Here is a 56,827-nt window from a genome sequence, read left to right as displayed (position 1 = left end):
CTACGACTACAGCTACGACGGCATCATGCGCTCGGTCGAGCTCAGCCATGCCCGTCTCGGGCTGAACCGCATCGATATCCTCTATGTGCACGATATCGGCGTCTACACGCACGGCGCCGAGCGCAATGCCTTCCATCTGCGCCAGCTTCTCGGGTCCGGCCTGACGGCGCTGGAGGAACTGAAGGCGTCCGGCGCCATCAAGGCCTACGGGCTCGGCGTCAACGAGGTGCCGGTCTGCCTCGATGTGCTCGGGAACGCCGATCTCGACTGCATCCTGCTTGCCGGCCGCTACACGCTGCTCGACCGTTCGGCCGTGGCCGACCTTTTGCCGCTGTGCGAAAAGAAGGGCACATCCCTCGTGGTGGGCGGGGTGTTCAACTCCGGCATCCTGGCGGCGGGTCCGGTGGAGGGTGCGCATTTCGACTATATGCCGGCGACGCCGGATGTCGCCGGCAAAGTGGGTGCGATGATGGCGATTGCCCAGAAAGCGCACGTGCCGCTCGCCGCGCCGGCGCTGCAGTTCCCGCTGAACCATCCGGCCGTCGCCTCCGTGCTGATCGGCACCGCCAGGCCGGAGAGCCTGCGCCGCAACATGGCGCTCGCGCGCCTGGATTTGCCGAAGGACATTTACCCGGCTTTCGAGCCGCACACACTGGTCGCGCCGGACCTCGGGGAAAACGCCGTCCGGCAGTGACCACGATCTTGGAGGATCGCTAGCGCATGTTGAAAGGCATTCATCCGCTGCTCGGGCCGGACCTGCTTCAGGCCATCAGGACCATGGGCCATGGCGACGACATCGTCATCGCCGACGCCAATTTCCCGTCGAGTTTCCTCGGGCCGAAGGTCGTCCGGGCCGACGGGGTCGATGCCGTGTCTATGACAGAGGCGATCCTCGCGCATATGCCGCTCGATACTTTCGTGCCCGAGGCGGCCTGGCGCATGGAGGTGGTGGGCGATCCCGCGGCGGTGCCGGAGGTCTGTGTGACCTTCCAGGACCTCGTCCATCGGCTTGCCGGTGACTTCACGGTCCATGCGGTCGAGCGCTTCGCCTTCTACGAGATGGCGAAGAAGGCGGCCTATATCGTCGCCACGACGGAATTCCGTCTCTATGGCAATATCATCCTGAAGAAGGGTGTCGTGCACCCGCACGAGATTTTTCGGGTCTAGCCGCCCGGCGGCCACCGTTTGGGAGGACGGATGGCATGGAGCTGTTTGGAAAAGCGCATTTTCAGGAGCAGTCCTTCGCTTGCCAGCGAAGGTGGGCGGGTATAGCCTGACGGAAAGTGTTTTTTATCGATAAAAGATCGAGTTGCCCGCTTCCCGCGACGCGATCCCAAAGGAAGGGGAAGCATTCGAGAGGAGAAACCTGATGAGCATTGTAAGATCGCTTCTGTCTCGCCGCGCCTTCACGGCGCTCGCGGGTGCCGCAGTCCTCGCCGCCATGAACCCTGCCGCGTCCCTCGCGCAGGACGTCACCATCCCGATCATCGTCAAGGACACGACGTCCTTCTACTGGCAGATCGTGCTCGCCGGCGCGCGCGCGGCCGGCAAGGATCTCGGCGTCAACGTGCCGGAACTCGGCGCGCAGTCGGAATCCGATATCAACGGCCAGATCAGCATCCTCGAGAACGCGGTGGCGGGCAGCCCGGCCGCCGTCGTCATCTCGCCGACGGAATTCAAGGCGCTCGGCAAGCCGGTCGACGAGGCAGCCAAGTCCGTGCCGATCATCGGCATCGATTCGGGCGCCGATTCCAAGGCCTTCACCTCGTTCCTGACGACGGACAATGTCCAGGGCGGCCGCATCGCGGCGGACGGGCTTGCCGCGGCGATCAAGGCGACGACGGGCAAGGAAGAGGGCGACATCGCCATCATCACCAGCCTGCCGGGCGTCGGCTCGCTCGACCAGCGCCGCGAAGGCTTCCTCGACCAGATCAAGACGAAATATCCGGGTCTGAACGTGGTGGCGGACAAATATGCGGACGGCCAGGCCACCACCGGCCTCAACATGATGACCGACCTCATCACCGCCAATCCGAACCTCGTCGGCGTCTTCGCCTCCAACCTCATCATGGCGCAGGGCGTCGGCCAGGCGATCGCGGAAAACAAGCTCGGCGACAAGATCAAGGTCATCGGTTTCGACAGCGACGAGAAGACCGTCGGCTTCCTCAAGGAGGGCGTGCTGGCCGGCCTCGTCGTGCAGGATCCCTACCGCATGGGCTATGACGGCGTGAAGACGGCGCTCGCGGTCTCCAAGGGCGAGAAGGTCGAGGCCTTCGTCGACACGGGCGCCAACCTCGTGACCCAGGAGAACATGGCCGATCCGAAGATCGACGCCCTGCTCAACCCGAAGATCTGATCGCTTCCCCCGCCCGGACTACCCGAGCCGGGCGGGGCGCTTTCCACGCCATTGAGGAGGAGACAGCGATGAGCAGCCTGGAAGAGCTCAGCCATCGGCATGAAGACGAGGCGAAGCTCGCCGAATCCGAAGCGGTGCCGCGCGGCGCGCCCATCCTCGAATTGCGCGGATTGCAGAAGAAATACGGCCTGGTGGAGGCGCTGAAGCCGGCGACGGTCACGTTCCTTGCCGGCGAGATCCACGCCATTGTCGGCGAGAACGGCGCCGGCAAGTCCACCCTCATCAAGCTCCTGACCGGCGTCATCCGCCGCACGGCGGGCGAAGTCTTCTGGTGCGGCAAGCCCGTGCAGCTTTCGACCCCGAACGAGGCGATTTCCCGCGGCATCAACGCCGTGCACCAGGAGGTCGTGCTCTGCCCGCATCTCTCGGTGGCGGCCAACATGTTCCTCGGCGACGAGATGAACCGCTACGGCCTGATGCGCAAGGCGGCCATGGAGCGCGCGGCCCAGGCGGTGCTCGACGATCTCGGCTTCCAGCTTCCCGCCGGCGCCCTTCTCGGCAGCCTCACCATCGGCCAGCAGCAGCTCGTCGCGACCGCCAAGGCCGCCATGCGCGGCATCCGCTTCCTCATCTTCGATGAGCCGACCGCCTATCTGACGCGCCAGGAATCCGCCCAGCTCTTCCGCCTCATCCGCCGGCTCCGCGACCAGGGCGTGACGATCGTCTATATCAGCCACCGCATGGAGGAGGTCTTCGAGCTCGCCGACCGCGTGTCGGTGCTGCGCGACGGCGCTCATGTCGGCACGCGCCTGATAAGCGAGACCAACGAGAACGAGCTGATCGCGCTGATGATCAACCGCTCGATCGAGCAGATCTACCACAAGGAGAAGGTGCCGGCCGGCAAGGTCATCGTCGAGACGCGCGGCCTGTCCGGCCCGGGCTTCAGCGACGTGTCGCTCTCGGTGCGCGCCGGCGAGATCGTCGGCCTCTACGGCCTCATCGGCGCCGGCCGCAGCGAGTTCGCCCTCGGCCTCTACGGTCGCCAGCCAGTTTCGTCCGGCGAGATCTTCTGGGACGGCGCGAAGGTCGATATCCGCAACGAGCGCCAGGCGATGGAGCTCGGCATCGCGCTCGTCCCGGAAAGCCGCCGCGACCAGGGCCTCTGCCTCAACCTGCCGATCGGCCTCAACATCAACCTGCCGGTCTTCGGGAGGCTGAGTTCGGGCCTGACGATCCGCCGCGGCGACGAGGCCGCCAATGCCGACCGGCAGATCCACGACCTGCGCATCAAGACGCCGTCGCGCCGCGTGCTCGCCTCTGCCATGTCCGGCGGCAACCAGCAGAAGATCGTCATCGGCAAGTGGCTGAGCCACGGCGCGCGGCTGTTCATCTTCGACGAGCCGACCGTCGGCGTCGACGTCGGCACCAAGGCGGAAATCTACCGCCTGTTCGCCGAACTCCTCAAGCAGGGCGCCGGCATCATCCTCATCTCGTCCTACCTGCCGGAGGTCTATGAGCTTGCCGACCGGCTGCACGTCTTCCGCGGCGGCCGGCTCGTCGCCAGCCACGACCACCGGGCGGCCACCCACGAGGACGTCCTGACCCAGGCCATCGGCATCTGACCGCGGCGCGCAAGAAAAGGGAGAAGACCATGAGCGTGGACACGACGACGGAAAGCGCACCGGCCCCGAGAAGGGGCACGAACATCCTCCTCGGCCTGACCCTGCTCGGCCTCCTCTTGTTCCTCTGGCTGCTGCTCGGCCTTTCCACTCATGCGTTCTGGACGCCGAACAACATCAGCAACGTCCTGCGCCAGGGGGCGATGACGGCGATCCTGGCGGTCGGCCAGACCTTCGTCATCATCACGGCCGGCATCGACCTGTCGGTCGGGGCCATCGTCGGCTTCACCAGCGTCATCGTCGCCTGGCTGCTGCAGGCCGGCGTGCCGCTCTGGCTGTCGATCGTCCTGACGCTGCTGATCGGCGTCGCCATCGGTGCCTTCCACGGCTTCGGCATCGTGCGCATGGGCCTGCCGCCCTTCATCATCACGCTGGCGACGCTCACCTCGCTGCGCGGCATCGGCCTGCTCATCACCAACGGCTCGACGATCTCGATCAGCCATGACGGCTTCACGGACTTCTCCCGCGCCGATTTCCTCGGCGTGCCGAGCCTGTTCTGGATGGTCATCCTGGTGGCCATCCCCGCCTTCGTCTTCCTGCATCTTTCCCGCTGGGGGCGCTATCTCTTCGCGGTCGGCTCGAACAAGGAGGCGGCGCGGCTTTCCGGGGTCAATGTCGATCGCACCATCTACCTCGCCTATATCCTGTCGGCCACCTGCGCCGCCTTCGTCGGCCTCCTGCTCGCCTCGCGCATCGGCATCGGCAATGCCACGCAGGCGGAGGGCTGGGAGCTGCAGGCCATCGCCTCCTCGGTCATCGGCGGCACCAGCCTTTTCGGCGCGGTCGGCTCGGTGCACGGCCCACTGCTCGGCGCCTTCATCCTCGCGACCATCAACAACGGCGCGAACCTCCTCAACATCAACTCCTTCTGGCAGCGCATCATCACGGGCCTGCTGATCATCGTCATCGTCTATTTCGACCAGTTGCGCCGCCGGGGAAGCCGTTGAGATGAAAGCCGTCGTCTGCGTGGAACCTGGCCGCCTCGAAGCGGTCGAGCGCGAAAGCCCGGCCGGCCTGCCGGCGGGCTGGGTGCGCGTCGCCGTCAGCCATGTCGGCATCTGCGGCACGGACTACCATATCTTCGAGGGCAAGCACCCGTTCCTCGAATATCCGCGGGTGATGGGCCACGAGGTCTCGGCGACCGTCCTCGATCCGGGCACAAGCCGGCTTGCCGCCGGTGCGCCCGTCGTCGTCAATCCCTATCTCTCCTGCGGCACCTGCATCGCCTGCCGGCAGGGCAAGCCGAACTGCTGCACGGCGATCGGCGTGCTCGGCGTGCACACGGACGGCGCCTTCTGCGAGGAGATCGCGCTGCCGGCGGACAATCTCTACCCGGCCGACGGCCTGTCGCTGGAAGCGGCGGCGACGGTCGAGTTTTTGGCGATCGGCGCCCATGCGGTGCGCCGGTCGCTGGCACAGGCCGGCGCGCGCGCCCTCATCGTCGGCGCCGGCCCGATCGGCCTCGGCACCGCGCTCTTCTCGCGCATCGCCGGCCATGACGTCACGCTGATGGACACCTCCGCCGAGCGGCTTGCCATGGCGGCGGAGCGCTTCGGCCTTGCACATGGCATCCTTGCTGGTCCCGATGCGGCCGAGGCGGTGCTGGCGGCCACCGGCGGCGAAGGGTTCGACGTCGTCTTCGACGCGACGGGCCATGCGAAATCCATGGAGGCCGCGTTCCGGCATGTCGCCCATGGCGGGGCGCTGGTGCTGGTTTCCGTGGTGAAGGAGGAGATCCGCTTTTCCGACCCGGAATTCCACAAGCGCGAGATGATGCTGATTGGCAGCCGAAATGCCACGCGCGTCGATTTCGAGCATGTGATGGCGAATATCCGCGCCGGCCGCGTGCCGGTCGAGGCGCTCGTCACCCACCGCACCACGCTCGACCGGGTTCCCGCGGACCTTGCCCGCTGGGCGAGCGAAAAATCGGGCCTGATCAAGGCCATCGTGCGCGTCGCTGCCTGAAAAGCGGAAAACGCGGTGAAAAGCCTGAAATCTGTTCATGCCCACGAAAGGTTCGCGGGCTTAGGATGGCTGTGTGGCGTGTTGCCACGCAGCGAAAACATGTTAGTCTTTTCGCAACTGCGGAAACCGGGTGATGGCGCCGCGAAGACGAAGGTCTGGCGCCGAGAAATGGGATAACGCGTCCGATGTATTATCAGCTCTACGAACTCAACCATGCGGTGATGGCCCCCTGGCGCGCCGCGGCGGACCAGATGCGCATCGCCTTCCGCAACCCGCTCAATCCGCTGGCGCACACCTATTTCGGCCGCACCATGGCCGCCGGTTTCGAGGTGCTGGAGCGCAGTACCCGGCGCTACGGCAAGCCCGATTTCGGCCTTTCCACCACGCGCATCGACGGCCAGGACGTCTCCGTGCACGAGAAGGTCGTCTGGCGGCGTCCTTTTTGCAATCTCATCCATTTCGAGCGCTGTCTGCCGGCCGGCCACGGCAAGGACCCGAAGGTCCTGATCGTCGCGCCGATGTCCGGCCACTATGCGACGCTGCTGCGCGGCACGGTCGAGGCGCTGCTGCCGCATGCGGAGGTCCATATCACCGACTGGGTGGATGCCCGCATGGTGCCGCTGTCGGACGGTGGCTTCGATCTCGACGATTATATCGACTACGTCATCCAGATGCTGCACGCGCTGGGGCCGGATACCCATGTCATCGCCGTCTGCCAGCCGGCGGTGCCGGTGCTGGCCGCCGTCGCGGTGATGGAAGCCGACGACGATCCGCTGTCGCCCTCCACCATGACGCTGATGGGCGGGCCGATCGACACGCGCATCAACCCGACCGCCGTCAACAAGCTGGCGGAAGAAAAGCCGATCGAGTGGTTCCGCGACAATGTCATCATGCCCGTGCCGTGGCCGCAGCCCGGCTTCATGCGCATGGTCTATCCGGGCTTCCTGCAATTGTCGGGCTTCATGTCGATGAACCTCGACCGCCACGTCATCGCCCACAAGGAGTTCTTCGCCCATCTCGTGAAGAACGACGGCGACGCCGCCGAAAAGCACCGCGACTTCTACGACGAATACCTCGCCGTCATGGATCTCACCGCCGAATTCTACCTCCAGACGGTCGAGACCGTGTTCATGAAGCACGCGCTGCCGAAGGGCGAGATGATGCACCGTTCACGTCCCGTCGACACGACGGCGATCCGCAAGGTGGCGCTGCTGACCGTCGAGGGCGAGAACGACGACATCTCGGGCGTCGGCCAGACCAAGGCGGCGCAGACGATCTGCACCAACATCCCCGATCACATGCGCATGCACTACATGCAGCCGGATGTCGGCCATTACGGCGTCTTCAACGGCTCGCGCTTCCGCCGGGAGATCGCCCCGCGCATCCTGTCCTTTATCGCCGAACATGGCCGCAGCGCAAAGGCGAAGCCGCTCGCGCCACGCGTCATCAAGGGCGGCAAGGCCGGCGGCGTCGCCTGATTTTTCAGTCCTCTTTCAGGCGCTTGCCCGAATTCACAGGGCATCGTCTTGAATGCGACGGGCGGTCTAACCACATCGGATTCACCGGAAACCGAGGTGGTTTCCGCCGATCGTGAGGAAGATTGCACATGAACCAGTCAGCGCTCATTCGTCCGGACTGGACGCCTGCGACCATCGCCCTGATGGTGCTCGGCTTCGTGGTGTTCTGGCCGCTCGGCCTCGCCATGCTCGCCTACATCATCTTCGGCGACCGCCTGAAATCCTTCAAGAAAGACGCCAACGACACCGTCGACGGCATGTTTGCCTCCTGCCGGGGCAAGTTCGGCCGCCGCGGCGGCTCCGCCTTCCGCAACGCCACCGGCAATGTCGCCTTCGACGACTGGCGCGATGCCGAACTCTCCCGCCTCGACGAGGAACGCCGCAAGCTCGACGAGATGCGCGAGGAATTCGATTCCTATGTCCGCGAGCTTCGCCGCGCCAAGGACCAGGAGGAGTTCGACCGCTTCATGCGCGAACGCCGCGCCAAGGGGCAGGGCGACGTCCCGGGCTTCCCGGCGACGTGAGGCCCACAGCATCCTCCCACGTCATCCTCGGGCTTGACCCGAGGATTCATGCGCCGCCCGCGGCGGTGGATGGTCGGGTCAGGCCCGACCATGACGAAAGAGAGATAAGCAACAACCGGCGCCTTGAGCGCCGGTTTTTCGTCGGGGCATTCCAGTTTCGGCCGAATCGGCTATGAAAGGCAGCATGTTCTCCTCGCTTCGCAAGCCCAGAAAGGCCCTGAAGACGCCGCCTCCGCCGGAGCGGCGGGAAATGGACATCAATGGCAGGTGCCTGCCGCTGACCATAAGGCGGGATTTTCGCGCGACGCGGCTCACCCTGCGCATCGAGCCGGGCGGGCGGGCGTTGCGCATGACGGTGCCGAGCGGCATCGCCGAGCGGGAGATTCGCGATTTCCTCGATCGTCACCAGGGCTGGCTGATGACGAAGCTCGCCAAGTTCCGCACGACGAACGCGCTCATGGACGGCGGCTATGTGATGGTCCGCGGCGTCTCCCACCGCATCGAGGCGACCGGCCGGCTGCGCGGCCTCACGGAGGCCCTGGTCATCGATGATGAGGCGGTGCTGCGTGTCGGCGGCATGGAGGAGAGCATTCCCCGCCGTATCTGCGATTTCCTGAAGAAGGAGGCGCGGCTGGAGCTGGAGCGGCTCGTCGCCGTGCATGCCGGCCGCATCGGCAGGCGCGTGAAGTCGCTGACGTTGCGCGATACCCGCAGCCGCTGGGGTTCCTGCTCGGCCGACGGCGCGCTCAGCTTCTCCTGGCGCATCGCCATGGCCCCGCCGCATGTCATCGATTATCTCGCCGCCCACGAGGTGGCGCATCTTAGGGAAATGAACCACAGCCCGGCCTTCTGGGCGCTGTGCGACCAGCTCTGCCCGGCGACCGAGGATGCCAAGCGCTGGCTGAAGCGCAATGGCAGCCTGCTGCACGCCGTCGATTTCGGCTAGAGCATTTCCAGCCGAAGCGAGATCGCTTTGGCGTCGGATAATGCGGTAAAAACAAGAATCTAGGGCATTGCCGGTGAACCGGAGTTTGCCGGAAATGCTCTAGATTCAGCGGCCGCGATCGGCCAGCGCCTCGCGGATCTTCCTGTCCGTATCGTACTGCCCCAGCGCATAGACCGCCCAGATGGCCGCCGGCAGCCAGCCGATCAGCGTGATCTGCAGGATGAGGCAGATGATGCCGGCGATCGGCCGCCCGATGGTGAAGAACACGAGGAAGGGCAGAAGGATGGCGATGATAAGCCGCATGAGTTTCTCCAGACTAGAGTCTTTCTCCATATGGGCCTGTTCGAAGCGGGCGCAAGGGCGGCGCTTCCGAAGGCCCGGGTGCCGTCTTTCGGCTCGACTCTTCCGGTGATTCATGCGACTCCCTGCGCCCATGAAACGCGATACGCCACTCGACATCAAGATCTGCGGGCTGACGACGGAAGAGGCCGTCGACAGGGCCGTCGCGCTTGGCGCCAGCCATATCGGCTTCATCTTCTTTCCCAAGAGCCCGCGCAACATCGAGCCGTCCGATGCCGGGCGCCTTGCCGATCGGGTGCGCGGCCGGGTGAAGATCGTCGCCGTCACGGTGAATGCCGGCAATGACGACCTCGACGAGATCGTCGACCAGCTCTCGCCGGATATCCTTCAGCTGCACGGCAGCGAAAGCCCGGAGCGCGTGCTGAATGTCAAGGCCGTATACGGCCTGCCCGTCATGAAGGCCTTTTCGGTGCGCGAGGCGGACGATCTGAAGAAGATCGATCCCTATATCGGCATCGCCGACCGGTTCCTCTTCGATGCCAAGCCGCCGGTAGGCTCCGAGCTTCCGGGCGGCAACGGCGTCTCCTTCGACTGGACGCTGATGCATTTGCTTGACGCAAGCGTCGATTACATGCTTTCCGGTGGACTGAACAAGGATAACATCGCCGAGGCCGTGAGGCTGACCGGCGCGCCGGGCATCGACGTCAGTTCCGGGGTCGAGAGCGCCCCGGGCGTCAAGGATCTCGGCCTGATGGATGCATTTTTTGAAGCGGCGCGGGAAGCCGAACGCCAGACCGTCGCAGGGAGAGGCCAGTGAACCAGTCACCCAATCTGAATTCGTACCGCGAGGGTCCGGACGAGGACGGCCGTTTCGGCATTTTCGGCGGTCGTTTCGTTGCCGAAACCCTGATGCCGCTGATCCTCGACCTCCAGGACGAGTGGAACAAGGCGAAGACCGATCCGGCCTTCCAGGCGGAGCTGAAGGAACTCGGCGCGCATTATATCGGCCGCCCGAGTCCGCTCTATTATGCCGAGCGACTGACGCAGCATCTCGGCGGCGCGAAGATCTATTTCAAGCGCGAGGAGCTGAACCACACCGGCTCGCACAAGATCAACAACTGCATCGGCCAGATCCTTCTCGCCAAGCGCATGGGCAAGACGCGCATCATCGCGGAAACCGGCGCCGGCCAGCACGGCGTGGCCTCGGCCACCGTCGCCGCGCGCTTCGGCTTTCCCTGCGTCGTCTACATGGGCGCGACCGATGTCGAGCGCCAGGCGCCGAACGTCTTCCGCATGAAGCTGCTCGGTGCCGAGGTTCGCCCGGTCACCGCCGGCCACGGCACGCTGAAGGACGCCATGAACGAGGCGCTGCGCGACTGGGTCACCAATGTCGAGGACACCTATTACCTGATCGGCACCGCCGCCGGCCCGCATCCCTATCCGGAACTGGTGCGCGACTTCCAGGCGGTGATCGGCACGGAAGCCCGCGAACAGCTTTTGGAAGCCGAAGGCCGCCTGCCGGACATGGTGATCGCCGCCGTCGGCGGGGGCTCCAACGCCATCGGCATCTTCCACCCCTTCCTCGACGACAAGAACGTCCGGATCGTCGGCGTCGAAGCCGGCGGCAAGGGTCTTGAGGGCGACGAGCACTGCGCCTCGCTGACCGCCGGCTCGCCCGGCGTGCTGCACGGCAACCGCACCTATCTGCTGCAGGATGCCGACGGCCAGATCAAGGAAGGCCATTCGATCTCCGCCGGCCTCGATTACCCCGGCATCGGCCCGGAACATGCCTGGCTGCACCAGACCGGCCGCGCCGAATATGTGCCGATCATGGACGAGGAGGCGCTGGAAGCGTTCCAGCTTCTCACCAGGCTCGAAGGCATCATCCCGGCGCTGGAGCCGAGCCATGCCATCGCCGAGGTGATCAAGCGGGCGCCCAAGATGGGCAAGGACCAGATCATCCTGATGAACCTCTCCGGCCGCGGCGACAAGGATATCTTCACCGTCGGCAAGATCCTCGGCATGGAGCTCTAAAATGACCGCACGCATGGACAAACGCTTCGCGGATCTCGCCGCCGAAGGCCGCCCGGCCCTCGTCACCTATTTCATGGGCGGCGATCCGGACTATGCCAGCTCGCTGGAGATCATGAAGGCGCTGCCGAAGGCAGGCTCCGACGTCATCGAGCTCGGCATGCCCTTCTCCGACCCGATGGCCGACGGCCCGGCGATCCAGCTTGCCGGCCAGCGCGCGCTGAAGGGCGGCCAGACGCTGGCCAAGACGCTGCAGATGGCCCGCGATTTTCGCAAGGACGACGCCGCAACGCCGATCGTCCTGATGGGCTACTACAACCCGATCTACATCTATGGCGTCGAGCGTTTCCTCGACGAGGTGCTGGAAGTCGGCATCGACGGCCTCATCGTCGTCGACCTGCCGCCGGAAATGGACGACGAGCTCTGCCTGCCGGCGCTCGCCAAGGGCATCAACTTCATCCGTCTCGCGACGCCGACGACGGACGAGAAGCGCCTGCCGGCAGTCCTGAAGAACACGTCCGGCTTCGTCTACTACGTCTCGATGAACGGCATCACCGGCTCGGCCCTGCCGGATCCCGCACTGATCGGCGGCGCGGTCGGCCGCATCAAGGCGCATACGAAGCTGCCGGTCTGCGTCGGTTTCGGCGTCAAGACGGCGGAGCATGCCCGCGCCATCGGCGCCTCGGCGGATGGCGTCGTCGTCGGCACCGCGATCGTCAACCAGATCGCCTCCAGCCTGACCGCGGACGGCACGGCCAGCGCAGCCACCGTCGCCGGCGTCGAGACGCTGGTGATGAGCCTCGCCTCGGGCGTGCGCGGCGCGCGCCTTGCGGCGGCGGAGTAAAGTTCCCACATGGGAGCTACCATCATAACGGGAGTCTAGACCGTGAACTGGATCACGAATTACGTTCGGCCGAAGATCAACTCGATGCTCGGCCGCCCCAACCGGGATGTTCCCGAAAATCTCTGGATCAAGTGCCCGGAAACCGGCGAGATGGTCTTCCACCGCGATCTCGAGGAGAACAAGTGGGTCATTCCCGCCTCGGGCTACCACATGAAGATGCCGGCAAAGGCCCGCCTGAAGGACCTCTTCGACGACGGCGTCTACGAGGCCCTGCAGCAGCCGAAGGTGGCGCAGGACCCGCTGAAGTTCCGCGATTCGAAGAAATACACCGACCGCCTGAGGGACAGCCGCGTCAAGACCGACCTTGAGGACACGATCGTCGCCGGCGTCGGCAAGATGCGCGGCGTCAAGATCGTCGCCGTCGTGCACGAGTTCAATTTCATGGGCGGCTCGCTCGGCATTGCCGCAGGCGAGGCCATCGTCAAGGCCTTCGAACGGGCGATCGCCGAAAAGTGCCCGCTCGTGATGTTCCCCGCCTCCGGCGGCGCGCGCATGCAGGAAGGCATCCTCTCGCTGATGCAGCTGCCGCGCACCACGGTCGCCGTGGAAATGCTGAAAGAGGCCGGCCAGCCCTATATCGTCGTGCTCACCAACCCGACGACCGGCGGCGTGACGGCCTCCTACGCCATGCTCGGCGACATCCACCTGGCCGAGCCGGGCGCCGAGATCTGCTTTGCCGGCAAGCGCGTCATCGAGCAGACGATCCGCGAAAAGCTGCCCGAAGGCTTCCAGACCTCGGAATACCTCCTGGAGCACGGCATGGTCGACCTCGTCGTCAAGCGACATGACATTCCCGATACGCTCGCCCGCCTTCTGAAGATCCTCACGAAGAAGCCGGCAACCGCGTCCGTCACCAATGACGCGCTCGCCATCGCGGCCCAGTAAGCCGGACCGGCGGAGGGCGGCATGACGATGGTAACGGCCAGCGAAGCGGCAGCGGAGATCGAGAAGCTTCTCGGTCTCCATCCCAAGGGTTTCGATCTTTCGCTGGACCGCATCACGCGGTTGCTTGCCGCGCTCGGCGATCCGCACCTGAAACTGCCGCCAGTCATCCATGTGGCCGGCACAAACGGCAAGGGCTCCGTCACCGCCTTCTGCCGGGCGATCCTGGAGGCCGAGGGCCTCGGCGTCCACGTCCACACCTCGCCCCATCTCGTCAACTGGCACGAGCGCTACCGCCTCGCCGTCAAGGGCGGGCGCGGGGCGCTGGTCGGCGATACGGTGCTTGCCGATGCGGTGCGCCGCGTGGCGGAGGCCAATGGCGGCGAGAAGATCACCGTCTTCGAGATCCTGACCGCCGTCACCTTCCTCCTCTTCTCCGAACACCCGGCCGACGTGGCGATCATCGAGGTCGGTCTCGGCGGCCGTTTCGACGCGACCAACGTCATCCCGCGCCCGGCCGTTTCCGTCATCATGCCGATCTCGCTCGACCACCAGGCCTATCTCGGCGACCGCGTCGAACTGATCGCGGCGGAAAAGGCCGGCATCATGAAGCGCGGCGCGCCCGTCGTCATCGGCTTCCAGTCGGAAGAGGCGGCCCGCGACGTGCTGGTCGAGACCGCCGAACGGCTCGGCTGCCCGCATGCCGTCTACGGCCAGGATTTCATGGCCCATGAAGAATTCGGCCGCCTCGTCTACCAGGACGAATTCGGCCTTGCCGACCTGCCGCTGCCGCGCCTGCCCGGCCGCCACCAATATGCCAATGCCGCCGCGGCGATCCGCGCCGTCAAGGCCGCCGGTTTCGCCGTTTCCGAACGGGCGCTGGAACAGGGCCTCGGCCGGGTCGAATGGCCGGGCCGCCTGCAAAGGCTGACGGACGGCGCGCTCCTGCGGCTTGCCCCGCGCGGCAGCGAAATCTGGATCGATGGCGGGCACAATCCCGGTGCCGGCCAGGTCATCGCCGAGACCATGGCGAATTTGGAGGAGCGCGAGCCGCGCCCGCTCTTCCTTGTCACCGGCATGATCAACACGAAGGAGCCGGTCGGCTATTTCGAGCCCTTCGGCGGCCTTGCCGAGCGAGTCTTCACCGTGCCGATCCGCGGCTCCGATGCCGGTCTCGATCCGGTGGCGCTTGCCGGCGATGCGGCTCGCGCCGGCCTCGAGGCCCAGCCGCTGTCGACCGTCGCCGATGCGCTGGTCGAGATCGCCCGCATCACCGAAGAGGACGAGGTGCCGCCGCGCATCCTGATCGGCGGCTCGCTCTACCTCGTCGGCGACGTCCTCGCCGACAACGGCACGCCCCCCACCTGAGCACAAAAAAGCCCGGCATCGCTGCCGGGCTTGATCGGGTCAAATCGCGCAGCCGGTCAGGCGGCGCTGGAGATCCAGCTCGAAAGGGCCGTCTTCGGCGCGGCGCCGACCTTGATGTCGGCGACTTCGCCGCCCTTGAACATGGCGAGCGTCGGAATGGAGCGCACGCCGTACTGGGCGGCCAGTTCCGGGTTCTCGTCGATGTTCAGCTTGGCGACCTTCACCTTGCCGGCGAGTTCCGTCGAGATTTCCTCGAGCGCGGGCGCGATCATCTTGCACGGGCCGCACCATTCGGCCCAGAAATCGACGATGACCGGCTCTGCGGAATTGAGAACTTCAGCCTGGAAGTTGGACTGGTCGACTTTTACGGTAGCCATGAGGCTCTCCTTGGATGGTGATCGTTGTACTCAATGTGATGCAGGCGCGGGCTGGTTTCAAGGCCCGGCACCGCTCTGCCGATGCCCGGAAGGGCGACCGGTCGTCCCGTCCGGTATCTCACTTCGAGGCGAGTTCGGCAAGGCTCGCCTCCATCAGGCCGGCGTCCAGCCAGTAGGTTTTCGCCGCCTCCGTGTAGATCAGCCCGCAGCGGATTTCCCGCTGCGGATAGAGCGGTGCGAGGATCGCGCGGTAGATCGCAAGCTGCGCCCGGTGCTCGAAGGGAATGCCGGCAAGCGAGGCCGGCGGCACGCGGTTCGTCTTGAAGTCGACGATCTCGACAGCCGAATCGGTGATCGCCATGCGGTCGATGCGGCCGGAGACCGCATAGTCCCGGCTGCCGAGCGTCAGCGTGCCCATGATCGAAACTTCCGCCCGGGCGGCGGGCGAGAAGATCGCGGCGAGGTCCCTCTCGCCGATCACGGCGAGCGCCGCGTCGACCAGCGAGGTCCGCGCGCTTTCCGGCCAGTGCGCGGCCGCCCGTTCGAGATAGCGCCGCGCCGCCGCCGGCCGTTCCGCAACATCGAAGGCGGGCAGGACCTGGAGGAAGCGGTGCAGGATGCGGCCCCGCTCCATCGCAAGCCCGGCACCGGGAACGCCGCCCTTGCGGCCGAACAGCGCCGAGGGCACCAGGAGGTCTGCCGCATCCGTCTCGATCACCGCTGCCGCGCCCGAGGGGCTGAGCGGCCGGGGCAGCGATGTCTGCGGCGGCAGGGGCCGGCCCAGTGCCTCGGGAAGCGTGACTGTCGCTTTCTCCTCGGCAGGGGCCGCGGTGACCGCCTCCAGGGTCGCAGCGCCGGTCTCGCGCCAGGCAAATCCCGGCCAGCTCTCGCCGGCGGTCGAGAACGTCCTTTCCACGCATCGCGCGCCATCGGCAGAAAGCGCCGCCGTGACCATCAGATGCCAGGTGTCCTTGTTCTCCAGCCGGCCGCGATAGCCGCAGACGACGAGGCGGTCCGCCGCGCGGGTCATCGCCACGTAGAGCAGGCGGCGGTATTCCTCTTCCGCGCCGGCCTTGATGCGCTCCGCATCGGCTGCCGTCAGCGCGTTGCCGAGGTCTTTCAACGGCAGCCAGGCCGGCAGGCCGCCGGCAAGGCCGGGTGCCGCAAGGAAGCGCAGATGCGGCATGTGGCTGGGGCTGAAGGGTTTCGCCCCGCCGTCGACGAGAAAGACGACCGGCGCCTCCAGGCCCTTGGCGGCATGCACCGTCATGATGCGGATCTCGCCGCGCGCCTTGTCCTGCTCGCGCTTGACGGTGGGGGCCTCGAGTTCCAGCGTGGAGACGAAGGCCTGCAGGCCCGGCAGGCCGTTCTCCTCCTGCTCCAGCGCGAATGTCAGGAACTCGTCGATGATCTCGCCGGCTTCCGTCCCGAGCCGGGCGAGGAAGGCCCGCCGCCCGCCGCCGGCGCCGAGGATGCGCGCGTAGAAATCGTGCACGGCCTGGCCCTGCGCATCGCGCACCATCTCCCTCAGCCGCCGCACGATGCCGGCCAGTGCCGCGTCCTCTTCCGCCGCCGCGACGAGCCGCGGCCAGAGCCCCTGTCTTTCGCCGCGCCGTGCCGCCAGCGCGAACAGCGCTTCCTCGTCGAGGTTGAACAGCGGGCTCTTCAGCAGCGCGGCCAGCGAAAGGTCGTCCTCCGGCAGCACGGCGAAGCGGCCGAGCGCCATCAGGTCCTGCACGGCGATGTGCTTCGTCAGCACCAGCCGGTCGGCGCCGGCGACGGGCAGGTTGTGCCGCTGCTTCAGGGTGCGCGTCAGCGCATTGACGAAGGCGTCGCGCTTGCGCACCAGCACGATGACGTCGCCGGCCGCCATCGGCCGCGTCTTGCCCTTTTCCGTCACCGTCTCCCGGCCGATCCAGCCCGCGAGCGTATCGGCGATGCGCCGCGCCAGCACGTTGATCGGCGCCTCCTCGGCCACCGCGTCGAAGGGCGCCGTCCAGTCCTCTTCGTCCAGCCCCGGCGGCGCGGCGATCACCTCCCAGATATCGACCGCGCCAGGCTCGCGCCCGCGGTTGGAGGCGTGCACGATCTCGCTGCCGTCCGGCGTCAGCCCGCGCGCATTGGCGGGGTCGAGGAAGACCTGGTCGACGGCCGAGAGCACCTCGCGCGTCGAGCGGAAGGAGAGGAGCAGCCGGATGGGGCTGAAGGCGACCTCCGCCGCCTGCGTGCGGCGACGAACCGCGCGACCCTCCTCGGCGAACCGCTCCGGCCGGGCGCCCTGGAAGGAGTAGATCGACTGCTTCTCGTCGCCGACGGCGAAGATCGTGCGGTTCCGCTCCCGCGCCGTTTCGCCGGCAAAGAAATCGTCCGTCAGGGATTTGACGATCTGCCATTGCCGCGGGCTGGTGTCCTGCGCCTCGTCGACGAGGATGTGGTCGATGCCCTGGTCGAGCTTGTAGTGCACCCAGGCGCTCACCTTCTCGCGCGTGAGCAGCCGCGCGGTGCGGTCGATCAGATCGTCGAAGTCGAGCAGGCTGCGCGCCCGCTTCAGGTCCTCGTAGTCGCCGATCAGCCGCTCGGCGATGACGAGCGCCGCGCTTGTCGCCTCGTACATGCGCAGCCGCCGCAGCCGGTCGTCGCAGGCGATCACATGCGCCTGGGCGGCCAGGAGCGCGGCTTCGAAATGGGGCGCGCTATCACGAACCTTCTTCGACAGGAACGACCGGTCGAGGCTGCGCGGCGTGCCGGTGCCGGTGAAGAAGAGATCGTGCAGCGCCGCGCGCCTGGCCTCGGCATCGGCCAGCCAGGCCACGCCGCGCAGGCCCGCAGCGGTGGCCTTGACCGTGTCGCTGCCAAGGCTTTCTGCCGCCGCGAGATAGGAATCGAGCACCGCGCCCTGCAACCCGTCGAGCGGCCAGAAGGCGGCGAGGATGTCGTCTTCCGTCTCGTGCGGGTCGAGCCCGGTTTCCCGGCGCAGCACGGCCTCCGCGCCCCCCGCCTTCGCGGCGCCGTCCAGGAAGTCGTGGATCGGCCCGCGGCTCGCCACGATATCGGAAATCAGCCGTTCCAGCCCGGTGTCGTCGGCAATGTCGAGCACGGTGGCGAAGGCGGCGGCGAGCGTGGTGTCGTCCTCGTTCGTCGTCGCCGTCAGGAGCGTGCGGCGGGCATCGGCCAGCAGCACGGCGGCGGCCCGGTCGTCGAGCACGGAGAAGTGGCCGGCGACATTGGCTTCCAGCGGGAACTGGTGCAGCAGCGCCTCGCAGAAGGCGTGGATCGTCTGGATCTTCAGCCCGCCGGGCGTTTCGAGCGCGCGCGCGAAGAGGCGGCGCGCCTCGGCAAGCTTGAACAGGTCCGGCTCTTTGCCCTCGATCGCCGCCACGCGCCCGGAGAGCGCCTCGTCGGAGAGCGTCGCCCATTCGGCCAGCCGCTCGAAGACGCGGTTCGACATTTCGGAGGCTGCGGCCTTGGTATAGGTGAGGCAGAGGATGGCGGACGGCCGGCAGCCGGCGAGAAGCAGGCGGATCACGCGCTGCGTCAGCACATGGGTCTTGCCCGAGCCGGCATTGGCCGAAACCCAGGCCGAGCGCGCGGGATCGGAGGCCGCCGCCTGTTTCTGCGTGGTCCAGCTCAGCCAGGCGGCGGGCTCGGCGGAGGCGGGCCGATCGTCCTCAAGCATCCTCGTCCTCCCCGCTGCTTTCCGCGGAAGACCATTCGGCCACGCGCGCCAGATGGTCGTATTCCCCGCCATAATCCCGTTCCTGCTCCGGAATGAGCCGCGAGGCAAAGCCGTAGCGACCCTCGATGAGGCCCGTCAGCAGCTTTTCCAGTTCCGTCAGCGCTTCCTCGGCAAGCTCGACCGCGGATTTCGGCGTGGCGTTCGGCGATTTGGCATGCTCGTTGTTGACCTGCTCGTCCTTGAACCGTTCGCCGGGTTTGAGGCGCACATAGAGAAGGTTTGCCGGCTCGCGAATTCCGGTCCCGCGGAAGGCGCCGCGCCGGATCGCCGCCGCCTCCAGCGCAAGCTGCGGGTCGAGCAGCGCCCGCGCCACCCTCATCGACGGGGTGCTGCCGGTCTTGTAGTCGAGAAGGTCGGCGCTGCCGTCCGGCAGGATGTCGATGCGGTCGGCAATGCCGGTCAGCCGGATGCCGCCCACCGAAAGGTCGAGCGAGGCCGGCACCTCCGTCAGGCTCTCGCGCACGCCGCCCGCCCGCTCCAGGTGCCAGTGGACGAAGGCACGGGCGACGGCGGCAAAGCGCGGCCGCCAGACGGCATCGATATGCGGCGGCAGGGCGACCGCGTCGAATTCTTCCGTAAGGATGCGGCCGATCAGGGTGAAGGGCTCGCCGCTCGCCTCTTCGCGCACGAAGCGGTCGGCGATGCGATGGTAGAGCGAGCCGCGCTCGGCCGGCCCCGGATCGAGATTGAAGGGCGCGACCGGATCGAGGCGCAGGATATGGCGGGCATAGATCGCATAGGGGTCGCGCCGGAGGCGGCCGACCTCGCTGAAGGAGTATTTCCTCGGCTGCAGCTCTGCCGGTGGATGTGGCGCCGGGCGGCGGGCATTCGGCACGGGCGGGCTGCGGTCGATCGCGCTCGCCCAGTCGATGAGGTTTTTTCCACGCGCCCGGAGGTCCGTGGCAAGGGCCGGGCCGCCGACGGCGATGAGGCGTTGCAACCAGCGCGAGGCGACGGTCGGCGCGGTGCCGTTGCGCAGCGCCCGCGTCAGCACCAGTTTCGGCGCGGCGGCGGCCATCTGCAGGTCGTGACCGAGCTGGCCGATGCGCCGTTCCGGCGGCTCAAGGCCGATCTCCACCTTCATGACGCGCGACAGGAAGGCGTCGTTCGCCGCCTGCCCGGGCCAGGTGCCCTCGTTGAGCCCGCCGATCACCACCGTGTCGACGTTCTGCAGGCGCGATTCGAGCGCGCCGAATATGAAGACGCGCGGATGGCGCATGGAACGTGGCTTGACGCTTTCGCTGGCCGCCAGCGCCTCGATGATGTCGCACCATTGCGGTCCGTCGGCCTCGATCTGCCCGTCCGTCTCGATCACGCTCTTGAGCAGGTTCGCCAGGCTGTCGCCCGCCTCGCCGGACCAGAGGGCGGCAAGGTTGCCCTGTTCGTCCACCGCCGCGGCTTCGAGCGCCTGGCCGGTCCGTTCCGACCAGTCGGAGACCGCAAGCTTCGAGGAGAAGCGCCGGCCCGTACGGCCTTTGTGCACGAGCACGCCGGCGAGCGGCTCGACGGCTTCTGCGATGCGGCGGGCGAGATCGCGGGCGCGGGGGATCGCGTCCTCGGAAAGCGCCGTGCGCCATTCCGGCGGGTGGCGGTCCTGCGCCTGCCGGGCAAGCGCGGCCTCGAGCAGCGGTTCGAGCGTGGAGATGTCGATCTCGGCCGTGCCGCCGCGCAGCGCCGTCAGCTCCAGCGCGGTAACGGCTACGGCAAGGTCGGCCGCGGGCAGGCCGAAACGGGCGAGCGGGTGTTTCAGCAGCGCGACGAGCGGCACCGGGTCGCCCGGCCGCAGCGCCGCCTCGTTGAGGAGGCGCAGGAGCGTGCCCTGCGGCGTGGAGAGCAAGGGCGTGCCGGCCGAATCGTCCGCCTCGATGCCGAAGCGGGCAAGCTCCGCCGCCACGCGCCGGCCGAGCTTGCGGTCTGGCGTGATCAGCGCCGCCTGGGCGTCCTCGCCGTCCTCCAGCGCCAGTCGCAGCGCAATCGCGATCGCGACGGCTTCCTCGCGCTCGTTGGCCGCCTCGACGAGCGACACGGCCTCGAAGGCCGCGGCCAGACGGCCCGCATCGAGCATGCCGCGAACCTCGCCCCAGCCGGCCGTCGCATGCGTCGGAAGGAAGGCGCTGGAGAGGATTTGCGAGCGATATTCCAGCGCGTCGGGCGGCGTGCCGAGCAAGTCGACATCCGCGCGCGTGCAGCCCATGCGGGCGAGCAGGCGGTGGAGGCCGTATTGCGGATGGCTGCGGGCGGCCGCATCGGGCTTCGGGGCGCCGTCGGCGCCGGCCTGGTGGCCGACAAGCAGCCATTCGGCATCCGACATGAAACGATCGAGCCCCGGCAGGATGACGACGCCGTTCGGCAGGTCCGCCACGGCCGCGATCAGGCCGGCTGTCGCGGGAATGGAGCCGGTCGAGCCGGCGATGATGACGGGGCCGCCGGGCGGCATGGTGCGATAGCGCTCCGTCTCGGCATGCAGCGTCGCATTGCGACGCAGCGAGGGGGAGGAGCGGTTGAGCTCCGTCAGCCGCGCCGGCCAGAATTCGCTGGCGATTTTCAGGAATTCGGCGGTGAGCTGCCACCAGAGCGCATGGTTGGAGACGTCGAGATTGTCCAGCGCCAGCCAGTCCAGCTCTTCCGTCTCCATCGCGTCGATGATTTCGGCAAGGTTGCGGGCAAGCCAGACGGCATCCGCTGGGCTTGCCGGCGCGACGAGCGGGCTTTCCGCATGGACGGAGGTGACGGCCGCGGGCAGTTGGTTGCGCCAGGCGAGCACGAGCCGGGCGAGTTCGAGAAGGCGCGTCGGGCCGGCCAGCGGCTCGGCCATGTCGAGAAGTGCGGGCGCCGCCTCGTCGAAGAAGCCGCTGTCGTCGTCCGTCTCGCCCAGCGCGCGGATGACCGGCAGGATGGCCGAGCGCCCGCCGAAGAGATCGACGAATTCCGAGCGCAGCACGCGGGCGGAGCGACGGGTCGGCACGTAGATCGTGACGTCGGCCAGCGCCAGCGGATCGGCGGGATCATAGGTGAAGCCGGGCACGAGCCGGCCGTCGACAAGGCTCTGGGCGGTCGTCCTCAAGAAAGGCAGGCTCGCCGGGATGGAATAGATGCGTCCGCGCGCCCGCGTCACGCCGCCGCCTCGCGCGCCGCGCCGATGACGGCCTCCGCCGCGCCGATCGCCTCCGGCGTGCCGACGGTGATCCAGTGGCCGTCCATCACGATGCCATGGAGGCGGCCCGTCCCGATCGCCCGGTCGAAATAGATGTTGAGGTTGAAGGCGTCCTCGGGCGCGTCGTCGAAGAGGGCCGGCATCATGGCGATGGCGCCCGCATAGACGAAGGGCGTTCCGTCGCCCTCCCGGTAGCGCGCCAGCCGCCCGTCGGCATCCATGGAGAAATCCTTCTTGCCGTTGTGGCCGGTCGTGTCCTCCAGCTTCACGCAGAGCAGCAGCATGTCCATGCGCTGCGGGTCGAAGGCCGCCGCCAGCCGTTCGAGATTGCTCGGCTCGCCGGCCTTCTCGCCGATCCAGAAGAGGTCGGCATTCATCACGAAGACGGGGTCGCGGCCAAGCAGCTTCAGCCCCTTGGCCAGCCCCCCGCCGGAATTCATCAGGCGCTCGGTTTCGTCGGAGAGGATGATCTCCGGCACCGCGCGGCCGGCAAGATGGGCGATCATCTGGTCGGCGAAATGGTGCACGTTGACGACGGCGCGCCTGACGCCGGCCTTCGCCAGTGCATCGAGCCCGTAGTCGATCATCGCCTTGCCGGCGACCGGCACCAGCGGCTTCGGCATCGTGTCGGTGATGGGGCGCAGGCGGGTGCCGAGGCCGGCGGCCAGCACCATGGCGTCTTCGATCTTCATCGGCTGCTCGCGATCATGATTCGGTCGCGAGGATTCCAGCCTTTTCGCACCAGTCGCGCAAGGGGGCGAGGTCGGGATGGGCCAGCGCCCGCTCCAGATTGCGCAGGGTGCGCGGCATGTGGCGCATATAGGCCGGCTTGCCGTCGCGCTGCATCAGCCGCACCCAGAGGCCGACGAGCTTGCAGTTGCGCTGCGCCGCCATGACGTGCCAGTCGCGCAGGAAGCGCTCCCGGTTAAAGCCGGGCTCCTTCGCCCGCAGCGACAGGTAATGGTCGAGCACGCCTTCCGCCACGCCCTCCGGCATGTCGACGCGCGCATCCTGTACCAGAGAGGCGACGTCATAGGCCGAGGGGCCGATCATCGCATCCTGGAAATCGATGATGCCGACCCGGTCGGTGCCGGTCGCCTCCGGCCGCCAGATGAGGTTCGGCGAGTGGAAGTCGCGCAGCAGCAGATTGTGCTCGGCGTCGGCAAGGCTGTCGATCAGCCCGTCCCACAGGACGACATAGGTGCCGCGCTCGTCCTCGCTTGCCGGCGTGCCGCGCGTGTAGGGCAGGTACCAGTCGATGAGGAGGCTCACCTCGATCTGCATGGCGTCGCGGTCGAAATCCGGCACGCGGTGCACGATGTCGCCGGCAACGGGAAGATCCCGTTCCGCGGCCTCCCCGTGCAGGCGCGCAAGGCAGGCGGCGCTTTCGCGGTAGCGCTCGGCGATCGGCACGCCGTTCTCGTCGAGCACGCCTTCGCTGCCGAGATCCTCGATCAGGAGGATGCCCTGATCGATGTCCATCGCATGGATGGCCGGGGCGCGCAGGCCACGCGCGACGAGATAGCGGCCGATGGCGATGAAGGGTTTCACGTCCTCGGCGATATGGGCGATCTGCTGGTAATATTTGCCATGGGCAAGGATCGGGCCGGGCGTGTGGCGCGGCGAATCCATCAGCACGAAACGCGTGCCGCCGGCATCGACATGCTCATAGGCCCGCACCGAGGCATCGCCCGTCAGGTGGCGGCGCACGGCATTTCGGTAGCCCGCTTCATCGAGGAAGGCGCGGATCGCCAGGGAGCGGCGGATACGGGCCAGCGCCGGTGCCGGAGCGTCGATGGTGACGCGCCGTCCCTCGCCCTCATGCAGGAAGCGGAGCGAAATCCCCTCCGCCGGCAGCGTACCAAAACCCTTTTCCGGCCATTCGACGAGGCAGATGCCGTCGCAAAGCGCCTCGTCGAAGCCGAGTTCGTCGATCTCGGCGGCATCGGCGATGCGGTAGAGGTCGAAATGGGCGACGGGGATGCGCAGGTCGTAGCTCTGCACCAGCGTGAAGGTCGGGCTCGGCACTTCGAGATCGGCGTCGTCGGCGATCGCCCGGATCAGCGCGCGGGAGAAGGTCGACTTGCCGGCGCCGAGATCGCCCGACAGCGCGACATAGTCGCCGCGCTTCAGGCCGAGCGCCATGTCCTCGCCGAAGCGTATGGTGGCGGCTTCGTCGGGAAGGAAGAGGTCGAGCACCATCCGGGCTTATTCCGCCGCGGCGAAGGAGGTCATCGTCGCAGACGGGATGCGGCAGGTGACGTCCGTGCCGCGGCCCTCGCGGCTGTCGATGGTGACGGTGCCGTGGTGCAGGCTGACGAAGCTTTCGACGATGGACAGGCCGAGGCCCGCGCCGCCGCGCCGGCCGTGGCTTTCGAAGCGGTCGAACACCGTCTTCAGCACGTCCTGCGGAATGCCGGGCCCGCGGTCGGAGACGGTGAAGACGAGGTCGGCGCCCTCGCGCCAGCATCTGAGGCCGATGGAGCTGCCTTCCGGCGCGAAATTCGCCGCGTTGCTCAGGAGCTTGATGAGGATCTGCTTGAGGCGCTGCTGGTCGGCGACGATGGTGCCGAGATTGTCGGGCGCGGTGATTTCCAGCGTCACCTGCGCCTCGTACAGCCGGTCGGCGAACTGCATGGACACGTCGTCGAGCAGGTCCGTCAGGTTGATCTCGCTGTAGTCGAGCTCCATGATGCCGGCATCGACGGTCGCAAGGTCGAGGATGTCGTTGACGATGGTCAGCAGCACCGCCGAAGACGTCGCGATATGGTCGACATATTCGGCCTGCCGGTCGTTGAGCTCGCCCATGGTCGGCGTCTTCAGGAGATCGGCGAAGCCGATGATGTTGGTCAGCGGCGAGCGCAGCTCGTAGGAGACGTGCTGCACGAAATCGTTCTTCAGCGCGTCGGCCTTGCGCAGCGCCTCGTTCTTTTCCGTCAGCGCCCGGCTGACGCGCACGCTGTCGGTGATGTTGACGAAGGTCAGCATCGTCTGGGCGTTGGAAAGCGGGATGACGGCGAAGTCGAGCACGAGGCCCGTGCGCAGCTCCAGCACGCCCTGGCAGGAGGGGCGTTCGTCGTCGAAGCTGGTGATGATATGGGCGAAACGCTTCCAGCCGTCCGGCTTGTCGTAGGACGGTGCGCAGGCCTGCTCGATGGCGCGGATATGGGTGCCGGACTTCGCCTCGGCCTCGCTGATGCCCCAGAGCGCGCGGAAGGCCGGGTTGGAGAGGCGGATGCGCCCGTCCGGGCTGAACACGGCGACGCCCTCGGCAAGATGGTCGATCGTCTCGTCCTGCACCTGCACCAGCGTGTTGTAGCGCGTTTCGAGATCGACCTTTTCCGTCAGGTTCTCGAACACCCAGGTCGCGCCGCCCTGCGGGCGGGCGGTGGCGAAGACGCGCAGCGTCTGGCCGTTCGGCAGGTGCCAGAGGTCTGTCTGCGTATCGATGGCGCGGTAGACGGAAAGCGCGTTGTCCTTCCACTGTTTCCAGTTGAGCTGTTCCGGCAGCTTGCCGCCGGCCCGCAGGCGGTCGAGCAGTTCGCCGTTGCCGGGCTTGCGTTCGAGGAAGGCCGTGTCGATCTCCCACATGCGCTGGAAGGCCTGGTTGTAGAATTGCAGGCGCTGCTCGCCGTCGAAGATCGCGACGGGCGTCGCCAGGTGATCGAGCGTTTCGGCATGGCTTTTCAGGGTGCGCACCAGTTCCTCGCGCACCGCCTCGATATCGGAGACATTGACGGCGATGCCGGCCGAACCCGTCGGGCTGCGTGCATCGACGACGTCGAAGAAGCCGCGGTTGCCGTGCACGACGGTGGAGACCTTGTCGCGAAACGGCGCGTCATAGGTGCTGGCGGCGCGGATCTTTTCGCGCGCGATGGTCGGCAGCAGCTCGCGGCCCTCGGTGACGGCGCCGGCGGCGTCCCTGGCCTCGACGGCCTCGGCATAGGCTTCGTTCACCCAGGCGAGCGAACCGTCGGCGGCGCGCTGCCAGACGGGCAGGTCGATCTGGTCGAGCAGGCCCTGCAGCGTGGTGAGCGCCTGGACCAGCCGGTCGCGTTCGAGCCTCAGTTCGGCCGCTTCCGCGCGCAGATTGTTCAGCGCCACGAAGCGCACGAAGGCTTGGCCGCCGGAAACGCGGCCCTGCGCCTCCAGCACTTCCTCGCGGCTCGTTTCGAGGATGAGGTCGAAGCTCTGCGCCTGCGAGCGCAGCCGTTCCACGGCGCGCTCGATCTCGGCGGCGGAATTGGGCTTCAGCCAGCGGCCGAAGGCGAGGAACTCGCGGTCGGCCTGCGGCGCGCCGGTCTCGGCCGGCAGCTGGCCCAGGAATTCCGGCTTCTCCGAAAGGCCGTCCCATACGACGATGCGGCGGTCCTTGTCGCCGATCAGCGCCTGGAGGCGGGAAACGTTGTGGCGGGCATCGGAAAGATGCGTCCTCAGTTCGCGGCTTTCCGCTTCCATGCGGCCGCGCTGGCGGATCATCCAGATCGCCGAGACCATGGCGGCCGACATCACGCCGAGCAGCATGGAAACGGTGACGATCTCCGCGGTGGCAAGATGGGGGCCGGCTGCATGCGCCGGGCCGGCGAGCGCCGTCAGCGCCGAGCCGGCCGACAGTGCCGATACGAGACGCCGCCTGCCGCCCGTAAACCATCTGTTAACCATGAATTTATTCTGCGCAAGCGAATGCGCCCTGTCCCGCTCCGGCATGGCAAAAGCCTGCCCGGAACGGCCTCGTTTTCTGTCCGCCATCATCCCCGGTCTGTCTCCGTCCGTTTGCCGCCTGATCGACAAGACATCCCAATCCAGCGCGAAGGGTCCGCATCTTTCCGCCGAATCAATGCCTTAAAGGATACTTGTTTCCAGAATCGTCGGGAAGGGATGCGCCCAAAAAAGAAGCTGCGCGCTTGTGTCAAGCGCGCAGCCCCTAGATGTTGTGGATAACCTGGGTAAGGATCAGTACCTGTAGTGTTCGGCCTTGAACGGACCCTGGGTCGTCACGCCGATATAGCCGGCCTGCTCGTCGGAGAGTTCCGTGAGCCTTGCGCCGAGCTTGGCGAGGTGCAGGCGGGCGACCTTCTCGTCGAGCTGCTTGGGCAGGACGTAGACCTCGTTCTTGTAGGTCTCGCCCTTGGTGAAGAGTTCGATCTGGGCGAGGACCTGGTTCGAGAACGAGGCGGACATGACGAAGGATGGGTGGCCGGTGGCGTTGCCGAGGTTGAGCAGGCGGCCTTCCGACAGCAGGATCATGCGGTTGCCCTTGGGGAACTCGATCATGTCGACCTGGGGCTTGATGTTCGTCCACTTGAGGTTCTTGAGCGCGGCGACCTGGATCTCGTTGTCGAAGTGGCCGATATTGCCGACGATCGCCATGTCCTTCATCTCGCGCATATGCTCGATGCGGATGACGTCCTTGTTGCCGGTGGTGGTGATGAAGATGTCGGCGGAGGAGACGACGTCCTCGAGCTGCACGACTTCAAAACCGTCCATGGCGGCCTGCAGGGCGCAGATCGGGTCGATTTCCGTGACCTTCACGCGTGCGCCGGCGCCGCGGAGGGAGGCGGAGGAGCCCTTGCCGACGTCGCCGTAACCGCAGACGACGGCGACCTTGCCGGCCATCATCACGTCGGTGCCGCGGCGGATGCCGTCGACCAGCGATTCCTTGCAGCCGTACTTGTTGTCGAACTTCGACTTGGTGACTGAGTCGTTGACGTTGATCGCAGGGAAGGGCAGCAGGCCCTTCTGCTGGAGCTGGTAGAGACGGTTGACGCCGGTTGTGGTTTCTTCCGTCACGCCCTTGATGGCGTCGCGCTGCTTGGTGAACCAGCCCGGGGAGGCGGCGAGGCGCTTCTTGATCTGCGCGAAGAGGATTTCCTCTTCTTCCGAGCCGGGGTTCACCAGCACGTTCTCGCCGGCTTCGGCGCGCGCGCCGAGCAGGATGTACATGGTGGCGTCGCCGCCATCGTCGAGGATCATGTTGGAGAGGCCGCCATCGGCCCACTGGAAGATCTTGTCGGTATATTCCCAGTATTCGGTGAGCGTCTCACCCTTCACGGCATAGACCGGGATGCCGGCGGCGGCGATAGCGGCGGCGGCATGGTCCTGCGTGGAAAAGATGTTGCACGAGGCCCAGCGCACGTCGGCGCCCAGCGCCACAAGCGTCTCGATGAGCACGGCCGTCTGGATCGTCATGTGCAGCGAGCCGGTGATGCGCGCGCCCTTGAGCGGCTTCGCCGCGCCGAATTCCTCGCGGCAGGCCATCAGGCCCGGCATTTCCGTTTCGGCGATCTGAATTTCCTTGCGGCCGAAATCGGCGAGCGCGATATCGGCGACGTGGTAGTCCTTCGTGGTGGTCATGGGGTCTCCAGCCTTTTGGCACGTGCGGCGTAAAGAATGCCCTGGCACATGCGTGGACCGAACAGGTGCTGTTCGTGATGGCGCTTCCTATCAGGAAATGCCGGCTGGATCAACAGGATATAAAGAAGTCTTTATATCCTTATGTCGTCGCTTGGTTTACATTTCTTCGCCGAAACGATCGGTGACCAGCGCATCCAGCGCGTCGAGCACCTCGCGGGCCTGGGCGCCGGCGGCGGTCACCAGCACGGAACAGCCGGGGCTGGCGGCGAGCATCATCAGGCCCATGATGGAGGTGCCGCCCACGGTCATGCCGTCCTTGGAGACGGTGACCTCGGCATCGTAGCCGTCGACCGTCTGGACGAATTTCGCCGAGGCGCGGGCGTGAAGCCCCCGCTTGTTGATGATGAGAAGCTCTTTCGAGACGGTCATGGAGGGCGGAAAACCTTATTTGCCGCTCAGGACGCGGCTTGCCACGTTGATATATTTGCGGCCGGCCTCGGAGGCGTCGATCAGCGCCTTCTCCATATTGTTCTCGCCGCGCACGCCGGCAAGCTTGATCAGCATGGGAAGGTTGACGCCGGCGATCACCTCGATGCCGTCGCCGTTCATCACCGAAATGGCGAGGTTCGAGGGCGTTCCGCCGAACATGTCGGTGAGGATGATGACGCCATGGCCCTGGTCGGCCTTCATCACCGCCTCCAGGATATCCTGGCGGCGCTGGTCCATGTCGTCCTCGGGGCCGATGCAGACGGTCTCGATCGCTTTTTGCGGACCAACGACATGTTCAAGGGCGTGCCGGAATTCCTCCGCAAGCTTGCCATGGGTGACAAGCACCAGTCCTATCATCAGCAGTCGCTCCAGTTTCCCAACTCAAACGGACGGCGGAATACCGCAATGCAACAATTCCGTCCACCGTTGGGGTGGCCATCATGTCAATGAAAAGACCAAGTGCAAGCCAAAAATGCCCGATTCCGCTTTTTGACGGGGCTTTCGCGGTCAACTCTTCAGGATTTCCGGGTGAATCGCGACGAGGGCCGAAAAAGCGCTCACGCCCGGAAAGAGCGGCAGCCTCGTCAGGGGGAGGGGAAAGGAGAGGAGGATCTCGACGGTTTCCTCTTCCGGCGGCAGGCGCTCGGTGAAAGGCGGTTCGATGAGACGGATCGCCCGGGTGAGAACGGCCGCCTCGATCGTCTCCACCGTGACGATGCCGGCGCCCCGGACCTCCGCAAGACCGGCAATGCTTTCCGGCGCCCGGGCAATGAGCCGGCCGTGCGCTTCGGTGATGAGAACCTGGTCGTCGCCGACGAGGGCGGCGAAGAGACCACGGGCGCGGGCGGCCTCGATGCAGTGCAGTGCGACGGCGCTTTTTCCGGTGCCGGAGGGGCCGATGAAGAGAAGTCCGCTCGTGCCGATGACGATGGCGGTGGCATGGCGGTTCACGGGCGCTGTGTTCGACATGCCCCTCATTCCGCTCATTTCTGGTTGCCGGTCGGCAGCGACAGCGTGAAGCGGGCGCCGGCGAGGGTGCCGGTCGCCTTGTCGACGATGTTGTCGGCCTTCAGCGTGCCGCCATGCGCCTCGGCGATCTGCCGCGAGATGGAGAGGCCGAGGCCGGAATTCTGGCCGAAATCCTCGGTGGCGGGGCGGTCCGTGTAGAAGCGCTCGAAGATGCGGTCGATGTTTTCCGCCTGGATGCCGGGACCGTTGTCCTCGATCTGGATGATGCAGCGGTCGTTGCGCCCGCGCGCCAGGCGCACGACGATGCGCCCGCCGGGATCGGGCACGAAGGAGCGGGCGTTCTCGATGAGATTGGTGACGATCTGCCCGATGCGCAGCTCGTAGCCGGATATCTCGAACTTCGTCTTGGGATTGTCCTTGCGATCCACGACGAAGTCGAGGGTCACCGGCTTCTTGCGCGTGTTGACCTGGCGGGAAATGTCGATGAGGTCGCCGAGCAGCTTTTCGAGGTCGATGGTGCGGGCGTCGCTGCGGGCAAGCTCTGCATCGAGGCGGGACGCATCCGAGATGTCGCTGATCAGGCGGTCGAGCCGGCGCACGTCGTGCTGGATGATGTCGAGCAGCCGCTTCTTCGATTCCTCCGTGCGCGCCAGCGGCAGGGTCTCGACGGCGCTGCGCAGCGAGGTCAGCGGGTTCTTCAGCTCGTGGCTGACGTCCGCGGCGAAACTCTCGATGGCGTCGATCCGGTCGTAGAGCGCATTGGTCATCTGGCGCAGCGCGATGGAAAGGTTGCCGATCTCGTCCTGGCGCACGGAGAAGTCGGGGATCTCCTCGCGTTCCTTCGCCCCGCGCCGCACACGGATCGCCGCCGCCGCAAGCCGGCGCAGCGGGTTGGCGATGGTGCTGGAGAGCAGCAGCGACAGTGCGATGTTGACGAGGCCGGCAACGCCCGCAACGCGCATGATGGCGAGGCGCTCGGCATGGACGATCTTGTCGATGTCGCCCGCCTGGGTCGACAGCAGAAGGACGCCCAGCACGGCGCGGAACCGCTGCACGGGCACGGCGACCGAAACGATCAGCTCGCTCTTGTCGTTGACGCGCACGACGGCGCCGCGCACGCCGGTCAGCGCGTTCATCACTTCGGGATAGATCGAGCCGTCGCCGCCCGGCGCTTCCTTATACAGCGGCAGGTTGCTCGGCTGGAGAATGCGGTTGAACCAGACGTTCATGCGCTCGATGATGCTGATGCTCTCCGGCTCCACCGGCGGCAGGTCGAAGCGCAGCACCTGGCCCTGGGTATAAAGATGCCGCGAATCGAGCAGCAGGTTGGCGTCCGTGTCGTAGATGCGCGCGCGCGTGCGCGTCGGCGAGATCAGCCTTCTCAGGACAGGGGCGACGCGCTCGGGATTGATCGGGAATTCGAGGTCCTCGTCGTTCGGCAGCGGCGTGATGCTCTGGCCGGCCTGCAGCTCCAAGAGCTTTTCCGGATCGATGGTGATCGAGTTGGTATCGACCGAGGCCGAGGCGGAGATCGCGCCGGCGATGATCTCGCCCTGGGTGAGCAGGCTCTCGACGCGCGCATCGATCAGCCCCTCGCGGAACTGGTTGAGATAGAGGATGCCCGCGACGAGCACGACGAGCGCGACGAGGTTGAAGAACAGGATGCGGCGCGTGAGGCTGGAAAAGACGGCATTGCCGAAGATGCGGCGGGCGAGCGTGAAGGGATGGGTCCAGCGGCGGCGGAGGGACCGCGGCGCGGGCCGGCCCTCGACGTCTTCCCCATCCTTTTCCGGCGCTGTCTGTAGCAAGCGGGTCGTCCTTCAAGCGGGCGGCAGGACGCCGCCCGACCGCGGCATGCCATCGCCGCCGCGGTTCATGCAAGCGAAATCGCGTCTCAGGCCATCTCGCGAAAACGATACCCGACGCCGTAGAGCGTTTCGATCATGTCGAAGTCGGTGTCGACCATCTTGAACTTCTTGCGAAGGCGCTTGATGTGGCTGTCGATGGTGCGGTCGTCGACATAGACCTGCTCGTCATAGGCCGCGTCCATCAGCGAATCGCGGCTCTTCACCACGCCGGGGCGCTGCGCCAGCGAATGCAGGATGAGGAATTCGGTGACGGTCAACGTCACCGGCTCGCCCTTCCAGGTGCAGGTATGGCGCTCCTGGTCCATGACGAGCTGGCCGCGCTCCAGCGAGCGGGCGGCAACCTCGCCGGCCTTCGCGGCGCTGCCCGCGGCCCCCGCGGAGGCGGCCGCCTCGCGGCTGGAAGCCCGGCGCAGGATCGCCTTGACGCGCTCGACCAGCAGGCGCTGCGAGAACGGCTTGGTGATGAAGTCGTCCGCGCCCATCTTCAGGCCGAACAGTTCGTCGATCTCCTCGTCCTTCGAGGTGAGGAAGATGACGGGGATGTCGGATTTCTGGCGCAGCCGGCGCAGAAGCTCCATGCCGTCCATGCGCGGCATCTTGATGTCGAAGATGGCAAGATGCGGCGGGCGGGCGAGAAGGCCGTCGAGCGCCGAGGCGCCGTCCGTATAGGTCTCCACCTTGTAGCCTTCCGCCTCCAGGGCGATCGACACGGATGTCAGAATATTCCGGTCGTCGTCAACGAGTGCGATCGTCTGCATCCTGCTGGTCTCCATATTCATAGGCGCCTTTCCCGACCTCGGATCGTTTCCTGTCCTGGATGTGAAGCGCCTTCCTGGGGGTAAAGGTGGAACAAATTGTGGCGAAGATAAAGGGTGACGTTTCGGCTTGGCATTTCGAGTCTTTTTTAAATCGATTATTCAAACGATTAAAAAAGTCACATAATTATTTAAATCGATTAATTGATTGATATCATTGCCTAATTTTTATTTTTTTCTTGTCTTTCTGACGGCCGCGCATTAGGTTCCCGCAAAATTCACCCCAGTCTCGTTGCCTTGGAGGAAAACTGGACCATGCAGGAACTTGGCGTTCGCAACCCCGCTCAGGGGCTTACCGCGATGGGTATCCACACCAACGGCACGGTCCGGTACAACTTTGCAGCAGAGGCTCTTTATGAAGAGGCCCTCGGTCGCGGCGAGGCTGTCAAGACTGCCCATGGCGCCCTTCGCGCCCTCACCGGCCAGCACACCGGCCGCTCCCCCAAGGACAAGTTCGTCGTGCGCGACGAAAACACCGACGGCGCCATCTGGTGGGACAACAACAAGCCCGTCTCGCGCGCGCATTTCGACGTGCTGCACGCCGACATGCTGGCCCATGCGGCCGATCGCGACCTCTTCGTGCAGGATCTCGTCGGCGGCGCCGATGCGGATTACGCCCTGCCGACCCGCGTCGTCACGGAACTCGCCTGGCATTCGCTGTTCATCCGCAACCTGCTCATCCGTCCGGAAGAGAAGGACCTTGCGGCCTTCGCCCCGAAGCTGACGATCATCGACCTGCCGACCTTCAAGGCCGATCCGGAGCGCCACGGTGCCCGCACGGAAACCATGATCGCCTGCGACCTGACGCGCGGCATCGTGCTGATCGCCGGCACCTTCTATGCCGGCGAGATGAAGAAGTCGGTCTTCACCGTGCTGAACTGGCTGCTGCCGTCGGAAAAGGTCATGCCGATGCACTGCTCGGCCAATGTCGGGCCGGATGGCGATGCGGCCGTGTTCTTCGGCCTTTCGGGCACCGGCAAGACGACGCTGTCGGCCGATCCGACCCGCACGCTGATCGGCGACGACGAGCACGGCTGGGGCGAGAACGGCATCTTCAACTTCGAAGGCGGCTGCTACGCCAAGACGATCCGTCTTTCGGCCGAGGCCGAGCCGGAAATCTACGCGACGACCCAGCGCTTCGGCACCGTTCTGGAGAATGTCGTGCTCGACGCGAACGGCGTTCCGGACTTCAACGACGGTTCGCTGACGGAAAATACCCGCTGCGCCTATCCGCTGGACTTCATCCCGAATGCCAGCGAGACCGGCCGCGCGCCGCATCCGAAAACGATCATCATGCTGACGGCCGATGCCTTCGGCGTCATGCCGCCGATCGCGCGATTGACGCCCGACCAGGCCATGTACCACTTCCTGTCCGGCTACACCGCCAAGGTCGCCGGCACGGAGCGTGGCGTGACCGAGCCGGAAGCCACTTTCTCGACCTGCTTCGGCGCTCCCTTCATGCCGCGTCACCCGACGGTCTACGGCAACCTCTTGAAGGAGCTGATCGCCGAGCATGGCGTCGATTGCTGGCTGGTCAACACCGGCTGGACGGGCGGCGCCTATGGCGAGGGCCGCCGCATGCCGATCAAGGCGACGCGCACCCTGCTCGCCAGCGCGCTCGACGGCTCGCTGAAGGACGCGCTCTTCCGCCGCGACGACAATTTCGGCTTCCAGGTCCCCGTTTCGGTGCCGGGCGTCGATACGAAGATCCTCGATCCGCGCTCGACCTGGGCCAACGGCGCTGCCTATGACCGGCAGGCCCGCAAGCTCGTCGACATGTTCATCGCGAACTTCGAGAAGTTCGAGAACCATGTGGACGGCGGCGTGCGCGATGCCGCGCCGGGCCTGAAGGTTGCCGCCGAATAGGCTTTTGCCGATGATTCACGTGAAACCCGGCCCTTGCGGCCGGGTTTTTCGTCTGCGTTTCGTCTCGCGCGGCGGCTTCCCGTTTTGCCCGCTGCCGGTTAGAACGGCCGGGAAAGGAATTTCCATGGCGAGCGCCCCCCTCTACATCAAGAGTTCGATCACGATCGCCGGCTGGGAACTGACCGAGCAGTTCGTGCTGGCGGGCGGTCCGGGCGGGCAGAACGTCAACAAGGTCTCGACGGCCGTGCAGCTCTTCTTCGACCTGCGCAACTCGCCCTCGCTGAACGACAGGGTGAAGGCCAATGCGGAAAGGCTCGCCGGCCGCAAGCTCTCCAAGGACGGCGTGCTGATGATCGAGGCGAACCGCTTTCGCAGCCAGGAGCGCAACCGGGAGGATGCGCGCGAGCGGCTGAAGGAGCTCATCCTCAAGGCGGCCGAGCCGCCCCCGCCGGCACGCAAGAAGACGAAGCCGACGAAAGGCTCGGTCGAACGCCGGCTCAAGGAAAAGTCGGGCCGCTCGGACGTAAAACGCATGCGGGCCAAGCCCGGCGGCGAATGATTGCTGCAACCTGGCCGTTATCGCTGGGGCCTTTCCTTTGCGGAAAGCCTCTGCTTTAGTTCGCAAAACCAGGCAAGAAAGACCAGGGAGATAGCCATGGGTCTCTTCAGCTTCATCAAGAACGACGGCAAGAAGCTCGGCATCGGCGACGACAAAGCGCCCGCTGATCTCCGACGCCAACCGGCCAAGATCTATCCCGGCCAGGTGCTGCGCATCCCGGACCCGGCGGAAGCGTGAGCGGGCATGGCTGAGCGCGGCTTCGCCCCGGGGTTGCGTTACTTTCCCGATCACTTCGACCGTCCGGCGCAGGAGGGCCTTCTCGGCGCTATCAGGCAGGTCGTGGCCGAGGCCCCGCTCTTCGTGCCGCGCATGCCGAAGACCGGCAAGCCGATGTCCGTGCGCATGACCAATTGCGGCGCGCTCGGCTGGGTGACGGACAAGGACGGCGGCTATCGCTACCAGCCGACCCATCCGCAGACCGGCCGCCCCTGGCCGGCCATTCCGGGAGTGCTTCTTGCCCTGTGGAACGCGGTTTCCGGCTTCGAGAAGCCACCGGAGGCCTGCCTCGTCAATTTCTACGATCCGGACGCGAAAATGGGTCTGCACCAGGACCGGGACGAGACAGAATTTGCCGCGCCCGTCGTGTCCGTCTCGCTGGGCGACCAGTGCCTGTTCCGAGTCGGCGGCGTTTCACGCGGCGATCCCACGCGGTCGTTCCGCCTTTCGAGCGGCGACGTCTTCGTGTTCGGCGGGGAAAGCCGGCTGATCTTCCACGGCGTCGACCGGATCTATCCGGGCACCTCGACGCTGCTGAAGAACGGCGGGCGCATCAACCTGACGCTGCGCCGGGTCAATCCCTGACTTCGGTCGTAAGCCGGCTCAGAGCTTGCGCAGCGCCACGGTCTCGATGAGGTGGTTCTCGCCCTTCTGCAGGATGAGGTCGGCGCGCGGGCGGGTCGGCAGGATGTTCTGGTGCAGGTTCTTCAGGTTGATGTTGCGCCAGAGGTTTTCCGCGATCGAAAGCGCTTCCCCCTCGCTGATCGTCGCGTAGCGGTGGAAGTAGGAATCCGGGTTGCGGAAGGCCGTTTCCCGAAGACGCATGAAGCGGTCCACGTACCAGGTGTGGATCAGCGCCTCCTCCGCATCGATATAGATCGAGAAATCGAAGAAATCCGAGACCATCGGCACGATCTTGCCGTCTGCCGGCAGGTTGCGCGACTGGAGGACGTTGATGCCCTCGAAGATCAGGATATCCGGCCGGTCGATGGTGCGGAAGGCGTTGGGCAGCACGTCATAGGTGAGGTGCGAATAGGTCGGTGCCTTGACGTCCTTCTTGCCGGCCTTGATGGCGGACAGGAAGCGCAACAGCGCGCCGATGTCGTAGCTCTCCGGGAACCCCTTGCGCTCCATCAGGCTTTCGCGCTGGAGCACGGCATTCGGATAGAGGAAGCCGTCGGTCGTCACGAGATCGACCTTGGGGCTCGACGGCCAGCGGGCGAGCAGTTCCGTCAGGATGCGCGCCGTGGTCGATTTTCCGACGGCCACCGAGCCGGCAATGCCGATGACATAGGGCGTCTTGGCCTCGTCCGAGAGGCTGAGGAAGCGCTTGCGTTGCTCGAAGAGCATCTGCGAGGATTCGACATGCGCCGACAAGAGGCGCGACAGCGAGAGATAGATGCGCCGGACCTCGTCGAGGTCGATCGGATCGCCCAGCGAACGCAGGCGCTGGACCTCGTCGGCGGTCAGCGTCAGGGGCGTATCGGCGCGGAAGCGCGCCCATTCGTCTGCCGAGAAGAAGCGGTAGGGGGAATAGTCGCGGTTGCCGAAATCGTCCGGGATATCCGCCTGGTCCTTGTCGCGCGCTGCCTGGATCATCAACTCTTCCGGCTGGCCTTCTCCACGAGGCCGGACTGGCTCGTCCGCCGTTCCAGCTCCTCCATGACATCTTGTAGCGGGACGCCGCCGATTTTCAATACGACCATCAGATGATAGAGCAAATCGGCCGTTTCGCTCGTCAAGGCGGCCTTTTCGCCCTCGATCGCGGCGATAACGGTCTCGACGGCCTCTTCCCCGAGCTTTTTCGCGGCCTTTTGCTGTCCGGCGGCGACGAGCCTGGCCGTCCAGCTTTCCGACGGATCGGCCTTGGCGCGGGCATCGACGATGCGTTCGAGATCGGCAAGGGAAAAGTCGCTCATCGCTCTCTCCTCAGTCGAGCCGCATGGCGATGCCATGCTCGGCCATGTAACGTTTGGCTTCACCGACGGTGTAGGTGCCGAAGTGGAAGATCGAGGCGGCGAGCACCGCCGTCGCATGTCCGTCGCGCACGCCCTCGACCAGATGATCGAGCGTGCCGACGCCGCCCGACGCGATGACCGGCACCGAGACGCGGTCGGCGATGGTGCGGGTCAGCGCGATGTCGTAGCCGCCCTTCTGGCCGTCGCGGTCCATGGAGGTGAGCAGCAGTTCGCCCGCCCCGCGCTCCACCATCTTCTCGGCAAAGGCGACGGCGTCGATGCCGGTCGGCTTGCGGCCGCCATGGGTGAAGATTTCCCACCGGTCTTCCTCGCCCTCGGCGGAGACCTTCTTGGAATCGATCGAGACGACGATGCACTGGTTGCCGAACTTGTCGGCCGCTTCCGCGACGAAATCCGGATTGGCGACGGCCGCCGAGTTGATCGACACCTTGTCGGCGCCGGCGAGCAGCAGCTTGCGGATATCCGCCACCGCACGCACGCCGCCACCGACGGTGAGCGGCATGAAACAATGGTCCGCCGTGCGCGCCACGACGTCGAAGATCGTGTCGCGGTTGTCGGAGGAGGCGGTGATGTCGAGGAAGCAAAGCTCGTCGGCACCGGCCGCATCATAGGCTTTCGCCGATTCGACGGGATCGCCAGCATCAACGAGGTTGACGAAGCTGACGCCTTTCACGACGCGGCCGTCCTTCACGTCGAGGCAGGGAATGACGCGGGCTTTGAGGGTCATGCGGCACGTCCTTTCGCTTCGCGGATCACGGCCAGCGCTTCGGCCGGATCGATCCGTCCGTCATAGAGCGCCCGGCCGGAGATCGCGCCTTCGAGCTTGCGGGCGTCGGGGGCGACGAGGCGGCGGATGTCGTCCATCGAGGCGAGGCCTCCGGAGGCGATGACGGGGATGGCCACGGCCTCGGCAAGTTCCAGCGTCGAGGTCCAGTTGATGCCGGCGAGGATGCCGTCGCGGTCGATATCCGTGTAGATGATCGCGGCGACACCGGCGCCCTCGAACTTCTTGGCAAGCTCGATCACGCCGAGTTCGGAGGCTTCCGCCCAACCCTCGACGGCGACCTTGCCGCCCTTGGCGTCGATGCCGACGGCCACCTTGCCGGGGAACCTTTTGCAGGCCTCGATGACCAGCGCCGGATCGCGCACGGCGACCGTGCCGAGGATGACGCGGGAAAGGCCGCGCGCCAGCCAGCTTTCGATATGGTCGAGCGTGCGGATGCCGCCGCCGAGCTGAACGGGGTTCTTCGTCGCCTTGAGGATGGCGTCGACGGCCGCGCCATTGACGCTCTCCCCGGCGAAGGCGCCGTTGAGGTCGACGACATGCAGCCATTCAAAACCCTGGTCCTCGAAGGCTTTCGCCTGGGCGGCCGGGTCGGGATTGTAGACGGTGGCCTGGTCCATGTCGCCGAGTTTCAGGCGAACGCACTGGCCGTCCTTCAGGTCGATGGCGGGAAAGAGGATCATGGCGTTTTCCAGTTCAGGGCTTCCAGCGCAGGAAATTGGTGATGAGGGAAAGGCCGAGCGCCTGGCTCTTTTCCGGATGGAACTGCGCGCCGGCCTTGTTGCCGCTGGCGACGAAGGCGGTCATCGGGCCGCCATAGTCGACGGTCGCGACCACGTCATCGGGGTTTTCGGCGGCGAGGTGGTAGGAGTGCACGAAATAGGCGTGCAGCGTCTCGGGGATGCCGTCGAAGAGCGGGTGCGCGTATCGGCGGGTGAGCGTGTTCCAGCCGATCTGCGGGATCTTCAGCGCCGGATCGGAAGGCGTCATCGCGACGACGTCGCCCCTGATCCAGCCGAGGCCCTCGGTGGTGGTCTTTTCGAGGCCGCGCGAGGACATGAGCTGCATGCCGACGCAGATGCCGAGGAAGGGGCGGGCCTTCGCCTCGACGGTGTCGCGCAGCGCCGCCACCATGCCGGGCACGGCATCGAGGCCGCGGCGGCAATCGGCATAGGCGCCGACGCCGGGCAGCACGATGCGGTCGGCGGTTGCGACGCGCTCGGCCTTGTCGGTGAGGTCGATCTCGGCCGCGATGCCGGCCTCGCGCGCGGCCCGTTCGAAGGCCTTGGTGGCCGAGCGCAGGTTGCCCGAGCCGTAGTCGATGATCGCAACGCGCATCTCAGCGTCCTTCCTTGAAACCGACGAGGCCGAGCATGGGAGCGTGCCGGCGTTCGGAGGTTTCGGCTGCCGGGAGAAGGGTGCGTTCGCGCGGCCCTGCCTCGCCGGCCGGGGTTTCCATGTCATAGATCTCTTCGGCCGTGGCGCGGTCGTCGGCCACGATCACCGCGTCCACCGTCCAGCCCCGGCGCGTAAGGCCGGCGACGACCATCGAGGGGCCTTCGAGCGCGACGAGGAGGCTGGTGGCGAGACAGACGCCGAGGCCGGCAAGGCCGAAGACGGGATGATCGGCGACCGCCGAGCCGAGCGCCTGGACGGCGAAGGCGAGTGCGGCGGCGAGCCAGGCGCGATGCCAGAGCAGCCAGACGACCGGCAGGAAAAGCGCGATCCAGGAAAAGCGGTCCCGGATGATCCGGGCATTTTCGTCTTTGGGCTTGCCGCCCGGCGGTATCAGAACGAGGAACGTGGCCATGACGGCCTCCAGCTGTGCCCTGGCGTCAGGCCAGCGAACCCTTCGTCGAGGGAACGCGGCCCGCCTGGCGGGGATCGATCTCGGTCGCGGTGCGCAGCACGCGCGCGACGGCCTTGAAGCACGTCTCCGAGATATGATGGTTGTTCGCGCCATAGATGTTCTGGATATGCAGCGTGATGCCGGCGTGCTGGGCGAGCGCGTTGAAGAATTCGCGCACCAGCTCGGTGTCGAAAGTGCCGATCTTCGGGGCGGAGAAAGCGACGTTCCAGACGAGGAAGGGACGGCCGGAGACGTCCACGGCGGCGCGGGTCATCGTCTCGTCCATGGCAAGGTCGAGCGAGGCGTAGCGCGTGATGCCGCGGCGATCGCCCAGGGCCTTGGCGATGGCCTGGCCGATGGCGATGCCGGTGTCCTCGACCGTGTGGTGGTCGTCGACATGGAGGTCCCCCTCGGTCTTGATGTCCATGTCGATGAGCGAATGGCGCGACAGCTGCTCGAGCATATGATCGAAGAAACCGACGCCCGTCGAAATGGTCGACGCGCCGGTGCCGTCGATATCGACGGCGACGGCGACGGAGGTCTCGTTCGTCTTGCGCGAAACGCTGGCGGTGCGGCTCATTGCGGTCTCCGGTAGAATGTCGCCGCTCCTTAACAGGGCTCTTCACAAAAGGCCAGTCTTTCGAGGGTTTCCGGCGCAAGGGAAAACGGCCCGCACGGTGCGCCGCCGGGGTGATGGAACGTCCTGTTCCTTGCAATTCCGAATGCCGGAATTGCCCTCATCCGGAGAACCGCGCGAAAGCGTTGCCTCTGGAAGGGATATGGTGACGGCTTCGCTTTCGCGCGGCCCAGGCGTTCTTCGGAGGCGGTCTCATCCTCCTTCAGGCATGGCAGGGCTTCGCTGCACAGTCTGTTGGCGCATATACCTTTTCCGAAAACCGCGTTCCGCGCTTTTCGGGGACATGCGCCGCCATCCTGCTTGCATGGCGGACCCAAACCGACCCCGCGACCCGGGGAAGGGGGAAGCCTTGGACGTTCCGGTCCGCCGGCCGATCCCGCATTGCAGGAAAGGCCATGAGGCACCGTGACGCTCCCACGCCTCTTCCGCTCCTGCCGTACGTTTCGGCAGAAAACGAAAGCGCCTCCTCCCGCCCGCATCGACACGTTACGCGATCCGTCCGGCGGCGGAAGGAAGGTCAGGATAGACGCTATTTTGGGGGCGGGGAAAACGGAGAGGAAGAAAGGCCGGGATTCCCCGGCGCGCCTTATTTCTTCTTCGTCGCGCTCTCGCTGCTTTTCACCTGCGAGCCCAGGGCCGGCGCGGCTTTCGCGGCCACCTTGTCCTTCTTGGGCTTGCGGACTTCCTTGTTGCTGCGAACTTGCCCTTTGGCCATTGCCTTAACCCTCGTTGCGATAGGAACATAACTTGCTCATCCCAGCGGGAAAGCAAGGCTTATTTTGGACGGCCCCCGCCGGCGGGCCGCTTTGCGCGCGGCCGGGCGGTGCCGACGGTGCCGCAAGGTTTGCAATCTCCAAACCGCTGCTTACATAGGAAACGACAAAGCCGCCTCGCAGGCGGCACCCCTGCCCCTGAAGGGCCTTTGAGGTCTATTGAATGAGTGAACACGATCCCTATGCTTCCATGCACGCCACGACGATCATCACCGTCCGCAAGGACGGCAAGGTGGTGATGGCGGGCGATGGCCAGGTGAGCCTCGGCCAGACCGTGATGAAGGGCAATGCGCGCAAGGTGCGCCGCCTTGCCAAGGGCGATGTCATTGCCGGTTTCGCCGGCGCGACGGCCGATGCCTTCACGCTGCTCGAACGGCTCGAAGCCAAGCTCGAACAATATCCCGACCAGCTGATGCGCGCGGCCGTCGAGCTTGCCAAGGACTGGCGCACCGACCGGTATCTGCGCCGCCTCGAAGCCATGATGCTGGTCGCCGACAAGTCCGTCACGCTGGCGCTCACCGGCAACGGCGACGTGCTGGAGCCCGAACACGGCACGATGGCGATCGGCTCGGGCGGCAACTATGCCTATGCCGCGGCCCGCGCGCTGATGGACACGGACAAGTCGGCCGAGGAGATCGCGCGCAGGGCCATGCAGATCGCCGGCGACATCTGCGTCTATACCAACCACAATGTCGTGGTCGAGACGCTGGACGCCGACCGCTGAGGCCATCCGGTCCGTGCCTTTGGGCGGACCGGTGGACAGGACGAACAATCACAACGGGACGCCCGGCGCTGACCATTGCCCGGGATCGTTGCCAGAAACGGAAGATCCATGTCGAACTTTTCCCCCCGCGAGATCGTCTCCGAGCTCGACCGCTACATCATCGGCCAGCACGACGCCAAGCGCGCCGTCGCCATCGCGCTCAGGAACCGCTGGCGTCGCCACCAGCTGGAGCCGGACCTGCGCGACGAGGTGATGCCGAAGAACATCCTGATGATCGGCCCGACCGGCGTCGGCAAGACCGAGATCTCACGCCGCCTCGCCAAGCTCGCCGGCGCGCCCTTCGTCAAGGTCGAGGCCACCAAGTTCACCGAGGTCGGCTATGTCGGCCGCGATGTCGAGCAGATCGTGCGCGACCTCGTCGAGGTCGGCATCGGCCTGGTGCGCGAGAAGAAGCGCAGCGAGGTGACGGCGAAGGCACACATGAACGCCGAGGAACGGGTGCTCGACGCGCTGGTCGGCGCGACGGCCTCGCCGGCGACGCGCGACAGTTTCCGCAAGAAGCTGCGGGGCAACGAGCTCGACGACAAGGAAATCGAGATCGACGTGGCCGATACGGGCGGCGGCATGCCCGGCGGCTTCGAGATCCCCGGCATGCCCGGCGCCAATATCGGCGTCCTGAACCTCTCCGAGATGTTCGGCAAGGCGATGGGCGGGCGCACCAAGAAGGTCAAGACGACGGTCAAGGACAGTTACAAGATCCTGATCGACGACGAATCCGACAAGCTGCTCGACAACGAGCAGATCCAGCGCGAGGCGATCCGCTCGGCCGAGAACGACGGCATCGTCTTCATCGACGAGATCGACAAGATCGCCGCGCGCGACGGCGGCATGGGCGCGGGCGTCTCCCGCGAGGGCGTGCAGCGCGATCTCCTGCCGCTGGTCGAGGGCACGACGGTCGCCACCAAATACGGTCCGGTCAAGACGGACCATATCCTCTTCATCGCTTCGGGTGCCTTCCACGTCTCCAAGCCTTCAGACCTCCTGCCCGAGCTGCAAGGCCGCCTGCCGATCCGCGTCGAGCTGCGCGCGCTGACCAAGGAGGACTTCCGCCGCATCCTCACCGAGACGGAGGCGAGCCTCATCCGCCAGTACAAGGCGCTGATGGCGACGGAAAGCGTCGCGCTCGATTTTACCGAGGACGGCATCGATGCGCTGGCCGACGTCGCGGTGCAGCTCAATGCGAGCGTCGAGAATATCGGCGCGCGACGGCTTCAAACGGTGATGGAGCGGGTGCTCGACGAGATCTCCTTCGAGGCGCCGGACAAGGGCGGCAACGCGCTGCTCATCGACGCCGCCTATGTGCACAAGCATGTCGGCGCGCTTGCGGCCAACACCGACCTGTCGCGCTACATTCTGTGACGTTTGCGCACCGGTGGCCGCCCTTGCGGCCGCCGGTGCCGGATTTTGATGGCGGGGACCCTCGACAGGAAGCGCCGTGCGGCCTAGGCATGGCGCGCATTCTGGCATCATTCCGACATGTTTGCGTTGCATCGGTCGTGCCATGCCGACATTACGAGAAGACGGAACCGGACCCGTGCGACAGCTCATTTCCGTGCTTGCCCTTGCAGCCGCCCTTTTTGCCCAGGGCGAGACCGCGGCCCTGGCGATCGACGTCGTGCCCGCCGGCAACCGCAATGCCGAGCAGCCGCAGATTCCGGGCGCCTCGACGCGCCGCACCAAGGCGGGCAAGACCTCGTTCGACGCAAAGTACGAGAAGGTGCGCGATCTCATCGCCAATGACGGCCAACTGACCGGCAAAATCAAGGCGGTGGCGGGCAAGTACGGCATCGCTCCGATCCACATGGTGGGTGCGATCGTCGGCGAGCATACCTACAATGTCGACGCCTATGACCGGCTGCAGAGCTATTATGTCAAGGCCGCGTCCTATACCGGCTCGTTCCGCTTTGCCTATGACGGCGAAAACGTCGCCGACTTCGTCGATCGGCCGGAATTTGCCAAATGTGCGGACAAGAAGGGCGCCTATGCGCTCTGGACCTGCCGCGAGACGGTGTGGAACCGCACGTTCAAGGGCCGCACCGTCGGCGGCACGTCCTTCCCCAACAACCGCTTCAGCGCGGTGTTCTTCCAGCCCTTCTATGCCGGCCAGACTTTTGGGCTCGGCCAGATCAATCCGCTGACGGCGCTGACGCTGACCGACGACGTCGCGCGCATTTCCGGCTATGGCCGACTCGACGAGAACGATGCGGCCGGCGTCTACCAGGCGATCATGGATCCCGATATCTCGCTCGCCTACATGGCCGCCTCGATCCGCCGCTCGATCGATGCCTACAAGACGATCGCCGGCGTCGATATCTCGAAAAATCCCGGCGTGACGGCGACGCTCTACAATATCGGCAATCCCGACGCGCGCGCCGCCGCCTTCGCCGCCCGCCGCGCCGCGGGCGAAGTGACCTGGCCGGAAGAGAACTATTACGGCTGGCTGATCAACGACAAGCTGGCGGAACTTCAGGGCCTGCTCTAACTTTGGCCTTCCTGTTGGCTCACTCTAAGAACGAGCTGATTGCAAGGAGGCCGATAATGGACATGCGTCCCGAGCCGTTCGAACCGCCGGCGCCGATCCCGCGCACGGTGCCGCCCTCGAAGCTCGAGATCATCCGCACCGTCTTCCGCAACCCGCTGGAACTGTGGGGCGAGCCCTCCTATACGCTGCCCTGGATCATGACGCGTTTCTTCGGCGAGAGGACGCTGATCGTCAACGATCCCGGCCTCATCAAATACCTGCTCGTCGACAATGCCCAGAACTACAAGATGGCCGTGGTGCGCCAGCTCGTGCTGCGCCCGATCCTGCGCGACGGGCTTTTGACGGCGGAAGGGGCGGTGTGGCGCCGCTCGCGCAAGGCCGTCGCGCCGATCTTCACCCCGCGCCACGCCAGGGGCTTCGCCAGCCAGATGCTGGCGCAGTCCGAACGCTACGCGACGAAATACGACGGTGCCGACGGCGCGGTCTTCGATATCGCCAACGACATGACGGAGCTGGCCTTCGCCATCCTCTCCGAAACGCTGTTTTCCGGCGAGATCGTCACCCGGTCGGAAAGCTTTGCCGACGATGTGGAGGACCTCCTGCATTCCATGGGCCGCGTCGATCCCATGGACCTCTTGCGTGCGCCGCCCTGGGTGCCGCGGGTGACGCGGATCGGCGGGCTGAAGGTGCTGAAGAAGTTCCGCGGGATCGTGCGCGACACGATGAACCAGCGCCTCGCCCGCATGAAGGACGATGACGCCGCGCCGAACGATTTCCTGACCCTGCTTTTGCGCGCGGCCGGGCCGGAAGGGCTGACGATGGAAGAAGTGGAGGACAATATCCTCACCTTCATCGGCGCCGGCCACGAGACGACGGCGCGGGCGCTCGCCTGGACGCTCTACTGCGTCGCCAATTCGCCCCATGTGCGCGACGCGATGGAAGAGGAGATCGACCGGGTGCTTTCGAGCGGCGCCGATCCCGTCGATTGGCTCGACCGCATGCCCTGGACGCGCGCCGCCTTCGAGGAGGCGATGCGGCTCTATCCGCCGGCGCCCTCGATCAACCGCGAGGCGATCTCGGACGACGTCTGGATCAGTCCGAAGGGGGAAAGGGTGGAGATCCCCAAGGACGTCACCATCCTCGTCATGCCCTGGACGCTGCACCGCCATGCGCTGCTCTGGCACAAGCCGCGCGCCTACATTCCCGAACGCTTCCTGCCGGAGAACCGCGAGGCCATCCACCGCTTCCAGTACCTGCCCTTCGGCGCGGGGCCGCGCATCTGCATCGGCGCGACCTTCGCCATGCAGGAGGCGATCATCGCGCTCGGCGTCCTGATGCGCCGCTTCCGTTTCGACATGACGGACACTACGCGGCCCTGGCCCGTGCAGCGCCTGACGACGCAGCCTTCTAACGGACTGGCGTTGCGGGTGACGGCTCGTCGGCCCGCTTCTTCGACTTCTTGATCGTCTTGATCGAGGCGCAGGTCGCTTCCGGGTTCTTGCAGGGCTGGTAGACGACGATCTCGCTGCCGCTGCCGTCGTCCCACACCGCCTGGACGGCGATCGTCTTCGCCTCGCCCGGCTTCAGGCCGATATAGAGCCAGTTGGTGCTGTCGTCCGAGGGCAGGTTGAAGGGCAATTCCGGATCGCATTCGGCCAGCGGGAAGCGCTGGTCGAGCGTGTCGTTGTTGATCGAATAGCGGATCTCCGACAGGCGGCAGTGCATGGTCTGCAGGCTCGTGAAATAGATGAGCTGCTGGTCGGCGAAGTTGCGGAACTGCACCCAGCCCGTCTGCTTGTTGGCATCCAGCATCGCCTTGTAGATCGCCACCTCGGGGATCTGCGCCCGGTATTGCTCCTCGTCATCGTTCTCCTGGGCGCCCGCGGGCAGGCCGCCGGCCAGAAGCGCCGCGCCGGCAAGAAGAGCGGCCAGAGCGTTTCCGCTTTTCCTCGAATAGCCAAAACGCTCCGGCCATTTGCTCTTGCGCATTTCCGGACGCAAAACCGCTGCACACTTTTGCCGGAAATGCTCTGGAAGCGGCTTTCGCAGGATGGGGTCGATCACTGGACGGGCTCCTCATTGTTTCACCTTATGTCGCCGCTGGGATGGTGGCATTTGGCTCTGACATGGCATAACACCATTCACGGCGCGCTTTGAAAAGAGACGGCGGGCGGTACGGAAGAATTCTCGTGGCAGACCATTTGTTACTCGGCATCGATACCGGCGGCACCTATACGGACGCCGTTCTCTACAGCGAAACCGCCGGCGTCGTCGCCCGCGCCAAGGCGCTCACCACCCGCCACGATCTGGCGGTCGGCATTTCCGGCGCCGTCGAAGCGGTGCTGGAGACGGCCAAGGCCCCCGTCTCGGCCATCGGCCTCGTCTCGCTCTCCACCACGCTGGCGACCAACGCGCTGGTGGAAGGGCAGGGCGGGCGCGCCGGCCTGGTGATGATCGGCTTTGGTCCCGAGGACCTGAAGCGCGACGGCCTTGCCGAAGCGCTGGGCAGCGATCCCGTGCTGTTCCTGCAGGGCGGCCACAATGTGCACGGCGACGAGACGGCGCTCGACATGGCGGCGCTGGACGAGGCCCTGCCGGCACTGGCCGAGACCGTCTCCTCCTTTGCCGTCGCCGGCTATTTCGCCGTGCGCAACCCGTCGCACGAGGAGCGGGTGCGCGCGCGCATCCGCGAGGTCTCGCACCTGCCCGTCACCTGCAGCCATGAACTCTCCTCCAGGCTCGGCGGGCCGCGCCGGGCGCTGACGACGCTGCTCAATGCCCGCCTCGTCTCGATGATCGACCGGCTGATCGGCGCCTGCGAGGACTATCTCGACCGTCGTGGCATCCATGTGCCGATGATGGTGGTGCGCGGCGACGGCGCGCTGATCTCGGCGGCCGAGGCGCGGCTGCGGCCGATCGAGACGATCCTGTCCGGCCCGGCGGCGAGCCTCGTCGGCGCGCGGCACCTGACCGGCCTCGACAATGCCGTCGTCTCCGACATCGGCGGCACGACGACGGACGTCGCGGTGCTCGACGGCGGCCGGCCGAAGCTCGACGCGGAAGGCGCCGTCGTCGGCGGCTATCGCACCATGGTGGAGGCGGTCGCCATGCGCACCTTCGGGCTCGGCGGCGATTCGGAGGTGCGCGTCAACGACCGCGGCCTCAAGGCGACGTTCGAGCTCGGGCCGCGTCGCTTCATGCCGCTCAGCCTTGCCTCGGCGCTGCATCCGGGCGCGATCGTCCCTGTGCTGGAGCGCCAGCTGCGCGCGCGCCATGCCGGGCGGCACGACGGTCGCTTCGCCGTGCGCACCGGTGTGCCGGAGCGGCTGGCGAGCGGGCTCCAGCCGCAGGAACAGGCGCTCTACGAGAAAGTGGGCACGGTGCCGCTGCCGCTGGAAGGGCTGCTCGCCACCATGCTGCAGAAGGTGACGCTCGACCGGCTGGTCGCCCGCGGCCTCGTGCATATCTGTGCCATCACGCCGTCCGACGCCATGCATGTGCTCGGCGGCCAGGGGCAATGGGATGCCACGGCCGCCCGCCTCGGGCTGGAGATCGCCGCCCGCACGCGGGACGGCTCCGGCAAGCCGATCGCCGACAGCCCGGAGGCGCTGGCGCGGGTCCTCGTCGATCGCCTCACCCGGCAGTCGGCCGATGCCATCCTGTCCGCCTGCCTTGCCGATGACGCGGCGGCGGCGATCGATCCGGTCAAGTCGCAGACGATCGACCGCGCGTTGCACCGCGTGCCCGGCATCGTCCAGTTCCGCATCGCGCTCGACCGGCCGCTCGTCGGCCTCGGGGCCTCGGCGCCGGTCTACTATCCCGCCATCGCCGCCATGCTGGGCGCCGAATCGGCCATTCCGGCCGATGCCGGCGTTGCCAATGCGGTCGGCGCGGTGGTCGGCCAGGTGCGCACCCTCGTCACCGTGTTCGTGACCATGCCGGAAGAGGGCATCTTCATCGTCGGCGGCGCGGGCGAAAGCGCCCGCTTCATCGACGAGGGCGAGGCCTTTTCGCTGGCCAAGGAGCGGGCGATGACCGCGGCGCTTCATGCCGCCCGCCTCAACGGCGCGGACGACCCGGCGGTGACGCTCACCGAGGAGATCGACGCGCCGGAGGTGGAAGGCCGCCGCAAGCTCATGGAGGCGCGCTTCACCGCGATCGCCAGCGGCCGGCCGCGCATCGCGCACGAGGCGTGAGGCATTTTTGATGTCTCGTCCGGCTGCTATCGTATGATTTTATCCGAACGGGAATAAATTCTTTATGTCATTGCCGAATTGACTATGCGTGCCGGTCTCCGGAAAGTGGCAGCATTCGGGATACTCCCCCCTCGTCCCGTCATTCGGAGTTTTTACATGACCTATATCGAGAAAGCCGGTCTTTCGATCGACCGCGACCTTTATGATTTCATCATCACGGAGGCGCTTGCCGGCACGGGCGTGGACGCCGCGCGCTTCTTCGATGAATTTTCCGCCATCGTGCACGACCTTGCGCCGGAGAATCGCGCGCTGCTCGCCAAGCGCGACGCGCTGCAGGAGAAGATCGACGCCTGGTATCGCGCCAACGGCGCGCCGGCGGACATGGCGGCCTACGAGGCCTTCCTGCGCGAGATCGGCTACCTCCTGCCGGAGGGCGGCGACTTCAAGGTGACGACCGGCAATGTCGATCCCGAGATGGCCAGCCTCGCCGGCCCGCAGCTCGTCGTTCCCGTCATGAATGCGCGCTATGCGCTGAACGCCGCCAATGCGCGCTGGGGCTCGCTCTACGATGCGCTCTACGGCACGGATGCTATCCCGGAAGCGGACGGCGCGGAAAAGGGCAAGGGCTACAATCCCAAGCGCGGCGAGAAGGTCATCGCCTGGGCCAAGGCCTTCCTCGACGAGGCGGCGCCGCTCGACGGTGCGCGGTGGGCCGACCTCACCGGCATCGAGGCGGGCGCGGAGCTGCGTCTTGCGGCGGGCGATCGCGCCGTCTCGCTGAAGCGGCCGGAGCAATATGCCGGCCATGCGCAAGGCAAGGACGGCTGGCGCCATGTCCTCCTGAAGAACAACGGCCTCGGCATCGAGATCCTGGTCAACCGCGACTTTGCGATCGGCAAGACCGATCCGGCGGGCATTGCCGGCGTCAATATCGAGGCGGCGCTGACGGCGATCATGGACTGCGAGGATTCCATCGCGGCCGTCGATGCCGAGGACAAGGTCCTCGTCTACCGCAACTGGCTCGGTCTGATGAAGGGCGACCTGAAGGAGACGTTCCAGAAGGGCGGCGAGACGGTCGAGCGCAAGCTCTACAGCGACTTCACCTATACCGCGCCGGACGGCTCGCCCTTCGAGGTCAAGTGCCGCTCGCTGATGCTGGTGCGCAATGTCGGCCACCTCATGACCAACCCGGCGATCCGCGACCGCGACGGCAACGAGGTTCCCGAGGGCATCATGGATGCCATGGTGACCGCGCTGATCGCGCTGCACGACGTCGGCCCGAACGGCCGCCGCAAGAATTCGCGCGAAGGCTCGATGTATGTCGTCAAGCCCAAGATGCACGGGCCGGAGGAGGTCGCCTTCGCGGCGAAGCTCTTCGGCCGCGTCGAGGCCGCCATCGGCATGGCGCCGAACACCATGAAGATGGGCATCATGGACGAGGAGCGCCGCACGACGGTCAACCTCAAGGAATGCATCCGCGCCGCGAGCGAGCGTGTCGTCTTCATCAATACCGGCTTCCTCGACCGCACGGGCGACGAGATCCACACCTCGATGGAAGCGGGCCCGATGATCCGCAAGGGCGACATGAAGCAGGCCGCCTGGATTTCCGCCTACGAGAACTGGAACGTCGACATCGGTCTCGAATGCGGCCTCGCCGGCCATGCGCAGATCGGCAAGGGCATGTGGGCCATGCCCGACCTGATGGCGGCGATGCTGGAGCAGAAGATCGCTCATCCGAAGGCCGGCGCCAACACGGCCTGGGTTCCCTCGCCGACCGCCGCGACGCTGCACGCGACGCACTACCACAAGGTCAATGTCGCCGAGGTGCAGGCCGCGCTTCGCTCCCGCCCGCGCGCAAAGCTCTCCGATATCCTCTCCGTGCCGGTCGCCGTGCGGCCGAACTGGACGCCGGAGGAGATCCAGCGCGAGCTCGACAACAACGCCCAGGGCATCCTCGGCTATGTCGTTCGCTGGGTCGACCAGGGCGTCGGCTGCTCCAAGGTGCCGGATATCAACGATGTCGGCCTGATGGAGGACCGCGCGACGCTGCGCATCTCCGCCCAGCACATGGCCAACTGGCTGCACCACGGCGTCGTGACGAAGGCGCAGATCGAGGAGACCATGCAGCGCATGGCCGCCGTCGTCGACGGGCAGAATGCCGGCGATCCGCTCTACCGCCCGATGGCCGGCAATTTCGACGGTTCCATCGCCTATCAGGCGGCGCTCGATCTCGTCCTGAAGGGCCGCGAGCAGCCGAACGGCTATACCGAACCGGTGCTGCACCGCCGCCGCCTGGAACTCAAGGCCGCCGCGGCCTGATCCCGCCCTTGTCGCCGGCAGGGCATTGCCCCTGCCGGAAGGCGCCCGGAACAAAAGAAGCCGCCGGAGCGATCCGGCGGCTTCTTTCTTAAGCGGATTTTTTCCGCTTACTGCTGGACGACGACGCGGGTGCCCTTGCCGGGGCGCACGCGCTTGTAAAGGTCGATGATGTCCTGGTTCATCAGGCGGATGCAGCCCGACGAGGCGGCCGTGCCGATGGAGGCCCATTCCGGTGTGCCGTGCAGGCGGAACAGCGTGTCCTGGCCCTTTTCGTTGAAGAGGTAGAGCGCGCGCGCGCCGAGCGGGTTCTTCAGGCCCGGACCCATGCCTTCCTTGACGTAGCGGGCGACGTCCGGGCGGCGGGCGGCCATTTCTTCCGGCGGATGCCAGGTCGGCCATTCCTGCTTCCAGGCGATGTAGGCCTCACCCTGCCAGGCGAAGCCCTGCTTGCCGACGCCGATGCCGTAGCGCACGGCCTTGCCGCCGGGCAGCACGTAATAAAGGAAGCGGTTCGGCGTGTTGACGACGATCGTGCCGGGCTTTTCCCGGGTGGCGTAATCGACGATCTGGCGGTGGAACTTGGTGTTCACCTTGTTGATCGGGATACCCGGCAGGGCATAGCCGTTGTCCTCGACAGGGCCGTATTGCGATGTGAAAATGGCATTCGTCGCCACCTTTTCGCCTGGAAGCGAGGTCGAGGAGGAGCAGCCGGCGAGCGTGACGGCCGCAGCGAGGCCACACAGAAGGAGGACATTGCGGAAGCGCATGTGAGTCTCTTGATAGGAAATTAAGAAGTTCCGAGCCGCGGAACTTTCATCGATTATGGTTTATTTTCGATTAAACCAGTCAATGCAAGTCTGTGCGCTCCGGCGCGGGGCTGCGCTTGAGCAAAAAGGCCGGTGATTGTTTTTTTGCAACAACAAGACCTGCCCGCCTGCCGCGTTCGCCGCGTCCGCATCAGGACAAGCACGCCTTTCGGCCGCGTTCAATGGTCTTCCCGCGCGCTGGCCCGAAGCCGCACAGGAACCGCATCACGCGGTTAAGAGACCCTTTCGCGTCTTCCGGATCGGACAGGCTCCTTAACTTTTTCGCTGCCCGCCTTCCGGGTAGAATGCGATTCGCCGAGGGTGACCCATGACGATCGTTTCCATTCACAACGACAATCCGCTGATCGACGGGCGCCAGTCCGACCGGGCCATGATGGTGCGCCGCGGCGTGCAGCGCATGCTGACGGAGATGCGCCACGCGGTGCTGCCCGAGCTGACGCTGGCGAGCGGCCGGCGCGCCGACCTCATCAGCCTCTCAGACAGGGGCGAGATCTGGATCGTCGAGATCAAGACGTCGATCGAGGATTTCAAGGTGGACCGCAAATGGCCGGATTATCGCCGCCACTCGGACCGGCTGTTCTTCGCCACGCACAAGGGCGTGCCGCTGGATATCTTCCCGCAGGATTGCGGCCTCATCCTCTCGGATGGCTACGGCGCGCACATCATTCGCGAGGCGCCGGAGCACAAGCTGCCGCCGCCGACGCGAAAATCCGTCACCTTCGCCTTCGCCCGCGTCGCCGCGGGCCGGCTGCTTCTGGCGGAATTCGCCGCCGACACGCGTGGCGACGGGCCGGACATGTCCGCCATCGTCTCGGGAAAGCGCGACGCGCCGGCCTGACGGTTATTTCGGCGCGCGCTTGGCGAGGATGCGCTGAAGCGTGCGGCGGTGCATGTTGAGGCGGCGGGCGGTCTCGGAGACGTTGCGGTCGCACATCTCGTAGACGCGCTGGATGTGTTCCCAGCGCACGCGATCGGCCGACATGGGGTTTTCCGGCAGCTCCACCTTCTCGCCCGGGCGCTGCGTCAGCGCGGCGAAGATGTCGTCGGCATCGGCCGGCTTGGCGAGATAATCGACCGCGCCGAGCTTCACCGCGTTCACGGCGGTGGCGATGTTGCCGTAGCCGGTCAGCATGATGATGCGCGTGTCGTCGCGGCGCTGGCGGATGGCGGCGATCACGTCGAGGCCGCTGCCGTCGCCGAGCCTGAGATCGACCACCGCGAATTTCGGCGGGTTGGTCTTGGCCTTGGCGATGCCTTCGGCGACCGATTCGGCCGTATCGACGGCAAAGCCGCGCGTTTCCATGGCGCGCGCAAGGCGGCGCAGGAACGGCGCGTCGTCATCGACGAGGAGAAGGGAGGGATCCGGCCCGATATCGTCGGTTGCCGCGTGGGGTTCGATGTTCTCTGCCATGTTTCGTCTTTCGTGGCCGACTGTCGTCCATACTTGATGAGGATCAGCTTATCGCCCGTAACATAGGGTGGGTAAAGTCATTTTGCAGTCTTCGCCTCCATGCGCGCCCGCGGCCAATCGACCGATACGCGCGCGCCCGGCCGGTCGCCCGTGCGGTTGGCAAAGGTCAGCTTGGCGCCGGAGCGCTCCAGCAGCGTCTTGGCGATGAAGAGGCCCAGCCCCAGGCCGCCGGCCCGCTCGTCGCGCTGGCGCTTGGTGACATAGGGATCGCCGATGCGCTGGAGGATATCCGCCGCATAGCCGTCGCCGTCGTCCTCGATGACGATGGTCACCCGTTCAGCCGTGTGGCTTACGGTGATGGTCACCTCCTCGCGCGCATGGTCGACGGCGTTTTCCATGAGGTTGCCGAGGCCGTAGAGAATGCCGGGATTGCGGTTGCCGACCGGCTCGCTCTCGCGCTCGCCGTTCTCGACGAGGTTGAGGCGGATGCCGAATTCGCGATGCGGCGCCAGCACCTCCTCCAGCAGCGAGGAGAGCGGCAGCACCCGCATATGCGCCTCGTCCGCCGCCGAAAGCGTGGTGAGACGGCGCAGGATGTCGCGGCAACGCTCGCTCTGGCTGCGCAGGAGCTGCACGTCCTCCCTGAAGCGGTCGTCCGTGCCGAGTTCGCGTTCCATCTCGCGCGCCACGACGCTGATCGTGGCGAGCGGCGTGCCGAGTTCGTGCGCCGCCGCCGCCGCCAGGCCGTCGAGCTGCGACAGGTGCTTTTCACGCTGGAGGATGAGTTCGGTGGCCGCCAGCGCATCGGAAAGCTCGGCCGCCTCCTGCGACACGCGATAGGAATAGAAGGCGGCAAAGGCCGTGGTCGAGACGATGGCGCACCAGAGGCCGGCCGTCAGGATCGGCGGCACGACCAGGAGCGTGCCGGGAAACCAGGGCAGCGGGAAGGGCGTGAAGGCGAGCGCCGTGATGCCGAGCACCGAGAGCAGCCCGAGCGGCAGGCTGAAGCGGATCGGCTGCAGCGAGGACGAGATGATGACGGGCACGCAGACGAGCGGCGCGAAGGGATTGGCAAGCCCCCCGGTGATGAAGAGCAGCGCCGTCAGCTGGCAGAGGTCGAAGGCGAGCAGCAGGAAGGCGGAAGCCGGCGTCAGCCGGTGCGCCGGCGAGAAGCGGACGGCAAGGAAGAAGTTCACCGCGGCGAGCAGCGCGATCAGCACGGCGGCCGGCAGCAGCGGCAGCGGAAAATCGAGCCACAGCCCGACGACGATGACCGTGATCGACTGGCCGGCGACCGCCAGCCAGCGCAGACGGATGATCGTCTCGAGGCGCAGGCGCCGGCTGGAGCCCTCGACGTCGATATCCTGATAGCCCGTCATCCCGCCGTCCTTCCGTTCGCGAACCCGCCAGAGCATTTCCGGTGAACTCCGGTTCACCGGAAATGCTCTAGATTCTTGTTTGTATCGCATTATCCGACGCCGAAGCGACTTCGCTCCGGCTGGAAATGCTCAGTGCCTTTCCTAAACCGTGAAAACGCCGGGAGCGATTTGTTTTTCCGCAATTCTTGACGCGAAACCCCCGGCAAATGCCGGAAATGGCGGGATCATGTCCCGCGCGGCTTGGCGCGCGTCGTCGGCAGGGCGTCCGCGGGATTCTCCGGCCAGGGGTGCTTCGGATAGCGCCCGCGCATGTCCGCCCGCACGTCGCGCCACGAGCCGGCCCAGAAACCGGGCAGGTCGCGCGTCGTCTGGATCAGCCGGTGCGCCGGGGAATGGAGTTCGAGCAGCAGCGGCAAGCGCCCGCCCGCCACGGAAGGATGCTGCTTCAGCCCGAAGAGCTCCTGCACCCGGATCGCCAGCACCGGTTCGTCGCCGTCATAGCGGATCGGGTGGCGCTGGCCGGTCGGCGCCTCGAAATGGGTGGGCGCCAGCCGGGCGAGATCGCGCTGCACCTCATAGGGCACCAGCGCCATCAGCCCTTCCTGCAGGCTGGCGGGCTTCACCTCCTCAAGGCCGCGGGCGGCTTCCTGGAACGGCACGAACCACGTATCGAGCGTCGCGAGCAGCGCGTCGTCGCCGGTGTCCGGCCAGGGCGCGCCGATCGAGCGGTGGAGGAAGCCGACGCGGTCGCGCAGCTGCGCCGCCTCGCGGGAAAAGGGCAGCACGGCAAGGCCGAGCTGGCGCACCCCGTCGGCGAGCGCCAGCGCCGCCTTCGGCCCGCTCGGGCGGGCAAGCGGCGTTTCCTCCAGGATCATCGCGCCGAGGCGGACGACCCGGCGCGCCCGCACCTGCCGGCTTGCCCGGTCGAAGACGCACTGGTCCTCCCGCACGATGTTTTCGGCAAGTTCCGCCTCGACATCCGCGCGGTCGATCTCCGCCGCTGCGAGAATGCGCTGTCGCCCGGCCTGCCCGGTGAGGTCGGCGACGACGATCATTTCCGCGCCGGCGAGCCGCTCGGTCTCCGGCAGCTCCGCCCCGCGCCCGTTCGCCATGACGAAGCGCCCCCGGCCGCCGCGCTGCAGGGCGACCCGGTCGGGAAAGGCATGCAGCAGCAAGGCGCCGGGTGCCGGCGCCGGCCCGCCCTTCGCCGTGCCGAACCCTTCGGCCATGCGCTGGGCGAGCCGCCGCGCCGCCGCGGCCCGTTCGCCGCGCTCGTTGGCGAAGCGGCGCAGGCGCTCCTCGATATCGACGGCCGGTCCGCCGAGGCCCTGTTCGGTCAGAAGCACCGCGAGGCGTGCTGCGGCCATCTGTTCACCGTCTTGCGCCGCATGAAGGATCATCGCGGCAAGCCGGGGCGGCAAAGCAAGTTCGCGGATACGCTTTCCCGCCGGCGTCAGCGCCCCCTGCGCGTCGAGCGCGCCGAGCAGCCGCAGGAGGCTGCGCGCCTCCTCCACCGCGGCAGCGGGCGGCTGGTCGACGAGTTTCAGCGCCGCGGGATCGCCGACGCCCCAATGGGCGAGATCGAGCACGAAGCCGGAGAGATCGCTGGAGAGGATCTGCGGCGGCGTGAAGGCGGGCATCGCCGCCGTCTGCCCGGCATGCCAGAGGCGGATCGCGATGCCCGGCTCGGTTCGCCCGGCGCGGCCGGCACGCTGGTCGGCCGAGGCACGCGACACGCGCACCGTCTCCAGCCGCGTGATGCCCGTCGCCGCCTCGAAGACCGGCAGGCGCTGCAGGCCGCTGTCGATGACGATGCGCACGCCGTCGATGGTGATGGAGGTCTCGGCGATCGACGTCGCCAGCACGATCTTCCGCGTGGCCGCGGGAGCGGGGCGGATCGCAGCGTCCTGCTCCTTCTGGCCGAGATTGCCGTAGAGCGGCACGATGCTCGTCTGCGGCCCGAAGCGGCCCTCCAGCCGCTCGGCGGTGCGGGCGATTTCCGCCTGGCCCGGCAGGAAGGCGAGGATCGAGCCGCTCTCCTCGCGATGCGCCGTGCTGATCGCCCGCGCCATCGTGTCCTCGATGCGCTCGCCGGCCGGCCGGTCCTGGTGGCGGATATCGACGGGAAAGGCGCGCCCCTCGCTGACGATGACGGGGGGACCGTCGAGCAGGTCGGAAACACGCGCCACATCGAGCGTCGCCGACATGACGAGGATGCGAAGGTCCTCGCGCAGCGCCGCCTGCACGTCGAGCGCCAGCGCCAGACCGAAATCCGCGTCGAGCGAACGCTCATGGAATTCGTCGAACAGCACGGCGGCAATGCCGGTCAGCTCCGGGTCGTTTAGGATCATGCGGGCGAAGACGCCCTCCGTCACCACTTCGATGCGCGTCTTCGCCGAGACGCGGTTGTCGAGCCGCATGCGATAGCCGACGGTCTCGCCGACCTTTTCGCCAAGCAGCGCCGCCATGCGT

General features: G+C 66.4%; 51 protein-coding genes (2 of these 51 running past the window's edge). 25 read left to right on the top strand and 26 right to left on the bottom strand.

All coding sequences use genetic code 11. The features are described 5' to 3' along the window. The 9 genes from AB3G45_RS26170 to AB3G45_RS26130 form a co-directional block, all read left to right on the top strand. On the top strand, positions 1–694 hold the 3' portion of the coding sequence (locus tag AB3G45_RS26170) for an aldo/keto reductase (RefSeq protein WP_367833304.1). 326 nt of this gene lie to the left of the window's left edge; 694 of the gene's 1,020 nt are visible here — the last part of the coding sequence; its start codon lies beyond the left edge, outside the window; its stop codon occupies positions 692–694. 26 nt (positions 695–720) lie between these two features. After that, the gene (locus AB3G45_RS26165) at positions 721–1,167 is read left to right on the top strand and encodes an RbsD/FucU family protein (RefSeq protein WP_367833303.1); all 447 of its coding nucleotides are present in this window, start codon (positions 721–723) and stop codon (positions 1,165–1,167) included. A gap of 202 nt (positions 1,168–1,369) precedes the next feature. Further along, positions 1,370–2,356 carry an ABC transporter substrate-binding protein gene (locus AB3G45_RS26160; protein WP_367833302.1) on the top strand — a complete coding sequence of 329 codons (987 nt, stop codon included), beginning with the start codon at positions 1,370–1,372 and terminating at the stop codon, positions 2,354–2,356. Between the two features lie 68 nt (positions 2,357–2,424). Beyond that, positions 2,425–3,978 (top strand): sugar ABC transporter ATP-binding protein, encoded by a 1,554-nt coding sequence (locus tag AB3G45_RS26155; protein WP_367833301.1) that lies wholly within the window; start codon positions 2,425–2,427, stop codon positions 3,976–3,978. 29 nt (positions 3,979–4,007) lie between these two features. Next, complete coding sequence (locus AB3G45_RS26150; RefSeq protein ID WP_367833300.1) at positions 4,008–4,982, top strand: ABC transporter permease; 975 nt, start codon at positions 4,008–4,010, stop codon at positions 4,980–4,982. Position 4,983: 1 nt separating this feature from the next. Continuing rightward, a complete protein-coding gene (locus AB3G45_RS26145) occupies positions 4,984–6,000 on the top strand; it encodes a zinc-binding alcohol dehydrogenase family protein (RefSeq protein ID WP_367833299.1) in 1,017 nt (338 codons plus the stop codon). Positions 6,001–6,185: 185 nt separating this feature from the next. Further along, positions 6,186–7,478 (top strand): polyhydroxyalkanoate depolymerase, encoded by a 1,293-nt coding sequence (gene phaZ / locus AB3G45_RS26140; protein WP_367833298.1) that lies wholly within the window; start codon positions 6,186–6,188, stop codon positions 7,476–7,478. 128 nt (positions 7,479–7,606) lie between these two features. Then, a complete protein-coding gene (locus AB3G45_RS26135; RefSeq protein ID WP_367833297.1) occupies positions 7,607–8,041 on the top strand; it encodes a DUF2852 domain-containing protein in 435 nt (144 codons plus the stop codon). 184 nt (positions 8,042–8,225) lie between these two features. Beyond that, positions 8,226–8,987 carry a M48 family metallopeptidase gene (locus tag AB3G45_RS26130; RefSeq protein ID WP_367833296.1) on the top strand — a complete coding sequence of 254 codons (762 nt, stop codon included), beginning with the start codon at positions 8,226–8,228 and terminating at the stop codon, positions 8,985–8,987. Between the two features lie 105 nt (positions 8,988–9,092). Here AB3G45_RS26130 and AB3G45_RS26125 read toward each other — a convergent pair whose 3' ends face one another. Next, the gene (locus AB3G45_RS26125) at positions 9,093–9,290 is read right to left on the bottom strand and encodes a YqaE/Pmp3 family membrane protein (RefSeq protein ID WP_367833295.1); all 198 of its coding nucleotides are present in this window, start codon (positions 9,288–9,290) and stop codon (positions 9,093–9,095) included. Positions 9,291–9,420: 130 nt separating this feature from the next. On the opposite strand from AB3G45_RS26125, the gene AB3G45_RS26120 reads away from it, so the two are divergent. The 5 genes from AB3G45_RS26120 to AB3G45_RS26100 are packed head-to-tail and all read left to right on the top strand — an operon-like array spanning position 9,421 to position 14,472. Beyond that, on the top strand, positions 9,421–10,104 hold the full coding sequence (locus AB3G45_RS26120; protein WP_367833294.1) for a phosphoribosylanthranilate isomerase: 684 nt from the start codon (positions 9,421–9,423) through the stop codon (positions 10,102–10,104). Beyond that, on the top strand, positions 10,101–11,321 hold the full coding sequence (trpB, locus tag AB3G45_RS26115; RefSeq protein ID WP_367833293.1) for a tryptophan synthase subunit beta: 1,221 nt from the start codon (positions 10,101–10,103) through the stop codon (positions 11,319–11,321). Before AB3G45_RS26120 ends, trpB begins: the two co-directional genes overlap by 4 nt. Before the next feature lies 1 nt (position 11,322). Beyond that, positions 11,323–12,162, top strand: coding sequence for a tryptophan synthase subunit alpha (gene trpA, locus AB3G45_RS26110; RefSeq protein ID WP_367833292.1), 840 nt, complete (start codon positions 11,323–11,325; stop codon positions 12,160–12,162). Positions 12,163–12,204: 42 nt separating this feature from the next. Continuing rightward, positions 12,205–13,107 (top strand): acetyl-CoA carboxylase, carboxyltransferase subunit beta, encoded by a 903-nt coding sequence (accD, locus tag AB3G45_RS26105; protein ID WP_367833291.1) that lies wholly within the window; start codon positions 12,205–12,207, stop codon positions 13,105–13,107. 21 nt (positions 13,108–13,128) lie between these two features. After that, positions 13,129–14,472 carry a folylpolyglutamate synthase/dihydrofolate synthase family protein gene (locus AB3G45_RS26100; RefSeq protein ID WP_367833290.1) on the top strand — a complete coding sequence of 448 codons (1,344 nt, stop codon included), beginning with the start codon at positions 13,129–13,131 and terminating at the stop codon, positions 14,470–14,472. Positions 14,473–14,528: 56 nt separating this feature from the next. Here AB3G45_RS26100 and trxA read toward each other — a convergent pair whose 3' ends face one another. The 12 genes from trxA to AB3G45_RS26040 all read right to left on the bottom strand — a co-directional run bounded on the left by trxA (position 14,529) and on the right by AB3G45_RS26040 (position 32,177). Next, a complete protein-coding gene (gene trxA, locus AB3G45_RS26095) occupies positions 14,529–14,849 on the bottom strand; it encodes a thioredoxin (protein ID WP_023513835.1) in 321 nt (106 codons plus the stop codon). Positions 14,850–14,967: 118 nt separating this feature from the next. Further along, on the bottom strand, positions 14,968–18,525 hold the full coding sequence (gene addA, locus AB3G45_RS26090) for a double-strand break repair helicase AddA (RefSeq protein ID WP_367833289.1): 3,558 nt from the start codon (positions 18,523–18,525) through the stop codon (positions 14,968–14,970). Continuing rightward, positions 18,518–21,700 carry a double-strand break repair protein AddB gene (gene addB / locus AB3G45_RS26085; RefSeq protein ID WP_367833288.1) on the bottom strand — a complete coding sequence of 1,061 codons (3,183 nt, stop codon included), beginning with the start codon at positions 21,698–21,700 and terminating at the stop codon, positions 18,518–18,520. The genes addA and addB overlap by 8 nt, the downstream gene beginning before the upstream one ends. Beyond that, entirely contained in the window at positions 21,697–22,431 is a 735-nt protein-coding gene (locus AB3G45_RS26080; RefSeq protein WP_367833287.1) for a nucleotidyltransferase family protein, read from the bottom strand. Before AB3G45_RS26080 ends, addB begins: the two co-directional genes overlap by 4 nt. Positions 22,432–22,444: 13 nt before the next feature. Next, positions 22,445–23,941, bottom strand: coding sequence for a tRNA (adenosine(37)-N6)-threonylcarbamoyltransferase complex ATPase subunit type 1 TsaE (gene tsaE / locus AB3G45_RS26075; protein ID WP_367833286.1), 1,497 nt, complete (start codon positions 23,939–23,941; stop codon positions 22,445–22,447). 6 nt (positions 23,942–23,947) lie between these two features. Then, the gene (locus AB3G45_RS26070; RefSeq protein WP_367833285.1) at positions 23,948–26,401 is read right to left on the bottom strand and encodes an ATP-binding protein; all 2,454 of its coding nucleotides are present in this window, start codon (positions 26,399–26,401) and stop codon (positions 23,948–23,950) included. Between the two features lie 291 nt (positions 26,402–26,692). Further along, positions 26,693–28,093, bottom strand: coding sequence for an adenosylhomocysteinase (ahcY, locus tag AB3G45_RS26065; RefSeq protein WP_367833284.1), 1,401 nt, complete (start codon positions 28,091–28,093; stop codon positions 26,693–26,695). A 156-nt stretch (positions 28,094–28,249) separates the two neighbouring features. Beyond that, positions 28,250–28,522, bottom strand: coding sequence for an HPr family phosphocarrier protein (locus AB3G45_RS26060; protein ID WP_367833283.1), 273 nt, complete (start codon positions 28,520–28,522; stop codon positions 28,250–28,252). 15 nt (positions 28,523–28,537) lie between these two features. Next, the gene (locus AB3G45_RS26055) at positions 28,538–28,939 is read right to left on the bottom strand and encodes a PTS sugar transporter subunit IIA (RefSeq protein ID WP_367833282.1); all 402 of its coding nucleotides are present in this window, start codon (positions 28,937–28,939) and stop codon (positions 28,538–28,540) included. Between the two features lie 150 nt (positions 28,940–29,089). Continuing rightward, positions 29,090–29,551 carry an HPr kinase/phosphorylase gene (locus AB3G45_RS26050; RefSeq protein ID WP_367833281.1) on the bottom strand — a complete coding sequence of 154 codons (462 nt, stop codon included), beginning with the start codon at positions 29,549–29,551 and terminating at the stop codon, positions 29,090–29,092. 14 nt (positions 29,552–29,565) lie between these two features. Then, the gene (locus AB3G45_RS26045) at positions 29,566–31,359 is read right to left on the bottom strand and encodes a stimulus-sensing domain-containing protein (RefSeq protein WP_367833280.1); all 1,794 of its coding nucleotides are present in this window, start codon (positions 31,357–31,359) and stop codon (positions 29,566–29,568) included. An 86-nt stretch (positions 31,360–31,445) separates the two neighbouring features. Next, on the bottom strand, positions 31,446–32,177 hold the full coding sequence (locus tag AB3G45_RS26040) for a response regulator transcription factor (protein WP_367833279.1): 732 nt from the start codon (positions 32,175–32,177) through the stop codon (positions 31,446–31,448). Positions 32,178–32,489: 312 nt separating this feature from the next. Here AB3G45_RS26040 and AB3G45_RS26035 point away from each other — a divergent pair, with 312 nt between their 5' ends. The 4 genes from AB3G45_RS26035 (at position 32,490) to AB3G45_RS26020 (ending at position 35,520) form a co-directional block, all read left to right on the top strand. Further along, the gene (locus AB3G45_RS26035; protein WP_367833278.1) at positions 32,490–34,100 is read left to right on the top strand and encodes a phosphoenolpyruvate carboxykinase; all 1,611 of its coding nucleotides are present in this window, start codon (positions 32,490–32,492) and stop codon (positions 34,098–34,100) included. A 124-nt stretch (positions 34,101–34,224) separates the two neighbouring features. Continuing rightward, entirely contained in the window at positions 34,225–34,659 is a 435-nt protein-coding gene (gene arfB / locus AB3G45_RS26030) for an alternative ribosome rescue aminoacyl-tRNA hydrolase ArfB (protein WP_367833277.1), read from the top strand. A gap of 96 nt (positions 34,660–34,755) precedes the next feature. Next, on the top strand, positions 34,756–34,896 hold the full coding sequence (locus tag AB3G45_RS26025; protein ID WP_367833276.1) for a hypothetical protein: 141 nt from the start codon (positions 34,756–34,758) through the stop codon (positions 34,894–34,896). Positions 34,897–34,902: 6 nt separating this feature from the next. Next, positions 34,903–35,520 carry an alpha-ketoglutarate-dependent dioxygenase AlkB gene (locus tag AB3G45_RS26020; protein ID WP_367833275.1) on the top strand — a complete coding sequence of 206 codons (618 nt, stop codon included), beginning with the start codon at positions 34,903–34,905 and terminating at the stop codon, positions 35,518–35,520. Positions 35,521–35,538: 18 nt separating this feature from the next. Here AB3G45_RS26020 and coaA read toward each other — a convergent pair whose 3' ends face one another. The 8 genes from coaA to AB3G45_RS25980 all read right to left on the bottom strand — a co-directional run bounded on the left by coaA (position 35,539) and on the right by AB3G45_RS25980 (position 40,899). Next, complete coding sequence (gene coaA, locus AB3G45_RS26015; protein WP_367833274.1) at positions 35,539–36,534, bottom strand: type I pantothenate kinase; 996 nt, start codon at positions 36,532–36,534, stop codon at positions 35,539–35,541. Then, the gene (locus AB3G45_RS26010; RefSeq protein ID WP_367833273.1) at positions 36,534–36,854 is read right to left on the bottom strand and encodes a phosphoribosyl-ATP diphosphatase; all 321 of its coding nucleotides are present in this window, start codon (positions 36,852–36,854) and stop codon (positions 36,534–36,536) included. Before AB3G45_RS26010 ends, coaA begins: the two co-directional genes overlap by 1 nt. Positions 36,855–36,864: 10 nt before the next feature. Continuing rightward, positions 36,865–37,641, bottom strand: coding sequence for an imidazole glycerol phosphate synthase subunit HisF (gene hisF, locus AB3G45_RS26005; RefSeq protein WP_367833272.1), 777 nt, complete (start codon positions 37,639–37,641; stop codon positions 36,865–36,867). Next, positions 37,638–38,381 (bottom strand): 1-(5-phosphoribosyl)-5-[(5-phosphoribosylamino)methylideneamino]imidazole-4-carboxamide isomerase, encoded by a 744-nt coding sequence (gene hisA / locus AB3G45_RS26000; protein WP_367833271.1) that lies wholly within the window; start codon positions 38,379–38,381, stop codon positions 37,638–37,640. The genes hisF and hisA overlap by 4 nt, the downstream gene beginning before the upstream one ends. Before the next feature lie 13 nt (positions 38,382–38,394). Beyond that, complete coding sequence (hisH, locus tag AB3G45_RS25995; protein WP_367833270.1) at positions 38,395–39,036, bottom strand: imidazole glycerol phosphate synthase subunit HisH; 642 nt, start codon at positions 39,034–39,036, stop codon at positions 38,395–38,397. A gap of 1 nt (position 39,037) precedes the next feature. Next, complete coding sequence (locus AB3G45_RS25990; RefSeq protein WP_367833269.1) at positions 39,038–39,508, bottom strand: DUF2628 domain-containing protein; 471 nt, start codon at positions 39,506–39,508, stop codon at positions 39,038–39,040. A gap of 25 nt (positions 39,509–39,533) precedes the next feature. Continuing rightward, positions 39,534–40,127 (bottom strand): imidazoleglycerol-phosphate dehydratase HisB, encoded by a 594-nt coding sequence (gene hisB, locus AB3G45_RS25985; protein ID WP_367833268.1) that lies wholly within the window; start codon positions 40,125–40,127, stop codon positions 39,534–39,536. 643 nt (positions 40,128–40,770) lie between these two features. After that, positions 40,771–40,899 (bottom strand): hypothetical protein, encoded by a 129-nt coding sequence (locus tag AB3G45_RS25980; RefSeq protein WP_367833267.1) that lies wholly within the window; start codon positions 40,897–40,899, stop codon positions 40,771–40,773. A 221-nt stretch (positions 40,900–41,120) separates the two neighbouring features. Here AB3G45_RS25980 and hslV point away from each other — a divergent pair, with 221 nt between their 5' ends. The 4 genes from hslV (at position 41,121) to AB3G45_RS25960 (ending at position 45,686) form a co-directional block, all read left to right on the top strand. Continuing rightward, positions 41,121–41,681 (top strand): ATP-dependent protease subunit HslV, encoded by a 561-nt coding sequence (gene hslV / locus AB3G45_RS25975; RefSeq protein WP_119257991.1) that lies wholly within the window; start codon positions 41,121–41,123, stop codon positions 41,679–41,681. 108 nt (positions 41,682–41,789) lie between these two features. After that, on the top strand, positions 41,790–43,100 hold the full coding sequence (gene hslU / locus AB3G45_RS25970; RefSeq protein WP_367833266.1) for an ATP-dependent protease ATPase subunit HslU: 1,311 nt from the start codon (positions 41,790–41,792) through the stop codon (positions 43,098–43,100). A gap of 175 nt (positions 43,101–43,275) precedes the next feature. Beyond that, positions 43,276–44,223 (top strand): DUF1402 family protein, encoded by a 948-nt coding sequence (locus AB3G45_RS25965; RefSeq protein ID WP_367833265.1) that lies wholly within the window; start codon positions 43,276–43,278, stop codon positions 44,221–44,223. A 56-nt stretch (positions 44,224–44,279) separates the two neighbouring features. Continuing rightward, on the top strand, positions 44,280–45,686 hold the full coding sequence (locus AB3G45_RS25960) for a cytochrome P450 (protein WP_367833264.1): 1,407 nt from the start codon (positions 44,280–44,282) through the stop codon (positions 45,684–45,686). Here AB3G45_RS25960 and AB3G45_RS25955 read toward each other — a convergent pair. Then, a complete protein-coding gene (locus tag AB3G45_RS25955) occupies positions 45,631–46,212 on the bottom strand; it encodes a hypothetical protein (RefSeq protein WP_367833263.1) in 582 nt (193 codons plus the stop codon). The genes AB3G45_RS25960 and AB3G45_RS25955 overlap by 56 nt on opposite strands. Before the next feature lie 200 nt (positions 46,213–46,412). Here AB3G45_RS25955 and AB3G45_RS25950 point away from each other — a divergent pair, with 200 nt between their 5' ends. Then, positions 46,413–48,419, top strand: a complete 2,007-nt coding sequence (locus AB3G45_RS25950; RefSeq protein WP_367833262.1) for a hydantoinase/oxoprolinase N-terminal domain-containing protein — start codon at positions 46,413–46,415, stop codon at positions 48,417–48,419. Between the two features lie 156 nt (positions 48,420–48,575). Continuing rightward, positions 48,576–50,738, top strand: coding sequence for a malate synthase G (locus AB3G45_RS25945; protein ID WP_367833261.1), 2,163 nt, complete (start codon positions 48,576–48,578; stop codon positions 50,736–50,738). Positions 50,739–50,845: 107 nt separating this feature from the next. Here the strand turns inward: AB3G45_RS25945 and AB3G45_RS25940 are convergent, their stop codons facing one another. Next, positions 50,846–51,505 (bottom strand): L,D-transpeptidase, encoded by a 660-nt coding sequence (locus AB3G45_RS25940; RefSeq protein ID WP_367833260.1) that lies wholly within the window; start codon positions 51,503–51,505, stop codon positions 50,846–50,848. 367 nt (positions 51,506–51,872) lie between these two features. On the opposite strand from AB3G45_RS25940, the gene AB3G45_RS25935 reads away from it, so the two are divergent. Continuing rightward, on the top strand, positions 51,873–52,403 hold the full coding sequence (locus AB3G45_RS25935; protein WP_367833259.1) for an MmcB family DNA repair protein: 531 nt from the start codon (positions 51,873–51,875) through the stop codon (positions 52,401–52,403). Between the two features lie 3 nt (positions 52,404–52,406). On the opposite strand, the gene AB3G45_RS25930 is transcribed toward AB3G45_RS25935, so the two are convergent. From AB3G45_RS25930 to hrpB, 3 genes are all read right to left on the bottom strand, one after another. Next, positions 52,407–52,976, bottom strand: a complete 570-nt coding sequence (locus AB3G45_RS25930) for an ActR/PrrA/RegA family redox response regulator transcription factor (protein WP_367833258.1) — start codon at positions 52,974–52,976, stop codon at positions 52,407–52,409. Positions 52,977–53,053: 77 nt separating this feature from the next. After that, positions 53,054–54,355 carry an ActS/PrrB/RegB family redox-sensitive histidine kinase gene (locus AB3G45_RS25925; RefSeq protein WP_367833257.1) on the bottom strand — a complete coding sequence of 434 codons (1,302 nt, stop codon included), beginning with the start codon at positions 54,353–54,355 and terminating at the stop codon, positions 53,054–53,056. Between the two features lie 224 nt (positions 54,356–54,579). Next, positions 54,580–56,827, bottom strand: the 3' portion of a protein-coding gene (hrpB, locus tag AB3G45_RS25920; protein ID WP_367833256.1) for an ATP-dependent helicase HrpB. 221 nt of this gene lie beyond the right edge of the window; only the last 2,248 of its 2,469 coding nucleotides appear in the window; its start codon lies beyond the right edge, outside the window — the gene reads right to left on this strand; it ends in the stop codon at positions 54,580–54,582.

Source organism: Shinella sp. S4-D37, assembly GCF_040812195.1.
Taxonomy (GTDB): Bacteria; Pseudomonadota; Alphaproteobacteria; order Rhizobiales; family Rhizobiaceae; genus Shinella.
Note: the sequence above shows the minus strand (reverse complement) of the source record. Positions and strands in the feature narration are given on the sequence as shown.

Coding starts and splice junctions, on each gene's coding strand:
- arfB (WP_367833277.1), top strand. CDS start 34,225: ATGGCGAGCGCCCCCCTCTACATCAAGAGTTCGATCACGATCGCCGGC.
- AB3G45_RS25930 (WP_367833258.1), bottom strand. CDS start 52,976: ATGGCAGAGAACATCGAACCCCACGCGGCAACCGACGATATCGGGCCG.
- hisF (WP_367833272.1), bottom strand. CDS start 37,641: ATGACCCTCAAAGCCCGCGTCATTCCCTGCCTCGACGTGAAGGACGGC.
- AB3G45_RS25945 (WP_367833261.1), top strand. CDS start 48,576: ATGACCTATATCGAGAAAGCCGGTCTTTCGATCGACCGCGACCTTTAT.
- AB3G45_RS26040 (WP_367833279.1), bottom strand. CDS start 32,177: ATGCAGACGATCGCACTCGTTGACGACGACCGGAATATTCTGACATCC.
- AB3G45_RS26100 (WP_367833290.1), top strand. CDS start 13,129: ATGACGATGGTAACGGCCAGCGAAGCGGCAGCGGAGATCGAGAAGCTT.
- AB3G45_RS26125 (WP_367833295.1), bottom strand. CDS start 9,290: ATGCGGCTTATCATCGCCATCCTTCTGCCCTTCCTCGTGTTCTTCACC.
- AB3G45_RS26155 (WP_367833301.1), top strand. CDS start 2,425: ATGAGCAGCCTGGAAGAGCTCAGCCATCGGCATGAAGACGAGGCGAAG.
- AB3G45_RS26080 (WP_367833287.1), bottom strand. CDS start 22,431: ATGAAGATCGAAGACGCCATGGTGCTGGCCGCCGGCCTCGGCACCCGC.
- AB3G45_RS25980 (WP_367833267.1), bottom strand. CDS start 40,899: ATGGCCAAAGGGCAAGTTCGCAGCAACAAGGAAGTCCGCAAGCCCAAG.
- trxA (WP_023513835.1), bottom strand. CDS start 14,849: ATGGCTACCGTAAAAGTCGACCAGTCCAACTTCCAGGCTGAAGTTCTC.
- AB3G45_RS26130 (WP_367833296.1), top strand. CDS start 8,226: ATGTTCTCCTCGCTTCGCAAGCCCAGAAAGGCCCTGAAGACGCCGCCT.
- AB3G45_RS26070 (WP_367833285.1), bottom strand. CDS start 26,401: ATGGTTAACAGATGGTTTACGGGCGGCAGGCGGCGTCTCGTATCGGCA.
- AB3G45_RS26120 (WP_367833294.1), top strand. CDS start 9,421: ATGAAACGCGATACGCCACTCGACATCAAGATCTGCGGGCTGACGACG.
- AB3G45_RS26135 (WP_367833297.1), top strand. CDS start 7,607: ATGAACCAGTCAGCGCTCATTCGTCCGGACTGGACGCCTGCGACCATC.
- hslV (WP_119257991.1), top strand. CDS start 41,121: ATGAGTGAACACGATCCCTATGCTTCCATGCACGCCACGACGATCATC.
- AB3G45_RS26025 (WP_367833276.1), top strand. CDS start 34,756: ATGGGTCTCTTCAGCTTCATCAAGAACGACGGCAAGAAGCTCGGCATC.
- tsaE (WP_367833286.1), bottom strand. CDS start 23,941: ATGGTGCTCGACCTCTTCCTTCCCGACGAAGCCGCCACCATACGCTTC.
- AB3G45_RS26055 (WP_367833282.1), bottom strand. CDS start 28,939: ATGATAGGACTGGTGCTTGTCACCCATGGCAAGCTTGCGGAGGAATTC.
- AB3G45_RS26020 (WP_367833275.1), top strand. CDS start 34,903: ATGGCTGAGCGCGGCTTCGCCCCGGGGTTGCGTTACTTTCCCGATCAC.
- AB3G45_RS25990 (WP_367833269.1), bottom strand. CDS start 39,508: ATGGCCACGTTCCTCGTTCTGATACCGCCGGGCGGCAAGCCCAAAGAC.
- AB3G45_RS26160 (WP_367833302.1), top strand. CDS start 1,370: ATGAGCATTGTAAGATCGCTTCTGTCTCGCCGCGCCTTCACGGCGCTC.
- hslU (WP_367833266.1), top strand. CDS start 41,790: ATGTCGAACTTTTCCCCCCGCGAGATCGTCTCCGAGCTCGACCGCTAC.
- AB3G45_RS26145 (WP_367833299.1), top strand. CDS start 4,984: ATGAAAGCCGTCGTCTGCGTGGAACCTGGCCGCCTCGAAGCGGTCGAG.
- AB3G45_RS26150 (WP_367833300.1), top strand. CDS start 4,008: ATGAGCGTGGACACGACGACGGAAAGCGCACCGGCCCCGAGAAGGGGC.
- AB3G45_RS25955 (WP_367833263.1), bottom strand. CDS start 46,212: ATGCGCAAGAGCAAATGGCCGGAGCGTTTTGGCTATTCGAGGAAAAGC.
- hisB (WP_367833268.1), bottom strand. CDS start 40,127: ATGAGCCGCACCGCCAGCGTTTCGCGCAAGACGAACGAGACCTCCGTC.
- AB3G45_RS25925 (WP_367833257.1), bottom strand. CDS start 54,355: ATGACGGGCTATCAGGATATCGACGTCGAGGGCTCCAGCCGGCGCCTG.
- hisH (WP_367833270.1), bottom strand. CDS start 39,036: ATGCGCGTTGCGATCATCGACTACGGCTCGGGCAACCTGCGCTCGGCC.
- AB3G45_RS26010 (WP_367833273.1), bottom strand. CDS start 36,854: ATGAGCGACTTTTCCCTTGCCGATCTCGAACGCATCGTCGATGCCCGC.
- AB3G45_RS26035 (WP_367833278.1), top strand. CDS start 32,490: ATGCAGGAACTTGGCGTTCGCAACCCCGCTCAGGGGCTTACCGCGATG.
- trpA (WP_367833292.1), top strand. CDS start 11,323: ATGACCGCACGCATGGACAAACGCTTCGCGGATCTCGCCGCCGAAGGC.
- AB3G45_RS26165 (WP_367833303.1), top strand. CDS start 721: ATGTTGAAAGGCATTCATCCGCTGCTCGGGCCGGACCTGCTTCAGGCC.
- coaA (WP_367833274.1), bottom strand. CDS start 36,534: ATGATCCAGGCAGCGCGCGACAAGGACCAGGCGGATATCCCGGACGAT.
- phaZ (WP_367833298.1), top strand. CDS start 6,186: ATGTATTATCAGCTCTACGAACTCAACCATGCGGTGATGGCCCCCTGG.
- AB3G45_RS25960 (WP_367833264.1), top strand. CDS start 44,280: ATGGACATGCGTCCCGAGCCGTTCGAACCGCCGGCGCCGATCCCGCGC.
- AB3G45_RS25940 (WP_367833260.1), bottom strand. CDS start 51,505: ATGCGCTTCCGCAATGTCCTCCTTCTGTGTGGCCTCGCTGCGGCCGTC.
- AB3G45_RS26050 (WP_367833281.1), bottom strand. CDS start 29,551: ATGTCGAACACAGCGCCCGTGAACCGCCATGCCACCGCCATCGTCATC.
- AB3G45_RS26060 (WP_367833283.1), bottom strand. CDS start 28,522: ATGACCGTCTCGAAAGAGCTTCTCATCATCAACAAGCGGGGGCTTCAC.
- AB3G45_RS25935 (WP_367833259.1), top strand. CDS start 51,873: ATGACGATCGTTTCCATTCACAACGACAATCCGCTGATCGACGGGCGC.
- hisA (WP_367833271.1), bottom strand. CDS start 38,381: ATGATCCTCTTTCCCGCCATCGACCTGAAGGACGGCCAGTGCGTTCGC.
- ahcY (WP_367833284.1), bottom strand. CDS start 28,093: ATGACCACCACGAAGGACTACCACGTCGCCGATATCGCGCTCGCCGAT.
- addA (WP_367833289.1), bottom strand. CDS start 18,525: ATGCTTGAGGACGATCGGCCCGCCTCCGCCGAGCCCGCCGCCTGGCTG.